The sequence below is a fragment of the Paenibacillus sp. FSL F4-0236 genome, assembly GCF_038000135.1.
Taxonomy (GTDB): domain Bacteria; phylum Bacillota; class Bacilli; order Paenibacillales; family Paenibacillaceae; genus Paenibacillus_AQ.
The window spans coordinates 6458422-6516092 of sequence record NZ_JBBOBK010000001.1 but is presented as its reverse complement, the minus strand read 5'-3'; the positions used below and the strand labels follow the sequence as shown (position 1 = coordinate 6516092).

Annotated in this window: 45 protein-coding genes and 1 pseudogene (2 of these 46 only partly in view); 15 read left to right on the top strand and 31 right to left on the bottom strand. The window is 44.4% G+C overall.

Going from position 1 to position 57671, the window contains the following annotated elements:
- Positions 1-173, top strand: partial view of a 3-ketoacyl-ACP reductase gene (locus NSQ29_RS29065; protein ID WP_042192563.1) — the final stretch only. The gene continues 547 nt to the left of window position 1, outside the view; only the last 173 of its 720 coding nucleotides appear in the window; the start codon falls outside the window, past its left edge; its stop codon occupies positions 171-173.
- 646 nt (positions 174-819) lie between these two features.
- Complete coding sequence (locus tag NSQ29_RS29060) at positions 820-1137, top strand: antibiotic biosynthesis monooxygenase (RefSeq protein WP_042192566.1); 318 nt, start codon at positions 820-822, stop codon at positions 1135-1137.
- Positions 1138-1306: 169 nt separating this feature from the next.
- On the opposite strand, the gene NSQ29_RS29055 is transcribed toward NSQ29_RS29060, so the two are convergent.
- From NSQ29_RS29055 to cidR, 7 genes are all read right to left on the bottom strand, one after another.
- Positions 1307-3535: an MMPL family transporter gene (locus NSQ29_RS29055; protein ID WP_341126631.1), complete on the bottom strand. Its 2229-nt coding sequence runs from the start codon at positions 3533-3535 to the stop codon at positions 1307-1309.
- A gap of 213 nt (positions 3536-3748) precedes the next feature.
- Positions 3749-5638: an ABC transporter ATP-binding protein gene (locus tag NSQ29_RS29050; protein WP_042192571.1), complete on the bottom strand. Its 1890-nt coding sequence runs from the start codon at positions 5636-5638 to the stop codon at positions 3749-3751.
- Positions 5635-7395, bottom strand: coding sequence for an ABC transporter ATP-binding protein (locus NSQ29_RS29045; protein WP_042131431.1), 1761 nt, complete (start codon positions 7393-7395; stop codon positions 5635-5637). Before NSQ29_RS29045 ends, NSQ29_RS29050 begins: the two co-directional genes overlap by 4 nt.
- The gene (locus NSQ29_RS29040; RefSeq protein WP_081382663.1) at positions 7388-7909 is read right to left on the bottom strand and encodes a MarR family transcriptional regulator; all 522 of its coding nucleotides are present in this window, start codon (positions 7907-7909) and stop codon (positions 7388-7390) included. The genes NSQ29_RS29045 and NSQ29_RS29040 overlap by 8 nt, the downstream gene beginning before the upstream one ends.
- A 280-nt stretch (positions 7910-8189) precedes the next feature.
- On the bottom strand, positions 8190-9590 hold the full coding sequence (locus NSQ29_RS29035; RefSeq protein WP_340973284.1) for a DNA-binding protein: 1401 nt from the start codon (positions 9588-9590) through the stop codon (positions 8190-8192).
- A 195-nt stretch (positions 9591-9785) separates the two neighbouring features.
- Positions 9786-10025, bottom strand: coding sequence for an aspartyl-phosphate phosphatase Spo0E family protein (locus NSQ29_RS29030; protein ID WP_042192581.1), 240 nt, complete (start codon positions 10023-10025; stop codon positions 9786-9788).
- Positions 10026-10173: 148 nt separating this feature from the next.
- Positions 10174-11067 carry a cidABC operon transcriptional activator CidR gene (gene cidR / locus NSQ29_RS29025; RefSeq protein WP_339243845.1) on the bottom strand — a complete coding sequence of 298 codons (894 nt, stop codon included), beginning with the start codon at positions 11065-11067 and terminating at the stop codon, positions 10174-10176.
- A gap of 112 nt (positions 11068-11179) precedes the next feature.
- Between cidR and NSQ29_RS29020 the strand changes: the two genes are divergently transcribed.
- On the top strand, positions 11180-11554 hold the full coding sequence (locus NSQ29_RS29020) for a CidA/LrgA family protein (RefSeq protein WP_076285612.1): 375 nt from the start codon (positions 11180-11182) through the stop codon (positions 11552-11554).
- Positions 11548-12235, top strand: a pseudogene (locus NSQ29_RS29015) (CidB/LrgB family autolysis modulator). Before NSQ29_RS29020 ends, NSQ29_RS29015 begins: the two are co-directional and overlap by 7 nt.
- Positions 12236-12311: 76 nt before the next feature.
- Here the strand turns inward: NSQ29_RS29015 and NSQ29_RS29010 are convergent.
- Positions 12312-13280 carry a Gfo/Idh/MocA family protein gene (locus NSQ29_RS29010; protein WP_042131437.1) on the bottom strand — a complete coding sequence of 323 codons (969 nt, stop codon included), beginning with the start codon at positions 13278-13280 and terminating at the stop codon, positions 12312-12314.
- 53 nt (positions 13281-13333) lie between these two features.
- A complete protein-coding gene (locus NSQ29_RS29005; protein WP_341126630.1) occupies positions 13334-15640 on the bottom strand; it encodes a helicase C-terminal domain-containing protein in 2307 nt (768 codons plus the stop codon).
- A 283-nt stretch (positions 15641-15923) separates the two neighbouring features.
- Between NSQ29_RS29005 and NSQ29_RS29000 the strand changes: the two genes are divergently transcribed.
- On the top strand, positions 15924-17783 hold the full coding sequence (locus NSQ29_RS29000; protein WP_076285608.1) for an LTA synthase family protein: 1860 nt from the start codon (positions 15924-15926) through the stop codon (positions 17781-17783).
- Positions 17784-17871: 88 nt separating this feature from the next.
- On the opposite strand, the gene NSQ29_RS28995 is transcribed toward NSQ29_RS29000, so the two are convergent.
- Positions 17872-18303, bottom strand: a complete 432-nt coding sequence (locus NSQ29_RS28995; protein ID WP_341126629.1) for a MarR family winged helix-turn-helix transcriptional regulator — start codon at positions 18301-18303, stop codon at positions 17872-17874.
- 248 nt (positions 18304-18551) lie between these two features.
- Here NSQ29_RS28995 and NSQ29_RS28990 point away from each other — a divergent pair, with 248 nt between their 5' ends.
- Positions 18552-20246 (top strand): methyl-accepting chemotaxis protein, encoded by a 1695-nt coding sequence (locus tag NSQ29_RS28990; protein WP_076285607.1) that lies wholly within the window; start codon positions 18552-18554, stop codon positions 20244-20246.
- A gap of 95 nt (positions 20247-20341) precedes the next feature.
- Here the strand turns inward: NSQ29_RS28990 and NSQ29_RS28985 are convergent, their stop codons facing one another.
- The 4 genes from NSQ29_RS28985 to NSQ29_RS28970 form a co-directional block, all read right to left on the bottom strand.
- On the bottom strand, positions 20342-22357 hold the full coding sequence (locus NSQ29_RS28985) for a bifunctional diguanylate cyclase/phosphodiesterase (RefSeq protein ID WP_341126628.1): 2016 nt from the start codon (positions 22355-22357) through the stop codon (positions 20342-20344).
- Between the two features lie 228 nt (positions 22358-22585).
- Positions 22586-24244, bottom strand: a complete 1659-nt coding sequence (locus NSQ29_RS28980) for a hypothetical protein (RefSeq protein WP_340973294.1) — start codon at positions 24242-24244, stop codon at positions 22586-22588.
- Complete coding sequence (locus NSQ29_RS28975) at positions 24237-25037, bottom strand: ABC transporter ATP-binding protein (RefSeq protein WP_339243859.1); 801 nt, start codon at positions 25035-25037, stop codon at positions 24237-24239. Before NSQ29_RS28975 ends, NSQ29_RS28980 begins: the two co-directional genes overlap by 8 nt.
- Positions 25038-25238: 201 nt before the next feature.
- Positions 25239-25631: a winged helix-turn-helix transcriptional regulator gene (locus tag NSQ29_RS28970; protein WP_340973296.1), complete on the bottom strand. Its 393-nt coding sequence runs from the start codon at positions 25629-25631 to the stop codon at positions 25239-25241.
- Positions 25632-25745: 114 nt separating this feature from the next.
- On the opposite strand from NSQ29_RS28970, the gene NSQ29_RS28965 reads away from it, so the two are divergent.
- The gene (locus NSQ29_RS28965) at positions 25746-26759 is read left to right on the top strand and encodes a zinc-dependent alcohol dehydrogenase family protein (RefSeq protein WP_341126627.1); all 1014 of its coding nucleotides are present in this window, start codon (positions 25746-25748) and stop codon (positions 26757-26759) included.
- A gap of 60 nt (positions 26760-26819) precedes the next feature.
- On the opposite strand, the gene NSQ29_RS28960 is transcribed toward NSQ29_RS28965, so the two are convergent.
- Positions 26820-30548 carry an S-layer homology domain-containing protein gene (locus NSQ29_RS28960; protein WP_341126626.1) on the bottom strand — a complete coding sequence of 1243 codons (3729 nt, stop codon included), beginning with the start codon at positions 30546-30548 and terminating at the stop codon, positions 26820-26822.
- Positions 30549-30621: 73 nt separating this feature from the next.
- Complete coding sequence (locus NSQ29_RS28955; protein WP_341126625.1) at positions 30622-31404, bottom strand: hypothetical protein; 783 nt, start codon at positions 31402-31404, stop codon at positions 30622-30624.
- Positions 31405-31816: 412 nt separating this feature from the next.
- Here NSQ29_RS28955 and NSQ29_RS28950 point away from each other — a divergent pair, with 412 nt between their 5' ends.
- Positions 31817-33175, top strand: a complete 1359-nt coding sequence (locus NSQ29_RS28950; RefSeq protein WP_042194660.1) for a dicarboxylate/amino acid:cation symporter — start codon at positions 31817-31819, stop codon at positions 33173-33175.
- 91 nt (positions 33176-33266) lie between these two features.
- On the opposite strand, the gene NSQ29_RS28945 is transcribed toward NSQ29_RS28950, so the two are convergent.
- The 4 genes from NSQ29_RS28945 to NSQ29_RS28930 form a co-directional block, all read right to left on the bottom strand.
- A complete protein-coding gene (locus NSQ29_RS28945) occupies positions 33267-34262 on the bottom strand; it encodes a Gfo/Idh/MocA family protein (RefSeq protein ID WP_042192615.1) in 996 nt (331 codons plus the stop codon).
- Positions 34263-34423: 161 nt separating this feature from the next.
- Positions 34424-35377, bottom strand: coding sequence for a 1,4-dihydroxy-2-naphthoate polyprenyltransferase (menA, locus tag NSQ29_RS28940; RefSeq protein ID WP_076287081.1), 954 nt, complete (start codon positions 35375-35377; stop codon positions 34424-34426).
- Between the two features lie 41 nt (positions 35378-35418).
- On the bottom strand, positions 35419-36192 hold the full coding sequence (locus tag NSQ29_RS28935) for a DUF6081 family protein (protein WP_341126624.1): 774 nt from the start codon (positions 36190-36192) through the stop codon (positions 35419-35421).
- Between the two features lie 133 nt (positions 36193-36325).
- The gene (locus tag NSQ29_RS28930) at positions 36326-37243 is read right to left on the bottom strand and encodes a prenyltransferase (RefSeq protein WP_340973306.1); all 918 of its coding nucleotides are present in this window, start codon (positions 37241-37243) and stop codon (positions 36326-36328) included.
- A gap of 335 nt (positions 37244-37578) precedes the next feature.
- On the opposite strand from NSQ29_RS28930, the gene NSQ29_RS28925 reads away from it, so the two are divergent.
- The 3 genes from NSQ29_RS28925 to NSQ29_RS28915 all read left to right on the top strand — a co-directional run bounded on the left by NSQ29_RS28925 (position 37579) and on the right by NSQ29_RS28915 (position 39292).
- Complete coding sequence (locus NSQ29_RS28925; RefSeq protein WP_042192624.1) at positions 37579-38202, top strand: acetate uptake transporter; 624 nt, start codon at positions 37579-37581, stop codon at positions 38200-38202.
- Between the two features lie 54 nt (positions 38203-38256).
- The gene (locus NSQ29_RS28920) at positions 38257-38574 is read left to right on the top strand and encodes a hypothetical protein (protein WP_076297950.1); all 318 of its coding nucleotides are present in this window, start codon (positions 38257-38259) and stop codon (positions 38572-38574) included.
- A gap of 241 nt (positions 38575-38815) precedes the next feature.
- Positions 38816-39292: a DsrE/DsrF/DrsH-like family protein gene (locus NSQ29_RS28915; RefSeq protein WP_042131456.1), complete on the top strand. Its 477-nt coding sequence runs from the start codon at positions 38816-38818 to the stop codon at positions 39290-39292.
- A gap of 86 nt (positions 39293-39378) precedes the next feature.
- Here NSQ29_RS28915 and NSQ29_RS28910 read toward each other — a convergent pair whose 3' ends face one another.
- The 4 genes from NSQ29_RS28910 to NSQ29_RS28895 form a co-directional block, all read right to left on the bottom strand.
- Complete coding sequence (locus NSQ29_RS28910) at positions 39379-41655, bottom strand: glycoside hydrolase family 65 protein (RefSeq protein WP_341126623.1); 2277 nt, start codon at positions 41653-41655, stop codon at positions 39379-39381.
- Between the two features lie 22 nt (positions 41656-41677).
- Entirely contained in the window at positions 41678-42526 is an 849-nt protein-coding gene (locus NSQ29_RS28905; protein WP_076284877.1) for a carbohydrate ABC transporter permease, read from the bottom strand.
- On the bottom strand, positions 42526-43404 hold the full coding sequence (locus NSQ29_RS28900; protein ID WP_341126622.1) for a carbohydrate ABC transporter permease: 879 nt from the start codon (positions 43402-43404) through the stop codon (positions 42526-42528). The genes NSQ29_RS28905 and NSQ29_RS28900 overlap by 1 nt, the downstream gene beginning before the upstream one ends.
- Before the next feature lie 83 nt (positions 43405-43487).
- Positions 43488-44783, bottom strand: a complete 1296-nt coding sequence (locus NSQ29_RS28895) for an ABC transporter substrate-binding protein (RefSeq protein WP_341126621.1) — start codon at positions 44781-44783, stop codon at positions 43488-43490.
- A 188-nt stretch (positions 44784-44971) separates the two neighbouring features.
- Here NSQ29_RS28895 and NSQ29_RS28890 point away from each other — a divergent pair, with 188 nt between their 5' ends.
- Complete coding sequence (locus NSQ29_RS28890; RefSeq protein WP_042192637.1) at positions 44972-45694, top strand: helix-turn-helix transcriptional regulator; 723 nt, start codon at positions 44972-44974, stop codon at positions 45692-45694.
- Positions 45695-45771: 77 nt separating this feature from the next.
- Here NSQ29_RS28890 and NSQ29_RS28885 read toward each other — a convergent pair whose 3' ends face one another.
- Complete coding sequence (locus NSQ29_RS28885) at positions 45772-48027, bottom strand: copper amine oxidase N-terminal domain-containing protein (RefSeq protein WP_341126620.1); 2256 nt, start codon at positions 48025-48027, stop codon at positions 45772-45774.
- A gap of 343 nt (positions 48028-48370) precedes the next feature.
- On the opposite strand from NSQ29_RS28885, the gene NSQ29_RS28880 reads away from it, so the two are divergent.
- Positions 48371-49882 carry an aminotransferase class V-fold PLP-dependent enzyme gene (locus tag NSQ29_RS28880; RefSeq protein ID WP_076284880.1) on the top strand — a complete coding sequence of 504 codons (1512 nt, stop codon included), beginning with the start codon at positions 48371-48373 and terminating at the stop codon, positions 49880-49882.
- A gap of 8 nt (positions 49883-49890) precedes the next feature.
- On the opposite strand, the gene NSQ29_RS28875 is transcribed toward NSQ29_RS28880, so the two are convergent.
- Complete coding sequence (locus NSQ29_RS28875; protein ID WP_076284881.1) at positions 49891-50805, bottom strand: aldo/keto reductase; 915 nt, start codon at positions 50803-50805, stop codon at positions 49891-49893.
- 44 nt (positions 50806-50849) lie between these two features.
- Entirely contained in the window at positions 50850-51467 is a 618-nt protein-coding gene (locus tag NSQ29_RS28870; protein WP_341126619.1) for a TVP38/TMEM64 family protein, read from the bottom strand.
- 182 nt (positions 51468-51649) lie between these two features.
- Between NSQ29_RS28870 and NSQ29_RS28865 the strand changes: the two genes are divergently transcribed.
- Complete coding sequence (locus tag NSQ29_RS28865; RefSeq protein ID WP_339243882.1) at positions 51650-52153, top strand: GNAT family N-acetyltransferase; 504 nt, start codon at positions 51650-51652, stop codon at positions 52151-52153.
- A gap of 334 nt (positions 52154-52487) precedes the next feature.
- Here the strand turns inward: NSQ29_RS28865 and NSQ29_RS28860 are convergent, their stop codons facing one another.
- Genes NSQ29_RS28860 through NSQ29_RS28845 form a run of 4 tightly spaced genes read right to left on the bottom strand, consistent with a single transcriptional unit; the run spans position 52488 to position 56894 of the window.
- Complete coding sequence (locus NSQ29_RS28860; protein WP_340973321.1) at positions 52488-52739, bottom strand: hypothetical protein; 252 nt, start codon at positions 52737-52739, stop codon at positions 52488-52490.
- Positions 52739-54166, bottom strand: a complete 1428-nt coding sequence (gene hydA / locus NSQ29_RS28855; RefSeq protein ID WP_341126618.1) for a dihydropyrimidinase — start codon at positions 54164-54166, stop codon at positions 52739-52741. Before hydA ends, NSQ29_RS28860 begins: the two co-directional genes overlap by 1 nt.
- 2 nt (positions 54167-54168) lie before the next feature.
- Complete coding sequence (preA, locus tag NSQ29_RS28850) at positions 54169-55458, bottom strand: NAD-dependent dihydropyrimidine dehydrogenase subunit PreA (protein ID WP_076222360.1); 1290 nt, start codon at positions 55456-55458, stop codon at positions 54169-54171.
- Positions 55459-55502: 44 nt separating this feature from the next.
- The gene (locus NSQ29_RS28845) at positions 55503-56894 is read right to left on the bottom strand and encodes an NAD(P)-dependent oxidoreductase (RefSeq protein ID WP_341126617.1); all 1392 of its coding nucleotides are present in this window, start codon (positions 56892-56894) and stop codon (positions 55503-55505) included.
- A 318-nt stretch (positions 56895-57212) separates the two neighbouring features.
- Between NSQ29_RS28845 and NSQ29_RS28840 the strand changes: the two genes are divergently transcribed.
- Positions 57213-57671 carry the 5' end (the start) of a PucR family transcriptional regulator gene (locus NSQ29_RS28840; RefSeq protein WP_042192658.1) on the top strand. 1230 nt of this gene lie beyond the right edge of the window, so the window shows 459 of its 1689 coding nt (coding positions 1-459); the start codon lies at positions 57213-57215; its stop codon lies off the right edge, out of view.

The window sequence follows — 57671 nt, the reverse complement described above, 5'->3', positions numbered from 1 at the left end:
TGACTCCAAGCACTGTTAACACCGGATTAGCTTCCAACGCTGGACTTAAAATCGGTGACGAAGACCGCATGATGCAGCCTGAGGATGTAGCTGAATTGGCTTTAACAGCCTTGAAGCTGCCGGATCGTGTCTTCCTAAAAACAGCTGGACTCTGGACCACTAATCCGCAATAAAAGCGAGCTGGCTGATTCTAATTCAAGCTCTGATTGCGCTTTGTGCAATAGAATGTCTCTGGTCGTGAGAGAAACTTGGTTCGATTGCATTTTGTGCAATCAAACTGGAGGAAAACCGTACTTTCATGCCATTTAACCCGATTCAATTGTACAAAGTGCAACAGAATACCTTATGTAGACTATTTTCGGCTATTCTGTTGCGTATTCTGCAATCAAACTCAATTTTAGGGCTAGAGTAGGTTACTTTAATGCCAGAGTAGTTAGATAGAGATTAAGTATTTATTTAATTATAGATACTTATAGTTACGTTGTGTTGTGTGTTGTAGTTGAGTATTGTAGTTGAGTGTTGTAGTTACGCTGGGCGCTTCGGCTCTGAATACTACTTGGCGTTCGAATAGACGATAGTTGCACTTTGTGCATCTATTCAGTGTAGTGAGAGGATCCGCCATACATTAATTGCACTCTGTGCAACTAAAAGCAGGCAATTTTCAACCATTCGCCAAATTCATGGAATTTAGTTGCAGAGAATACACTTATCGTCTTCGTTTCTAACGAACCAGAACTTTTAAGTGTATAAAGTGCAATTATATATTCAGCCTAATGTTTATGTATGGATATCACACTACTGAACGGAGGTTTACCTAATATGCTAGTAGTAACAAATACCATTAAAGTTAAAGAAGGTCATGGTGAAGCCATCGCTCAACGTTTCGGAGGAAATAATGGTGTACAGGATATGCCAGGATTCGTCCGCATGGAGGTTTGGCAAGGAAGTGCCAAAGAAGGTGTTGAGGAATTAAAAATCTGTACCATGTGGGAGAATGAGGAGGCATTTAAAGGCTGGACATCCAGTGAATCCTTCCGTCAATCACACCGCGGTGCTGGTGGAAATGAAGCCATTCTTGGTGCTTCGATCGACAAATATAAGCTGATGATCAGCCGAACACCCGGCACTAGCAATTAAGTGTAGAGATTGGACAACTAGTCCCGCAAGCTATTCGCATAACTTGCGTCTATGTGATATAGACCGGTCATACAATTAACAGAAGTACGACCGCCACGACAATAACAACAGGGATGCCCTAAGCCAATATGGCTTTGAGACATCCCTGTTTATTTTTACAGTGTGTCGCTTATTGCTCACTACCACGAGGCAGAGCTTCCTCCACCTCTTGATGTTTCCCCGGCCAGAATGCCCATCGACCAAAAAGTGTCGTAATAGCGGGCACAAGGAACGGACGTACTACGAAGGTATCAAGTAGAATACCTAGAGCGGTGATGATACCAAATTGCACAAGCACCTGAATCGGTAAGCTAGCTAATACAGCAAAAGTACCTGCCAGAATGAGGCCCGCAGAGGTAATTACCGAGCTGGTCTCATTCACGCCTTCCGCGATGGCCTGCTTAAGCGGCATGGTCTTACGTTTTTTCCAAATATTCGAGATCATAAAGATGTTGTAATCTTCTCCAAGCGCCACTAGGAATACAAAGGAATAGAGCGGAATCGCTCCCTGAATGGCATCTGCCCCCATCACATAGTGAATGATAATCCAGCCTAAGCCAAGTGCAGAGAAGAAGGAGAGAATGACCGTTCCGACCAGATAAATAGTCGCCACTATCGAACGCAGATATATCAACAACAGCAACGTGATCAATCCAATAACAACAGGAATAATCAGATCGGTGTCACGATCTCCGATTTTTTTGGTATCATACTGCGTCGCTGTCTGACCACTTACCCACACATGATCTGAAGGATTCTCTACCCCTACATCAATCAGCGCTTGCTCTGCTGTTGCTAGAAGGGCTGGAATATGCCCCATCGCTTCAAGTGAATAAGGATTGTTCTTAAATTCGATATCGTAACCTAGAATATCCTTGTTCACAGCACCCTGCTGCGGATCGGAAACCGTGTCCACATACGTGAGCCCTCCGAGAATGACTTTAAGATCCTCTCCACTCGCTTGCCCCTTAGTATCAATAATCAGTTTAGCGGGTGCTAGTTCTCCCGGAGAAAACTGCTTACCGATGAGGTCGAACCCTTCGCGGGACTCCATATTTTTAGGAAAAGAAGAGAGGATATCATACGTAAACTTGATTCCACTAGAGAATGAAGCCAGAATCCCCAGTCCGATGACAGTCACTCCTACGATAGCCCAAGGCCTGGAAACTACAAATCCGCCAATCCCTTTTTTATGGGAGACTTTGGGTTCTGGAGCTGGTTTTCCTTTAGCCTTAGCCCGTTCAACTTCCATTTGCGGCGTGCGCGGAATGAATGGGAAGAACGAGGTCCGTCCGAAGATCGCCAAAAGTGCAGGTACAAGCGTTAAGCTAGCAATTCCCATAATGAAAATCGACACGCTGAACGGAATTGCAAAACGATGATAAGCTCCATACTTAGCCAGCAATAACGCAAACAGCGCGAGCACGACGGTGAAGCCACTCATAGCGATGGCGCCTGAAGATTCGGTAATGGAGCGAAGAAGCGCACGACTCTTACTCTCTTCTACCTTCAACAACTGCCGGAACCGTGAGATCAGGAACAAACAATAGTCCGTACCCGCACCGAACAACAGAACCGTCATGATGGATACTGCCTGCGAATCCACGGTGATCCAGCCTTCTTGCGCCATTTTTCCAAGAATCGGACTTGTTACACCATAAGCGAATCCAACTGCAATAAGTGGAATAAACGCCAAGATCGGCGAACGATAAATCACTAATAAGAACACCAGCACAAGCATGACCGTAGCAATTAACAAGGAGACGTCAGCGTTCTGAAACAGGCCTGAAGCATCTATAGAGATGCCCACTGGACCCGTAACACGTAAACTCAGGTCTTTTCCATCTACCTTAGCCGCGGAGGGGTCTCCACCCGTCTCTGTGTTTATGATCTTCTTCATTTCTGTCACAGCTTCACCGAGCTGATCACTATCTGCCGTTTTATCAAAAAGCACCGGGGTTACCAGTGTACTAAGATCCTCAGATAATGAGGCTTGCAGTGCCTGCGGCGGCAGCTTCCCTAGTGGGGGAACAAAGTTCTGATGGGGTAACGGTTGCTGCTCCAACTTGTTGTATACAGCAGTGATATGTACTAAATCGTCTTGTGAAAGCCCGCCTTCTCTATGCCATACGAGCAATGCAGGTACTCCGCTTCCACTTGGAAACTCTTGTTCTGCAATTGCTGTTGCCTGTATTGATTGTGCATCATCTGGGAGATTGGGCGCATTATTAGCAACTTGAGAATTCACTGCAGGCCATAATAGGGTAAGTGCACCTACTAGCACTATCCATACGAGAAGAGTAATCCATTTCGTCTTTTTTCCTGCCACCCATTTACCGTAGCCTGACATTCCCTTCATCCTCTCCTTTACCTTCCCGCCTTAAAAATGAGCCGCGGGTCATTTTTTTAATTCTATCATATATATGCTTTAATTTTTAATCAAACTTTTTTTATTTTTCTGAAAAATCAAAACACCTCATCACATATAAAATACCCCTCTCTTCACATATAAAATCAGCAACATGTGAAAAGAGGGGTTTATGGTTTGCTATACTTTTTCTTTCACTTCAACTTAGCCTGCGTCCAAATCTCCTTCGGAGAACTGACTGTTGTAAAGATCAGCATAGAATCCGCCTTGTGCAAGCAGTTCCTCGTGATTGCCCTTCTCGATTACACTACCTTGATTCATAACAAGGATAAGGTCGGCATCTCGAATCGTCGAAAGACGGTGAGCAATTACGAAGCTGGTTCTGTTTTGCATCAATGCTTTCATTGCTTTTTGAATCAACAATTCTGTCCGTGTATCGACACTGCTTGTTGCTTCATCAAGAATGAGGATCGATGGATCAGCCAGAATCGCACGCGCAATCGTAATCAGCTGCTTCTGTCCTTGAGAGATATTAGAAGCCTCTTCATTTAACACCGTATCATATCCAAGCGGAAGTGTGCGGATAAAGTGATCGGCATGAGCAGCCTTGGCAGCACGCACCACATCAGCTTCTGAGGCACCTTCACGTCCATAAGCAATGTTATCGCGGATCGTACCATTGAACAGCCAAGTATCCTGAAGCACCATACCAAATTTGCTGCGCAGGTCACTCCGTCTCATATTGGTAATATTGACGCCATCAATGATAATTTCCCCATCATTAAGCTCGTAGAAGCGCATCAACAGGTTAATCAGAGTGGTTTTACCAGCACCAGTAGGACCGACAATCGCTATGGTCTGACCTGGACTAACCTCAATATTCATGTCCTCAATCAGAATCGCATCTTCTTTATATCCGAATTTCACATGACGGAACTCAACGGAACCTTCCGGAGTACCTTCATCAAGCTTCGCAAGTGTAGTATTAACTTCCTTAACTTCCTCTTCTTCATCCAGAAGTTCAAATACACGTTCTGCGGAAGCAATAGTGGATTGAATAATATTCGCAATATTAGCCGTTTGTGCAATCGGCTGGGTGAACTGACGAGAATACTGAATAAAAGCTTGAATATCCCCAACATCGATCATTTTTTTAGTAACAAAGATACCGCCGACTACACAAATCATTACATAACCCAAGTTACCGATAAACATCATGAGCGGCATAATCATACCGGACATGAATTGGGCACGCCAGCCAGAGTCGTAAAGCTTATCGTTAATTTCATCGAAATCCTTAAGGGACTGCGGTTCACGACCAAAAGCTTTAATAATCCGGTGACCTGTATACATTTCTTCTACATGACCGTTCAACTGACCGAGTGACTTCTGCTGTCCGACAAAATAAGTCTGCGAGCGCTTGGAGATAGCCATAATTACAACGAAGCTGAGTGGCAATGTAACAATTGTAATCAACGTCAGCCATGGGCTGATGGTAAGCATCATTACGATGACACCGATAATGGTGACAATAGAAGTAATCAATTGAGTTAAGCTCTGCTGCAGTGTAGTACTGATGTTATCCACATCATTCGTAGCACGGCTTAGAATTTCCCCATGGGTACGGGAATCAAAATATTTCAAAGGCAAACGTTCCAGCTTGCTGTTGATCTGCTCACGCATGTCGTAGACGACCTTCTGAGCTACGCCAGCCATTACGTACTGCTGAATATAGCTAAATAGAGCACTAAGCAAATACAGTCCCGCAAGTATGATCAGGATATCATTAATGTATCCAAAATCAATGGAAGCTCCCTCAACACCCATTAATTTACCGTAAGCACCTTCGAATAGCTTAGTTGTTGCTTTACCCATAACCTTAGGACTGAAGATACTGAATACAGTACTGGCAATTGCCATAACAAGAACGATAATCAATTGAACCATACGAGGTCTTAAATACTTAATCAGACGACGAAGTGTACCCTTGAAGTCTTTAGCCTTTTCTGCAGGCATCCGCATGCCAGGGCCGCCACCAGGTCCAGGACCTTTATGGGCGCGCGGAGCAGCAGGTTTATTGTTTTGTTCGCTCATGCTATTTCCTCCTCTGACAGCTGCGAGGATACGATCTCGCGGTACACATCACTGCTCGCGAGCAGTTCACGGTGAGTGCCCATTCCGGCGATTTCACCCTCATCAATAACAATAATCCGGTCGGCATCCATAACGGTACTAACCCGTTGAGCTACGATTAGAACAGTGGATTCCGTGGTTTCATCTTTGAGTGCCGCACGAAGCTTGGCATCTGTTTTGAAATCAAGTGCAGAGAAGCTGTCGTCGAACAGATAAACTTGAGGTTTTCTCACAAGCGCACGTGCAATGGACAGCCGCTGTTTCTGACCACCAGAGACATTACTACCGCCTTGAGCAATTTCCGAATCAAATCCATCTTTCATTGCTGACACGAAATCGTAGGCCTGAGCTACCTTGGCTGCATGAATGATTTCTTCATCGGTAGCATCCTCTTTACCGTAGCGAATGTTTTCGTTAATCGTACCTGAGAACAATACCGCTTTTTGAGGGATGTAACCAATTTTGCTCCGTAGCTCTTCCTGAGTCATCTCACGCACATCTACTCCGTTAACACGTACAGCACCTTCGTTAACATCATAGAACCTTGGAATCAAGCTAAGCAGCGTAGATTTACCTGAACCAGTACCACCGATAATCGCAGTAACTTCACCTGGGCGAGCACTGAAGCTAATTTTCGAAAGTGCAGGTTGTTCCGCGCCAGGATAAGAAAAGGAGACATTATCGAATTCAACAAAACCACGCATATGATCACGGCCGTCTTTTTTAGTTGCTTGAGCCGTTGTTTGTAATTCACTCTCTGATGGATCTGTGAATTCCGGCCGCATATCGAGCACTTCATTGATACGCAAGGCTGAAGCTGAAGCACGAGGAATCAGCACGAACATCATCGACACCATAATCAGGGAGAACATGATTTGCATCGCATATTGAATAAATGCCATCAGTGAGCCGACTTGCAAATCTCCATCGCCGATTCGAATGCCACCAAAGTAAAGAATTGCGATCATGGAAAAGTTCATAACAATCATCATAAGCGGCATCAAACCGGCCATGATTTTATTTACTTTGATCGCTGTGTCTGTCAGATCACGGTTAGCCTCGGAGAAGCGTTTATTCTCATGATCAATCCGGTTAAATGAACGGATAACACGGATCCCCGTCAAATGTTCACGTAGAACCAGATTTAATTTATCCAGCTTGACCTGTATCGCTTTAAACAGTGGTAATCCCTTCATACCGATAAAGAAAATTGCACCAACGAGTACCGGAATAACTACTACAAATATCAATGATAATTTCGCATCTTCAGATACCGCCATGATGATACCACCAATCATCATCATCGGTGCACCGATCATCATACGCAGCATCATAGTAAGTACAGTCTGTACCTGCGTAATATCATTCGTTGTACGGGTAATTAAAGAGGCGGTACCAAGCTTATCGAATTCATGCAGTGTAAAATTCTCTACATGATTAAATACACGAGCACGGGTAAGTTTACCGAATCCTGCTGCCACTTTTGCTGATAAATAGCTGGCAATGACTGAACATAAGGCCCCGCCCCCTGCTACTAAAAGCATGAAGCTACCTATTTTCCAAATATAAGTACGGTCTCCCTGAACAATACCTTTGTCGACAATGTCGGACATCAGCGTAGGGAGGTATAAGTCGCCCATGGACTGCAAGAACACAAGAATTAATACAGCACCAATAGCTACTCGAAATGGCTTCAGTTGTTTAAATAATTTAATCAAGCTTCTCATCTCCGTTCATTTGTAGCCTATCCCAATTAGGTGGTGGATTATCCTCAACGAATGCATGTACTTTCAGCAACAGTTCTGTGAGCTGCTTAGTCTCTTTTTCACCTAAGTAACGTACGAGCTCATCCAGCATTGCGTCTCTGTATTGCTCTGCTCTTCGTGTGAGTTTTTTTCCACTCTCCGTCAATTTCACGCGTACGACTCTTCGGTCCGAAGGATCTGCGTGTCTTTCCACCATCTGTTTCGCCTCAAGACTATTAATCAACTGCGTAATAGTTGGAGGTGTGAATCCGAGTAGTCGGCTGATTTCAGATATCTTTAGACCCTCATCATCAGAATGATTCCATTTTTCAATGCATATCATTAAAGTCATCTCACTCGGCTTATGGCCTTCAACACCCTTTTGCCATTGGCCTTTATGCAGCCGTTTCATCGCCGCAAAAAGCTCGTGTGCGACTGAATTTTCAGTATTTTCTGTATTTCCTCCGTTTATCCCAATTTCTTTCACCTCTAATTTAGTTAGGTCAGCTAATTATTAAACACTGTATTATTTAGGCTACCTAATTATATTTTCGGTGCAACGCTTTGTCAAATTTTGAATACGGTATCAATTATTACGAAAAAGAAAACTCCCCAGCACAATGGCAAGGGAGTCCAATTTCGTATATGTATTACTCTGTATTATAAGAATACTGAATAGATCGTTTCAATCCTACCAATTAGCTCCGTGCTCTAAAGTCGTGATACCTCCATGGCTTCCAGAGCCTACAGGTCCGATAATGATGAAGCTAAACAATGCTAACACACTTACCATCATCAATAGTGATTTTTTCATGCTGTCTCACCTCCCTTATCAAATTTCTATATTTGGTCTGCTGATCAGTAGTAGCATAATCCCTATTAGTCTCAAATAAGGTTACGCAATTAATGAAATCTTTACCATTGTTCTGCTTAATGGCTAACTCCAAACATTGAATAATATAATCTACGCCTGTACTGTACTGTTTACGGGTTATAAGATACATCGCAACTTGATAGTTTAGACGATACACACGATCCACATTATTGGGCTCCTGAAACTCCTCAAATCGCAGCATCTCACGCGAGAAACGTGAAAGCACACTGTCGGCTGAGAAGCCATGGCGGTTCGCTGCATCCATAATAGTAATAAGCCCTACCAAAATTTCACCAGGATGATCAGCCAAAAAAGCTGTATATTCAGGTAGAACAGCTACATTACCCGCTAACATCTCCAACGTAAAGCTATTGGCCGTTGCAAATAACCGGAAATGCTCTAAAGCTTCACGACCTTCATCATCCATCATTTCAAACCAGCTTAGATCAGCGTAGCCTGCAGTATATTTTTTCGCTGCTTCATACTTGCCTTGCTTGGTCAGAGCAGTCGCTTTAAGCAAATATCCATGACCATAATAGACGATGAGCGGACGCTCCGTCCGAAGATCTTCCGCTCTTCTACCTACACTCTTTCGAAGTTGGTCACGATACACCGCGTTTGCCAAGGTTCTTAGTTCATCAGCAAAGCTTTCCATCTCTGCCCATCTACGTAGACTGTAGCATAGTTGTGATAGCATTAGCAGACCATCCAATTGCATATCCTCAGGAAGACGGCCTCTAAATGGTCCAAAAGTGATTACCGCACGTAATTTCTCATCTGTATCAACTATCGATTGCATCGATCTAAATATACGAAAATGACTGATCGCCAATCTCTCAGAGTAGCTATCGGACTCATTCTCAGTCACGGTTTTATAAAAATATATTGATTCATCTACTTTACCTTTATTAAACAATTTATCAGCTACCGAATAAACGATATCTAGCGATTTCGGATATTCCAACAATCTGTTTAAGGTATCATCAATGCATTGCTGCTTACCCAGTTCAGCGCAACGTATTAAAAAAGGCTCCACCCTGCGGCGTGAGACCTTCTCCTCATTGAAGCATTCATCAACGTACAGTGGATACAACCAACCATCCGGAAAACCAAAGGCCTTAATAATTGCATCTATTTGTCCCAGGGACATAGGCTTCGGTGGATTCCCATGCAGGATTGCGCTGAGACTTCCACGATTCAGGCCACAAATTTTTGCGAATGAGGCGAGATTATGGCCGGAGCGGGACAGATTTTTCTCAATTTCTGAGCGTATAGTTGTTAACTTTCCCTCCACTCGGCACCCCCAAAGTTTGACTTGAAAAGATCCTATTAATTGACATTATAGGTGAAAGTTATGGATTGTACAACTTATAGATTGTACGACAAAAAGAGGAGCGTATTTCTCTCCTCTTTATCGGTTGGATCTTTGTAATAGTGTAATTCTATGGATGTATCGAGTTTAATTTATTGTAATAGCGGCTTTTGAGCTTCAGCAGTAAGCTGTTGCACTTGCCTTGCGACTGCGCAAGTTCTCCATCATCTTATGTTGTGCCAGCAAAATATAACCGTCCAATCGCTCGCTTAGCTCTAGGACAGCATGGTCACTAAGACTCCGTTGCTCCGCGACTTCCAGCAATTCGCATCTAAGGCTCTCTATAGTCACAAACAGCTCATCTTCTCTGTAGTCTCTTCTATAAGCTTTCTCGGAAGAACCTTGATATAGTGTCACAACTCTCTCCTTCTCTCTATCAACATCTCTTCCTATCATAATCCATGATACCAAAAAACATATTTTCAAAAAAAAAGAAAAATTTGCAGAACATCCACAAAAATAAAACAGATATTTATTCGGATGTTCTATAGGCTCGTGGGGAAGCTCATTTGGGTACTGTTCTCAATAGTCCCTTTGCAAAAGAAATCCATTCACGTGCTGCAAAAGATAAATAACGGTCTCTACGCCATGCCATAGCGATCTGCCAAGGAATCACCGGATCTGTCAAAGGAATGACTACCAATCGCGAGCGATCCATGTCACGGCAAATGGTTTCCGGCAATAATGCGATCCCCATTCCCGCAGCTACCATCTTGCTGATCAAGTCCCATTGTGAACTCTCATATATAACCTTCGGCTGAAATCCAGCTTTTACACATTCCGTAATAATCCGATCGTGCAGCGTGAAATCCTCTCGAAATAGCACGAACTCCTCTTCTGCCAGCTCACTTAGCGGAACAAGCTCTGCCTCGGCCAGCCGATGTCCCATAGGCAAAATAAGATTCAGCTTCTCTTCAACAAAGGTAAAACAATGAAGTTTGGCTGTATCTACAGGCAATACGACCATTCCAATGTCCAGCAGTCCCGTTTCTACATCTTCCTCCACTTTTTTGGCCCCATCCTCATGAAGACGAATCGTAACCTGCGGATAACGTTTATGAAATTGACCAATCACCGATGGAAAAAAGCTCGCTCCTACCATTGGAGGCAGGCCGATGCGGATGTGGCCCTGCTCCAGATTTCGTAAGTTATCCAGTTCGGAAGACAAGCTAGCGAAAGACTCCACGATATTTTGCGCTTTGGTGAACAAAATTTCCCCTGCGTCTGTAAGCCTTACACTCTTCCCTTCACGGTAGAACAAGTCCGCCTCCAGTTCGACCTCCATATTCCGAATCATTTTACTGATCGTGGGCTGTGTTATATATAATGATTCAGCAGCTCTGGTAAAGCTTTTCATTCGTGCCGCTTGAACGAAATATTCTAATTGTCGGATATCCATTTATGCGCCCCCTAATCCATAGACAAAAGGAATGTCATTTATTCGATCTATTCATTTTACCTATGAAAACAATTGATGTAAACTTTCATTATCATGAAAGGAGCGAAGCCTTATGAAAAAGATTGTTATAGGCTTGCTGCAGGTAGCGGGACTTATGTTATTCTCTTTACTTATCAATGCTGTGACCCCATTATTGCATATCCCTATTCCCGGAAGCATACTCGGAATGATTATATTGTTTCTCCTGCTTGAGTTCGGTGTCATTCGTCTGAATTGGGTAGAAGTTGGTGCTTCTTGGCTACTCGCCGAGCTCCTGCTGTTCTTCATTCCATCTGCTATAGGTGTAATGAAATACGCTAATATTCTGGAAACGGATGGATTACGCATTCTTGCCGTTGTCGTCTTAGGCACATTTGTTGTGATGGCTAGTTCCGGATTACTTACCAGTAGAATTTATAAAGCGAAGGAGCGGAAAGGATCATGTTAAACGCTCTGTTATTCTTTGCTCTCACGGTCGCGGTGTATTTACTCGCGAAACGTATCTATGCTTCTACTGGTAAAGTCTACACCTCTCCATTAATCATCACACCAGTGATTATGATCATCTTTCTGCTTATAACAGGCATTACTTATGACTCATACAATGCGGGAGGAAAATGGCTGACGAATTTGCTGCAACCAGCAACCATGGCCTTTGCCATCCCTTTGCATAAGAACTTCAAGGTACTCAAAAAGCACGCCGCCGAAATTGCGGCAGGCGTGCTGTCAGGGACGATAGTTGCGGTGATCTCTTCCATTCTGCTCGCCAAATGGCTGCATGTTAGCGGCGATCTGGCAGCTAGTCTGGTCCCACGTTCGGTAACTACACCGATCGCTATGAGCATCTCGCAAAGTATCGGCGGTGTACCAAGTATTACGTACGGCAGTCTTCGTCATTATTACCGGGATACTGGGTACAATGATGGGCCCTACTGTACTTCGCATCTTCCGCATTGAGAATGAAATTGCGCGCGGTGTATCGCTGGGAACCGCTGCACATGGTACAGGAACATCTAAAGCCTTCGAGCTTAGTTCACTGACCGGAACCATCTCCAGTATTGCGATGATTCTGTCCGCGCTGTTATCTATAGGTGTGGCGCCAGCTTTGCTCGCGATATTCCTCCACTAGGCTAACCCAGCTTGGGCCAAGGGCATGTCTCTTTAGTACATCTAAAGTAGCATGTCCTTTTTCTATGAATCAAACCCTAGAACTTAACAGGCAATCCGCTTTGCGCTGAATCGTAGGCTGCACAGGTGACTTTTAGGGTTTTGTATCCATCCTCATAGTCGCATAAAATGCGCGAGCGATCGCCCGTCCGTACAGCATGTATGAAGGCTTCACTTTCTACTAAATATGGGTTTCCTGTATTCTCAAATTCGGTACTATTGCCGCTTCGCACTTCCAAGAGACGATCCGGGTTCCAGTCCAAAAGTCCCCGATCATTATAGAAGCTAAGACCTACACTTCCCACCTCATCAGGTAAAACGCATGTATTTGAAATATTAGCAATAATTCCATTTTCAAGTTTCAGGGATACGGTGCCTACATCTGCAACGCTCACACCTTCATGCTGTTCATGCATAATCCGGTTTCCGAACATACCGTAGACTTCCTTTACTTCTCCCGCTAGATAGCGCACTAAATCGACGATATGTGTAGTCTGCTCTGTGAATTGTCCTCCGGATTGCTTCTGATCACGCCACCAAGCTACGCCTGGCATGCCGCCCATCCATTGCCCCATAATCATACCGACCTTGTCACCACGCAAAGTTTCTTTCAGACGTTTAATGTTCTCCTGATAGCGGAAATGATATCCTACCGAGGTTAACAAATTATGTTCTTTGATATCCTGAAGTAGGCTTGCAGGAATTTCAGTAGTCATACTAAGCGGTTTTTCTATAAAAAAGGGAATATCCCTCTTGATTAATGATCGTTCGATCGCACCATGAGATTGTGGAGGCACACAAATATAAACAGCATCGAGCTTCTCAGCATCCAGCATTTCCGTAATATCACCATATCCAGCAGCATCGTATGGACGTGCCATATCTTCGCCTTTAGCCTTACTGCTTCCGCAGACCGCCTGCAAACGGACATCATCCATCTCTGCCAGTAAATCAGCATGTACCTTAGAGAACCAACCCGTACCCACAATACCCACTTTTAATGTCATTCTTTTTCCTCCTGCCGATTGATTATGAATACCTTTTCATAGATTATACCCTCTTATGAGCGGATAAGATAATCTCTCCATTCTTCGGGAAGCAAATGCATATAAGGACTCTGCAAAAAGCGATCATCCGCAAGCACAATAATGCCTGTATCTGTTTCACTTCGAATCAGTCTGCCTCCAGCTTGCAATACCTTGCACATTCCCGGGTAGACATAAGCATAATCAAAGCCATTTTTACCTCTGGCATTAAAATACTGACGCAGCAGATTACGCTCAAGACCAAGCTGTGGTAGGCCAACTCCAACAACCATTACCCCGTTGAGACGGTCTCCTGGCAGATCTACACCTTCCGAAAAGATCCCTCCGAGTACAGCAAACCCTAACAGCGTCTCGTCATTATCTGGACTAAATGCTGCTAAAAAACTTTCTCTAGCCTGCTCACTCATGCCTGTATCCTGCATCAAAGTCCGTACTTCGGGGTAATTCTCCGTAAAGGCCTGATATACGTTTTGTAAATAGAGATATGAAGGAAAAAACACCAGATAATTGCCCTTCTTTGAAACCATTTGATTCAATGCCTGAGTTAACGGGATTAGGGAAGCTTCCCGGTCATGATAACGTGTGGAGACAGGCAGCACGGTCACTTCCCATTGCTCCTTCTGAAAAGGAGATGAGACCGTTAAACTGTAATCTTCCTCCACCGCACCAATCATATCCCGATAATACGATAATGGAGAAAGCGTAGCAGAGAACAGAATCTGACTTCGAAAGCTCTTGGACATTTGTCGGAGCAAATGCGATGGATCCAAATTAAATAACTTCAAGTACACATCGCCGCGCCGAACCTCAGCATAAGTTATGTATCGTTCATCATAGGTCTTAAAGGTGCGAAGCATCCCCTGAACTGCAAAATAGGTATCCAGGAGAACATTCTCTCCTTCTCCATTCTGAGGAACAATGCTGGCGCTCGGGTGAATAAGTTCCTGTTCCGCCTCCAAAGAAAATATCTCAAGCAAGGCTGGCAGCTCCTCCGGGAACGAAGCCCACTGCCCTTGCCCCTCTTCATTACAAATTTTGCGAAGGGAGATAAAAAAAGCATTCACCGATTTAGCTGCAGCACTCAAATTACGGTTTAATTCCTTGTACTGACGCTGGATTTCTAGAAAGGGGGCCTTCAGCAAAGAGGCAGAGAACATCTCTCGTCCCCGGTCTACCAGATTATGTGCTTCATCTACCAGAAGCACCGTTTCTCTCTTTCTCTCCTCTGTTAGCCGTTTCAGGCTGATCCGAGGATCATATATATAATTGTAATCGCAGATCACCGCATCACAGGCATAGGCTGCATCCAGCGAGAACTCAAACGGGCACACTTTATGTTTGTGAGCATACAGTGCTAGGGTGTCTCTGCTCATCAGTGTCTCATGCTCTAACAGATCCATTACCGCATCATTAATCCGATCATAATAGCCTTCCGCATAGGGACAGGAATCCTTACCGCAAATCCCTTCATCATGAAAACAGGTCTTCTCTTTAGCAGTAAGTGTGATGACATGCAGCTGAAGTCCCTGCGTCAGCAGTAACGAGATTGCTTCCTGCGCGGCAAAACGGGTAACCGTCTTAGCCGTTAAATAGAACAATCCTTTAGCTTGTCCTTCGCCCATTGCTTTAAGGACCGGGAACAGCGTCGACATTGTTTTTCCGATGCCTGTGGGCGCCTGAGCGAACAGACTGACCTTTTCTACGATGGATTTGTACACCGCTCCGGCAAAATGCCGTTGTCCCTTTCGATAAGAAGGAAACGGGAATTGTAACTCTCGAAGGCTCTGCTCTTTCTTAGCATCATGACGAACCATCATCTCAGCGTACGGAGCATATCTGGCTACGGTATCATTAGCAAATGAGATCAGTTCATCTAAAGACAACGTTCGGTACAAGCTTTTTTGCTCATCAGTAGCCCGGTGGACATAGGTAAGCTTTACTTGAATAGAAGAAAGCTCCTGCTCCAGCGATACCATATATGCGTACATCAGCGCCTGAGCCCAATGAACCTCATGTCCCTCTTCCAGCATATCCAGCAGTCCGGAGGTTGATTTGATTTCTTCGACGATTAGGCTCCCATCCTCCGAAACAAGCAGTCCATCACAGCGCCCATCTACAATATAGAGTATGCTACCATAAGGGATCTCTGTTTTCAGATAGACCTCCTTGAGGTCACCTTCCTTATACTGCTTTTGGATTTTCTGATGAATTCGTGTTCCTTCAACCATAGAGGAAGTACCATGAAATCCAGGCTCAATACTACCGCTGCGAAAAACATACTCGACGAGAGTTCTAACGGATAGGGTTACAGTATGATCCAACTTTTCTCACCTCCTTTAATTATCCATATATCCTTTTTGTTCCCAATGTCTATTTCGGTCCTTTAATCACTGTATAACCCCATGGGATAGCATAAACATCATCTTTCACCTATGCGTGTTTAACTTTACGCACTCCACAAAGCTTATACTTACGCTTTCGGTTTTTGACTTTCTTCTGCTAGCCCTGCATAATAAATTTTATTACTATGGAGTCATTTTGTCTTGGTGCTGTTTCGTCCTGTTTGAGAAATGGCGTTTTATCATGTAGAAAGAGGGGGAAGCTGTGTCATCCTTTAATATTAAACGTTGGATCATTAAACCTTTTGTGTTTTTCACAATACTTTTTATCCTAAAAGCATTTCTGGCTTGGGGCGTCATTTTTGATGATGTGCTGCCTTGGAAATCATTACTGACAGAAATCCCTTTTGCCTGGGCGCTCTTCTGTATTATTGAGCGGTTCGCCTCCAAACGAAAGCTTGGATATTACATGACAGTCAATTTATTAGTAACAGCCATCTTTTTCGCAGCCATTATGTATTTTAAATATTATGGTGTCATTGTAACTTACCATGCCGCAGAACAGGTGAATCAAGTCACAGCTGTCAGCAACAGCGTATTCTCACTGATGGATCCTTACTACCTGTTAATCTTTACAGATATTATTGTCCTAGGAGGCTATTTCTTCTTTAATAAGAAAGGCCGTGTCTATAAAAAAGAGAATATCAACCGTCGTAACGGAAAAATAAAATATAGTGTTCTATTCGCAGTCTCACTTGGTTTATGCTTGTTCAACATTTTGCCTAATAAGGCTAGTATGAACGAAATTAAGAAAGCTCAGGAGATGGGTATTCTTAACTACGAAGCCTATACGATCTTTGCAAAAGAAGAACCAGAGCTTGTGCAATCAAGTGACATTACACAAGATGCCATCAACAAAGTGAAGGGGATTAATACTGCGGTTAGTTCTCCACTTCATGGCACGGCTAAAGGCAAAAATCTTATTATCATTCAATTGGAATCCTTCCAGAACTTCTTGCTGGGTCTTGAGCTAGACGGGCAAGAGATTACACCGAACCTGAACAAGGTAATGAAGGATAGTCTTTACTTCCCTAATTTCTATCAAATGGTAGGCCAAGGGAATACGTCAGATGCAGAATTCGTAGTGAACACATCCGCCTACATCCCTCCGCGTGGTGCGGCAACGATGTCCTATGTAGATAAGGTGCTACCAAGTCTGCCACGCTTGCTTAAAGACAATGGGTATCAGACCGCAACCTTCCACACCAATGTCGTAGAGTTCTGGAACCGTGGTGAGCTGTATGACTCACTGGGCTTCGATCATTATTATGATCGCTCATTCTTTGGTGAAGATGATGTTTTCTTCTTCGGTGCTTCTGATGATACGCTCTATAGTAAAACTGCTGACAAACTGAAAGAAATGAGCAACGAGGGTCAACCCTTCTACGCTCAGATCATTTCGATGTCAGCGCATCATCCATTCACAATTCCTGAGGAAAAATACCGCATGAAGCTACCAGAGCGTTACGAAGGTACTTTTGTGGGTGACTATATCCGTTCCCAGAACTATGCGGATGATGCCTTCGGACATTTCGTAGAAGAGCTTAAAGCGAATGGCGTATGGGATAACAGCGTGATCATGATTTATGGAGACCATATGGGACTGCCTATTTATTCTCTCGATCATGATGATAAGCAATTAATGACTGAAATTTATGGTCATGAATATTCCTATGCGGATATGTTAAACATTCCTCTGCTCATTCATGCAGGAGACAGCACAGCATCACAGACCTTAGAGCAAGTCGGTGGCGAAGTGGATATTATGCCAACTGCTGCTGGTCTTCTTGGAATTTCATTAGAGAATAACCTAGTTTTCGGTCAAGATCTACTCAGTCAGACTTATAATTTGCTGCCAGAAAGATATTATTTACCTTCTGGATCTTTCATTTCCAGCTCAGGACTGCTTATTCCGGGTAACAGCTTTGAAGATAATACCCAATACCCTATTTATAATGGAAAAGCACCGGCTGCTACTGAGGATGAATACAACCGAGCATTGAGACTTCTACAGCTTTCCCATAGCTATATTACGCAGCTGCCAGACAAACCAATTGAACCTTAGAACTTATCATTATTATATTTCAAAGAAGGCCACCTTCTCTCCGGAGAAGGTGGCCTTCTTTCTGTATCTATAAGTTAAAGCTAGAGATTTACCGTTCCTGATCCTCGATCATACGGTAGTACTCCGCAAACTTTTGCAGCTCTTCCGGCTTCAGTATAGATAAATGCTCAGCAAGCAGCTGTTTTGAACGTAAATGTCCTTCTTCAAGTATTTGCTGACCTTGCTCGGTGATGGTCACCACAACCGCTCTTCGGTCCGATCCATCCGTCTCACGCTTAATAAAACCCAGCGCTTCCAGGCGATCGAGCATCACGGTAATGGCACTTGATTTGACCTCCATAGACTCCGCCAGTTGTACCACCCGCGACTTTTTCTCTTTCGCTACTATATTTAATAGACCCATCTGAGGTACGGTAAGTCCGAGTTCTTTATGCAAAGTCCTTTGAGACATGATCTTACGCTGTACTCTCCACATGGATAATCCAAGACGCTCTATTAACGGATCTAATTGATGCGGCATCCTTGTTTCAACTCCCAATCCGTTTTTTAATAACACAAGCGTACCACTAGAACTGATCAGGATTCAATGCTTTTGTCTACTAAAGATTTCATAATCACGTTTATTTCCATATTTTTTCCACCATTTTACAATATCCGACACAAAAATACTATATTCTATGTAAGGTCATAGGCTTAACGATACGCTATAATCGTAGCAGTGAGAGCGATTGTCTCCGAAAACATATTTTGTCAAGGTTGGTGCAAAGAATGAAATTGGCAACTAAATTAACTTGGATGATGTTCATCGTGTTACTTCTTGTTGGATCATCCATCGGGTTCTTCGGATACCGTACTGCGTATAAGCAAGTAGATGAAGCAGCAGGTATCGAATTGGTAGGATGCGCCAATATTACAACCGGGCTGATTGACCCATCAGATATTACCGCGTTAATTGCAGGAGATCAAAGCAAATTGGAGGCTGTCGAAGACCGGATCGGTTGGATTGTGGCACATAAGGCTATTTTTAAAGAGGCCTTCATTTTATCGCTAGACGGAAAGATCCTCGCCGCAGATTCAAGCTTCAAAGCAAGAGGTTATAAAGCAGGCGACACTTTTTATTTCTCAGATGAAGAGAAGCAATTGATCACTACATCTAAGCATTCCGCCTACTCCAAGGTTTATACATACGAAGGTACCTCACTTAAGACGGGTTACGGCCCCATCTATCAGGATCATGATCCGTCCAAGCCTATAGTCGCTCTAATGGCTATTAACTTCGATGGCCCATTAATTCAAGAACGGACCCGAGACATCATTGTTCAGCCTTTTATTATCGGGACTTCCATTCTAGTTATTGCTATTGTGGCAGCATATCTCTTAATCCGCCGAATGGTAAGTCCACTAACAAAGCTATCCAGAGGCGTAAATCTTGTTGCACAGGGTGATCTTACTCATGATCCTATTTCATTCAACAGCAAGGATGAGATTGGTACACTAGCTCGAAATTTCAACGGCATGACGCAGAGCTTGCGCATGCTCATTACCGAAGTTAATGAAACCTCCATGCAGGTGGCGTCTTCATCCGAAGAGCTCTCTGCCAGTGCACAGGAAACTAACCGTGCTGGTGAGTACAGTGTCAACGTTTCGATTGAACTTGCTGATGGAGCTAATACACAATTGCAAAATTTGGAGGGTGGATATAAGTCTGTACAAGACTTGTCACACTTCATTACAGAGATTGCAGGAAATGCTGATAACGCAATGAATAATGCTACCAGTAACGCCGAAAAGGCTCGTACAGGTCGAGAAGCAATGGACTCTACTACACAACAGATGAGCATCGTCAGTGACAGCATCACTGATTTAGCTGTCATTATTGAGACCTTGGGCGGCTACTCCAAGGAAATTGAGAATATTGTGGGCACGATTGCGAGCATCGCAGAAGAAACCAATTTGCTGTCGCTGAATGCAGCCATTGAAGCTGCAAGAGCCGGAGAAGAGGGAAGAGGCTTTGCGGTAGTTGCACAATCCGTACGCAAGCTTGCCGAGCGATCCGCCCAATCTGCTGCTCAAATCGGACAACTCGTAAGCATCATCGTAAGTCAGATGGACCAAGCAGGAGAAACCATGAAGCGCTCTACAGAAGAGATGGATCAAGGCCGGGAATTAATCGTAACAGCAGGTCAATCCTTCTCCGAGATTGAGATGTCTGTCTCTGGGATGGCTTCACAAAGTCAGCAGATTTCCGGAACAGTCCGCGAGCTAGCCTCCATCTCCGATGGTCTCGTTACTACTCTACAGAATATTGTAGACGTCGCTAATCAGACAGCAAGCGGTGCGGAAACATTATCCGCCTCCTCACAAGAGCAGCTTGCAGCCATGGAAGAAGTGGAGTCAGCCGCAGGTTTCCTCTCCTCGCTAGCTGAGAAGCTACAGATTCTAATTGAACGTTTCAAAGTATAATTCTTCTTATTCATGTTAGTTCTTAAACTTAAAGGGGCTAGCGACCAAGCAGAGAAATTCTGCTTGGTCGCTAGCCCCTCTTCTATGTATTGAGATCACGACGCTGCCGTATTTGCTATAAACCACTCACCCAGCTCATGTACAGGCATCGGCCGACCGTAATAATAACCCTGCATGACTCTACAACCCAGTGATTTCAGCAATTCAATCTGCTCTGGTGTCTCCACACCTTCCGCCACGACTTCCATATTAAGATGAGTCGCTATCGCAATAATATTGCTGATAATAGCTTTCTTGGAGTGCATCTTGCTGTTACGAATAAATACTTGGTCAATCTTGAGTGTGTTCACTGGGATTTCATCCAAATTACCAAGGGAGGAGAAGCCTGTCCCAAAGTCATCCAGCGATACTCTTACCCCAAGCATTCGAAGTCTAGACAGCTGTGCAACCGTCTCTTTCATGTTATGCATCGCAATGGACTCTGTAATCTCCAGTTCGAGAAAGTGTGGCTCTAATTCTGCACATGTGAGTGCTTCCGCTACAACATCGTATAGACTCCCATCCTCAAACATCCGTGCGGACATATTAATTGAGACCGGTACGTTAGCTATCTCTTCCTTATGCCAGAACCTGTTCTGGCTACACACATCATGTAGCATCCAATAGGTAATCGGAACGATCAGTCCGGTCTCCTCTGCAATAGGAATGAATTCCGCTGGCGAAATGATCCCATGCTCTGGGTGTCTCCAGCGCAGCAGCGCTTCAAGACCCACCGTAACATTCATATATGAATCCCATTTCGGCTGATACACAACCATAAACTCAGAACGAGCCAAAGCTTTTCGAAGATCCTTCTCTAGCGACATCCGCCGTAACTGATGGCGATTTACTTCCTGGTCGAACACACTGCATTTATTCTTACCTGAATCCTTAGAGGTATAAAGAGCCGTATCCGCAGCCTTCATTAGCGCTGAGCGATCAGTCCCATGCATAGGAGTCATACTGATTCCAACACTTGCAGTAACATATAGCTCATTGCCCTGAATACGATAGAATTCCTTAAGTTCATGCATAATATGCCCTGCTTCTTCCTGCGCACCCTCCAGCGTGCAATCTGGAAGAGCAATCAGGAATTCGTCACCGCCTAAACGGAATATCTTTCCTTTATCCCCTACAGAACGAATTAATCTAACAGCGACCTCCTGTAGTAACATATCACCTATATCATGTCCCAACGTATCATTAATCGACTTAAAGCGATCTAGATCTACAATAAAAACAGCACCAGATCTACTTTCAAAAAATTCATCTTTAAAATAGCGTTCTAGTCCATGTCGATTCGGCAGCTCTGTTAGCGGATCTTGATAAGCCATTCGTTCAAGCACATGGCGATCCAGAAATACGGCGCCAGCAGAAACTGCGAGCATAAGTAGCGCTGCCAGCGAAAATGCCATTAACAGTATAACATCAGTCTCTACAAAAAAAGGGTTGCTTCCAGGTAAGTTGTTATATTCAAAATGACAAGCCTTTACACTTGTGTAATGCAATCCGGTAACTGAAAATCCGATAAACAACGCCGAGTATAGCTTCCATCGCTGAAACCCTGCGCATTCTTTAAACTTTTGAAACATCAATAATCCGATATAAGACGAAACCAAAACCAGAATTACAGCAACGGCTTGAATCCATATATCATAATGAATCCTCGTCGCAATCTTCATAGAAGACATTCCGATATAATGCATAGCCGAAAAGCCGCTTCCCAAGAGAATACCACCTACTACTAAATTCCATATCTTTAACTGAGGAACAGATGTGATCCGGAATGCCAAATAGCAGAATAACACACCAACTAATAGTGATATTATAGATCTGCCTGGATAATAATTGACCTCTGCCGGAAAGCGACTCGCCATTATCCCAACATAATGTATTGCCCAAATACCGCAGCCTAACACACAAGCTCCCGAGATCAACCACAGACGTCGGATTTTGCCAGTAGAACGTGAAACTTGCGAAATCAGATTCAGTGCAGAATAAGTAACTGTCGCCGCTAGCACAAATGATAGTAAAACAATCCAAACATTATAGTGGATTCCCATTTTATCCATTAGTTAACCTCTTCACCGGTTTTGAATCCCGTAATCGCTCAGCGTATTTCTCAAGTAAAAAATCAGTACACGAATATCAGATATGGAAGAGTGCGTAAAGATTATAGGTTATCCATAAAAAGAAACTTTAGATGTATTCTACTCTGTATTCAGAAGATTGTCTAAGTAAATACTGGAATTTATACCCTTTTTTATTACGCGAAAAATGTCCATATTTGACACAATCACTCAACCCGGAAAACTTGAACCATGACCTGTTGATGATACATTTTTGGGAAAGGTAATTCGCCATATCCATAGATTCAAAACTACCAAAACCAACAGGTAGATATAAACTCCACCCATAAACAAAGTGAAGACATAATGAATGCCTGCCATCCCCATCAGCAAAAATAACAACCCAAAGGAGTTTGCGGTGTAATCCTTCTGTTTAGCTGCCTCATAACGTTCTGAGAAAGGTAGTACCGGGGGATAAGAACGGAAACAAATGACCGCATAGATCAGCATTGCAAACAGCACGACTACCAAGTCTGGCACAATCCGCAGCCCAAACAACCAAAGATACACTATCGCTTCTATAGCGAATAAAGGTAATAGCAGGCGAACTATCGCTGCCTTAAGCATTCCACGATAGATGGGTGCGGTGTTTGGCAGAGGAATCAGCTTATAAATCCAAGAGCCTTTATAACCCGCAGAGTACCTTAGCATTAGAACAACCGTCTGAAGTAACGTCGCACCGAAATAAATCATCAGGTATGTGTTCGAATCCTTGATAGACGATGCATTCCCATCCCAAAATATCCCAAATATAAAAATGAACGGGAAGACAATGGAATAACCGATTGCCGGATATACCTTTAACTTGAAGTCACGCTCATTCTTCATCATTGACCAGCTAAAACGAAAAAACATGCCCTCTACCGGGTTCTTACAAGTTACTTTCGACAACCAGTCCACCATTCGGGCGTTACTTTTGCCAACGTTCCCTTGCTCTGAAAGCTTCTGTAAGCTCTTTTCGAATAAAGGCATCAGCTTAATATAAGCCACAATCAGCAGAACCGGAATTACTAAAGCTAGCACTGAAAGCACCACGAAGTGTGTATCTCTCGCCCCGCCAATCAACATCTCAAATGGAGCCGCAAACCAAATCGGAGAAATCAAATACTGCCACCATGCCGGCTTAAAAGAGAGGCTCAATTCAGCAATATCAAACAGTCTAACAACGAGCTGATACCCTACTGTAATCCCTATAGTCAAAATGATCTGTACATAATTAATAATATCTTTGAGCTTCTCCCCGTCGAAAAACTTCATGATCAGTAAATAAAGCAGCGCCGTAATGACGAGGATAAAGCAGTCCATCAGAATGATCTCAACAGCATATATTAGAAAAAATAGTACTCCCTGTTTGAACAGGCACAAAATCAGCGAAGGTCCGGTCAATGTCAGCGTCACTGAAAATAAATAAATGAAAATGTGGATGCTCTTCGCCATGTTTAAGGTACGGCGGTTCACTGGCTTTGAAGCCAGTATGTTTTTGTCCCGAAGATCAAGCATCACGGAAGAGAAATCAGAGATCAGTGTGGTCGTAATCATAAACATCACTACACCAAACACTAGACTCATCTGCAGCATATAGTTCCCCGTTAACATCATAAGAGGAATTAACATGACGCCAAAAAGTAAATAAATCCATTGCACCCGCAGCGGCGAGCCCTCTTTCTTCTCCTCCTTCTTCTGCATTCCAGCGAGCACTGTCGGTGTTCTTCTTCCGTCCATCGTCAGTTTGACCTGCAGAATACTCCGCATCACATCATAATCAACTCCGATTCGGCTAAACCCACCTCGCAGCTTATCCAGAAGCTTCAGCACATAGAAATCAGTCATGAGAAGATACCTCTTGCATGACCGCAACAAATTCCCCAGCAATATCACGGTATTTATCAAATCCAGTTAATTGATTAAAAATATCCTCAAGCGACCCTTCGCGGCCTTTCTCTCTTAGCTCAGCAAAGCTCCCATCCGCCACGATATCTCCACCATCGATCAAAACGATCCGGCTACTGATCTTCTCAACTACATCCATGATGTGTGAAGAATAGAAAATGGTCTTGCCCCTTGCCGCCAAAGATGCAAAAATCTCCTTTACCACCATTACGCTATTGGCATCCAGACCGCTCAACGGTTCATCTAGGAACAGAATATCGGGATCATGAAGCATGCTGGAGATCAGCAGTACCTTTTGTTTCATCCCTTTGGAGAAGGTTGCGATCCGCGAATCATAAGCTTTCTCAAGACCTAGCAAGGCCATTAATTTTCCAGCCTTGTAATCCACATCACTACGCTTCATGCCATACAACTCACCTACAAAAGTTAGATACTCCCTAGCGGTGAGGCTATCATATAATTCGGCTACTTCCGGCACATAACCTATTCTTTTTTTGTAAGAAACATCTCCATCAGCAATATCCCTACCGAAAATCTCTACTTTGCCGTTATAGCCTTCTACCAGACCAAGCATAATCTTAACAGTTGTACTCTTTCCTGCCCCGTTAGGGCCGATATAGCCAATAATTTGTCCTCTGTATACCTTAAGGTCAATGCCCTTTAGCACCATTCGGTCCGTGTAGTTCATCCATAAACCAGAAATCGCAATGACTGGATCATCAGCAAGGCCCATATCCTAATCCCCTCTCTAGCGACTAATTGACGATGTTAAAAATTACTATTTCATAAAATTACAATAATTGTATCATTCAACTGAATCCCACTCCATAATTTAACTCACTAATCTTATATCTATGAATGCTAATGCCCTTTTCAACACAAAAGGGAGAACCATTGGTTCCCCCTTAGAGTGTAGAGATCTATCCCACACAAATTATTCTGTTTGATCCACTTCATCATATGAAGCTCTGGCCTTTTCAACCCATACATAATTTTGACTCGTCCACCGATTTAACGCTCTCATAGGCTCAAGTAAAGATACCCCTAGGGGTGTTAGAGAATACTCTACGATGGGTGGAACGGAAGGTGTAATCTCACGCTTTACCAACCCATCTCGTTCCAGTTGCCGCAAAGTTTGAGTTAGCATTTTTTTAGAGATGCCTTCGATTCGTCTTCTGATATCACTGTAACGAATGATTCCATCTTCCATGGCATAGATGACCAAAGCTGTCCATTTATTAGAGATAATGTCAAGGACCTTACTGTACCCACAAATCGATAGCGAGATATCAGGCTCTACGGTATTCGTCGAAAATGGATTGTTCATATAAAGTCCTCCCGTGCACTTTTTGGTTCCCTGAACACTATAAAGTGCCTCCTTACTTAAGTGTAATTTATGGATTATTGTATGTCTATGCACTTCAAGAAGGAGAGATTGCACATGAAAGTATACGAAATTCAAAGTCAATTTGGGCTCGATCAACTGAAGGTAGCCGAACGTCCAATTCCTAATCCTGGTTCTGGTGAAGTTCGTATAAAAATGCGGGCAGTTTCCCTTAACGCTAGAGATTTAGGTGTCATTGATGGTTTTTATAACCCAATTTTGAACTCTCCTTTAATTCCGGTATCGGACGGTGTTGGTGAAGTTGTTGCTTTAGGTGAGCATACGTCCAGATTCAAGATTGGTGATCGGGTAAGCGGTATTTTTACTCAAAGCTGGATTTCGGGAGAACCTACACAAGAAAATTGGGTGAGCTCACTTGGAAGTCCGCTTGATGGGTTGCTTGCAGAATATGTTGTGCTTCCCGAGGAGGGATTAGTTCGTGTGCCAGATCTATTAACTGATGAAGAAGCGGCAACTCTTCCTTGTGCAGGTGTTACAGCCTGGCATGCTATTGTTGAAGAAGGAAAGGTGAAGGCTGGAGAGACTGTAGTGATACAAGGAACGGGTGGAGTTTCACTATTCGCGCTTCAATTTGCCAAGCTTCACGGTGCACAAGTGATCATCACATCAAGCAGCGATGAGAAGCTTAAGCGTGCAAAGGGATTGGGAGCGGATTTCGGTATCAATTATTTAAAGACCCCTGAATGGGATAAGGCTGTTCTTGAGCTGACAGGGGGACGCGGGGCAGACCATATTGTTGATCTCGGTGGATCATCCACATTAAATAAGTCAATCGTGGCGCTGCGGGTGGGTGGAAGGATCAGTCTGGTAGGCGGTCTGTCGGGCTTCCAAGTCGAGGGCTTTGAAATCATCCCTGCAATTCTGAGAAAAGCACGTCTTCAAGCCATCAATGTCGGAAGCCGTGACATGTTTGAGACGATGAACCGTGCGGTTGAACAAAATGGACTTCGCCCTATCATTGACGCTGTATTTCCATTTGAACAATCTGTTGAAGCATTGCTATACTTGGCTAAGGGTACACACTTCGGAAAAATCTGCATTAAGTTTTAACAGTAGAACCCCCCTGTAAAAAAGCAGGGGGGTTCTACTGTTATATTCAGCTACCGCCAATCATTTCGATAATAGATTATAAATGACCTGTGCCGCTTGCGCTCTTGTAGTAACTTCTTTAGGACTCAGCTTGCTATTCGCTCCGGTCACTACACCTCTTTCCACCAATGCCTGAAGGGCTTCCTGTGCATAGCCAGCAATTTCCCCTGCATCACCAAAATCAGAAAGGGCTACAGCCTTCTTCTCGGATGGCAGTTCACCTAGCGCTACAAGTGAGCGATACAGGAGTGTAAATAGCTCCTGTCTAGTGATCTGAACCTCTGGCTGGAATTGATTATCTCCCGAACCTGTGGCTACCCCAAGGCGCTTAGCAGTCGCGAGATAGTTCGTGTAATACGTATTGCCCGCATCCGCAAAATTATCAGTTGCGGTAGCGTCGGGTGTGATGCCATAAGCATTCAAGAGCAAGACTATGAATTGCCCTCTAGTTATTGCATCATTCGGACTGTAATGCTCTGCATCCGTACCGGATGTGATACTGCGTGCCGCAAGATAACCTACTGCACTGCTATACCACGAAGTTTCTGAAACATCCGCAAAGCTTACCTTGTTATATCCAATAATATATTGGGAGAAATGTGTGGTAACAAAATCTACGGTTCCCTTGGCAGCGTTATAATTGCCGCGTACATTCTCCAAGCTTCCGTTGGTATTGATATGGTATACGATGACCGCATCTTTCTGTTCTCCTGCTTGCAGTGTATATGGCACACTGATATGGACACTGCCCCCACCAAAGGTGGAAAGGGTACTCTGACCTGCTTTTACCGACAAATCATAAACCGGTCTATCCCCGAGAACGGCCTTACCTTCCGCCGTTAACGAAACCTTAGCGATGGTTATGACAATGTCCCCTGCATCCGAGGCTGCGCTAATACTTGCCAAAGATTTGGCATCAAGCGTAATCGTACCTACATTCTCATAATGAATGGTAATCTCGGCCTTTGTACCAGAGACCAACTCGTTGATTATGCTTCTCGGTAGCGTAAGCTCGGCTGTTTGGGTTTCAGAAGTAGCTGCTACTTTAATTTCAAGTACGGCTTTCTTCCCATCCGCTTCTGCCTTTTTAGCAAGATTCACAAGCTCGGTAGCCGCTTCCTTCGTGATTGTTGCTGTGGTTACTCCTGTGGTTTTATCCGTTTTGGTTGCTGCTGTTGATGATAAATTCACAGTGTTACCGGTTGTTGTTGTAGCAACCAGTTGAGGGCTTGCTGTTGGTGTTGGTGTGGTCGTGCTCGGCGCAGGATTGCTGCCGCCAGGCCCGCTTGTTCCTGGGTCTGAAATAGATACATAAGCAGGGACAATAATATTAGTTACTGGACTCGCCTTATAACCTTCTTTCGCTGCGTATCGAACTTGATACGTACCTGGTATTAGACCTGTAATCTCTTTATCTGGTGCATACACATAATTAGTCACACTGGACAGCTTATATTCTAAGGCTGTTGTGGTTCCTGTAATTTTCCCATCATTGTTCGCAGTAGAGGTAGGTGCTACCCCCTGTAAACCAGATGGCGCTTCTTGCTCTGCAGTGAAAACTGGAACAATCACTTCTGCTGCTCTGCCTGCATTAAACCCTTCTTTGGCTGCGTATCTTACCTGATACGTTCCCGGTACCAGTCCAACGATCTCTACATCTGTTGCATAGACATAATCGGTAACTGTTGATAACTTATACTCCAACGCTTTCGTAGTCCCTGTGATTTTGCCATCATTATTGGCTGCAGTAGTCGGTGCCACCCCCACTAGCCCTACAGGAGCTGCTTGCTCGCCATAGGCCGGAACTTCAACAGTAGCATCTTTACCTACGCTGTATCCTTCTTTTGCCGCAAATCTCACATTATAAAAGCCCGGAGTAAGACCTGTGATGGCTACGCCTGTTACAGGCTTATAATCAGCTTCTCCAACACCCTTATACTCCTGCCCTTCAGCTGAGCCCGTAATTTGCCCATCATCGTTAGCTTCAGAAGTAGGAGCTACCCCTAATAGACCTGTTGGAGCTGCTTGTTGATGGATATAAGCAGGCACCTCCACACTTACATCTTCTCCAGCATTATAAGGAATGATCGTCGGTCCCGCTGCGTTCGTTGGTCCTTGATATCCTGATGTAGCCGCATATCTTACTTTATAAACACCAGGCGCAAGCCCTGTAATTGCGGATCCTGATACTGGCGTATATGCCGTATCTCCAGCCAGCTTATATTCCAAGGCCGAACTTGTGCCCAAGATTTGCCCATCTTTACTGTCTGCTGCGGTTGGTGCTACACCTGTAAGTCCAGCGGGCACAGCTTCCAGTTTAGAGAATAGCTTATCCAGAGCTGTTGTAGTGTTAGTGTATCTGGCTCCGACTGGGTAATTCGCCTGCACGTAATCCGGTTGGATGTTCGTCCAGCTGTACATAAGCTCAATATGCCCTAGAATAGGTGCATTAGTGCCGTCTGTATCTTTGTTACCCTTGTTGTACGTGAACAGATATGGAACCTGAAGTCTATCTCCAATCACGGTGTCTCCAAGCTCATTCACATAACTAATCACAGATGGCTTGGCTGCTGTATTGTTCTCGGTCTTGATATTGGTCAGATAAGTACGAACCAGATCAACATATAAATTCGCATATGGGTGATTGGTTGTTCTAATCTGAAGCTCATTATTATTGTGCGGATTGGCATTGCCCTTGGTGCCGCTGTTATTGCTTGGTTCAGCAACCGTCACCCCAGAGTCGAGCTTCGTATCGAAGAAGTAGACCTTATCGATGTTATGCTTTTTGGCATACTCATTAATATATTTGATAACCGCTTGCGTGTTAGGGCACCATGATCCACCTAACAAAATCGCATAGTTGCCATCACTCGCCAAAATTTGCTTCAGCTGATGATAGGTCACATGTTCATACACGAGCGTACCGTCCGATTCGTTGAAGATCGTAGGTTTGCCCTCATTTTCGCCCTCGTAGTTCTTGTTAAACGCCGCCTTGATATAAGCAGATTCATCGATCGTGTTATATCCAGAAGCGGCACTAAGTACCTCTCTTACTGATGCTTTATACGCATTAACCTTCGCAGCATCAAGTGTTCCGTTCGTCAGGAACTCATTCCACGAGTAGCTTTTATCCAGATAGGATACAACAGGAGCGATATTTCCTTGTGCATCCTTGTGATCCTTGTTGTATACCAAGAGAAATGGAGATTCGATCTTATTAGCAGTTACGACATCCCCGTTTTTATTGGTATAGCTAACATTGCGTTCTGGAACATCCTTCGAGGACAGATTCAAATTCTTTAAATATTTGTTTACCAGGTCAACGTATTTGTAAGCAAATTTATTATTGCTGTCTGCAATCTGGAGCGTGTCACCGTCCAGCTTAGTATCAAAGTTATAAATCGTAGAGATGCCATATTCTTTAGCTACTTCATTGATAAAGCCGATGTCGGCCTGTGTATTCTCGCTCCAAGCGCCGCCAACCAGAACAGCGTAAGTGCCTTCACTCTCAAAAAGATGAACGATATCCTCATAGGTTGCCGTTTTAAATACATGGTCAGGATCATTCAGACGGTCATAGACATGACTGAAATAATCAAAGTGGCTTACACCACTACTTGAGCCAAAAGAAGTTAGCGCCTCTGCGTTATCCGGATTAGCATAAGCTCTTCCTGCCTGAGTAGGCAGAATTAGCAGGGAGGCTGCCAACAGCAGCGTTAGAATTTTTTTAAAGGTTAATGGTCGTATCATTATGTGCACCTCGCCTTAAATAGGTTTATGTGATGTATGGGCTGAAAGGAATCCTGAATGAGCCTGCCGCTCATCAAGGACAAACCTCTTCCTCAGCGGCTGGTGCCGGTGCGGGTGCCTGAACCGTTTCCGCTGGAGCAGCAGCTGGTGCGCTGACCGTGGATGATGCAGGTGCAGAAGACGATGTTTTCGGTTGGGCAGACTCAACGACCGGAGCGGCTGTCGCTTTAACCACCTCAGTTGTGGAGAAAGTAATGGATTTCGATTTCGAAGGTGCTTCCGTTGCTGTTACTACAGGAGCCGCAGTGGCCTTAGGCTGAGCAGATACGACAGGAGCAGATGTCGGTTGAGCTGCTTTGGCAGTTACGATTGCTTTGGGAGCTGCCGTAGGCGCAGCCGTTGGAACCGGTGTAGCTGTTTGAGTTTGCGTTTTGACAGTCGCAGCTACCGTGGTTGTAGTTGTAGCTACCTTAGCGGTCTCCGCGGCTGGGGCTGCGGTCACCTTAGGCTGAGTTTCACCCACCGCTGGAGCTGTTGAGGCAACAGTCTTCTCCGCAGAATCAACGGTTGCGTCTGGGGCAGCAGTCGCTTTTGCGGAGACAGTCTCCACTGCTGGGGCTGAAGATTCCGGCTGAACCGTTACTGTAACAGGAGCCGGAGTGGCTTCTGCCTGAACAACGACTTCGGCTGCAGAAGTAGCTACAGGTGCCGCTGCTGCTGAAACCGATACTGCTGTATTACTGCTTGCTTCAATGGATGCTGCCTCTGCTGTCTTTTTATTAGCGGATACTGCGGCATACGTCAGTGCGGAAAAGACAACAGTTGCAGCAACCAAAGATATCGTAAGTTTTTTCATAATGTGTACCATCCTTTTCAAATAAAATAAGACCCAACACGGCACGTATTACGTACCTGTTGAATCTCTGGCTGTCCAGTAGATCCATGCTTCTTAACTTCATCGTTGTACCTTTAACCCCTAAATTCTCCTTTCTCTAAAATAAAAAAAAGAGACTCAACGAGACGCAAAACACGCGTCTTTCGTTGAATCTCCGGCTGTCCAGTCGATTCCAATTGGCTTGTGATTAAGTTCCATATTATTCATGACGATGCGCCTTGTCAATCAATTTTTATTTTTCACATGGTTTTTATCGGGATTGATTATTTTTAACATATTATTACATTGACTTTACTATAAATTCTATATAGATTGATCTCAATAGGATTAATCACATTAAAAAACTAGGTTTAAGGGGGTATTAGTAGTGAACATAGATAACAACTTGTTATCCGCCATCGAAACGAACTGGTATGGCTTTGTAGCTTCCATATTTGTTTTCGCAATTTTGTTTCTACTGGCACGTAAACGCATTGGATTTGGTACTCGGGTACTCATCGGACTTGGCATCGGACTTATTGCCGGAATATTCTTTCAATACTTCGATTTAGAGACCAAAGCCATTAGCACATTCGGCAGCATTTATGTCAGCTTGATTCGCATGCTCGTCATTCCTTTAGTATTCATACTCGTATTAAACAGTATTTCTTCCTTAACTAATCTGGAGTATCTGCGCAAAATAGGGATCAAAACCTTCGCCTGGTTCCTCGGAACGACGGGTATCGCTTCTATTATCGGCCTATCGGTTGCGCTGCTGTTCAATCCTGGTCAAGGGATACAACAGGATGTACCTGCAGATTTCGCCGCCCGGGAAATCCCGACCTTCTCACAGGTTATTCTGGATCTTGTGCCATCTAACCCTGTGAATGAAGCAGCTACGGGTAAGGTTGTGCCTCTGCTCATTTTCGCTATCTTCCTAGCAGTAGCTATAATCAAAATTGGCTCCAAGAAACCGGAAGCCGTGAAACCTGTACGTGATCTTATTGAATCCCTGACACTGATACTGCATCAGGTCGTGAAATTCATTATTCGCTTGACGCCTTACGGTGTCTTCGCACTGATAGCAGGAATTACCGCACGTTATGGCTGGGAAACGTTGCAGGAACTGGGCAGCGTAATCATTACCTCATATGTCGCAATGATTATTCATTTTGTTCTTATCTTTGGCGGGTTGGTTCTATTAGTAGCGAAGGTGAATCCAATTCGTTTCTTCCGCAAAATCTATCCAACCATTACCGTTGCCTTCACGACTAGAAGCAGCTACGCAACACTTCCTGTCAATCTTGAAGTGATTACGAAGCGCCTTCATGTCTCCCCGCGGATCGCGAGCTTTATTGCGCCGTTAGGAGCATCGGTCAACTTTAATGCGTGCGGCGGCATTTGGCCGGCGATTGTGGCTGTGTTCACCGCCCAAGTATTCGGTATTGATCTGAACTGGACTGACTATATTACACTGGTCTTAGTAAGTATCATCTCTTCAATTGGTGTAGCTGGCGTACCTGGACCAGCCGTAATCTCCACTACGGTGGTCTTAACCGCTCTTGGCCTGCCGCTTGAAGGAATCGCTATCGTTGCAGGTGTAGAAGCGCTTATCGATATGGGTCGTACCGCTGTAAATGCAACAGGAACAGCTGTAACCGCGTTGTTGGTCGCGAATTCAGAAGGTGAATTTGACCGCGAAGCCTTTAATAGCAATGATGACGAAGATGATATTCTCTTGAGCACAGTTTAAAATCCGAACATGCAAACAAAAAAACCTCCGGCAGCTGCTTATAGCAGCAAGCCGGAGGTTTTTTTAACGTAGATTCATATTAGATTCGCTGTTACACCATGCTAATTCTTTGCCGTTGTTTAGCTGAAGCAAGGCAGGTTTCAACCAGACGCATACTTAGCACCGGATCCTCCGGTGCAATGAGTCTCTTACCTGTGAACACAGCGGCTGCAAAATCATCCACCTGCCGTATGTATGGATTAGCCCCTGTGGCATCGACCCGTCTCACCTCATCACCAGTGTACACAAAGAATTCCGCATCCTCGTCTCTAGCGTTGAAAGGCATAGGCACCTCAATTCGTCCCTCGGTCCCAAGAATCTCTAAGAGCTGGCGGTTATATGCCCACATTCCGCAATCAAAGATCAAGCTTAAACCATTTGGAAACTCCACCAGCCCTGAAGCCATCATATCTACATTATCATGCTCAGGGGAGAACTTCGCATGCACGGTCACAGCTTCCGGCTCCGTCCCAAACAACAGTCGTGCCGCACTTAACGGATAGCAGCCAACATCATAAAGCGAGCCGCCACCCCAAGCCGATTTAAAACGAATATTTGAAGTGTCTGTAGCATCATTGTAAGTAAATGTACCTCGAATCGAGCGTAATTCTCCGATTTCACCGCTAGCGATAATGTCCTGGAGTTCAGCAATCCGTGGATGATGCCGATACATGTACGCTTCTGCTAAGTGAACGCCTGCATCGTTGCATGCTTTCACCATCTCTGCAGCCTCTGCACTGTTCAGTGCGATCGGTTTCTCACACAACACATGCTTACCTGCTTCTGCCGCACGGATCACCCATTCTCGATGAAGATGATTAGGGAGCGGAACATACACCGCATCGATTTCTTTATCCGCAAGTAACTCTTCGTAACTGCCATATGCTTTCTCTATTCCGAACTCTGCGGCTACAGCGCTGCTTTTTTCCAAGCCACGACTCGCTACCGCTGTAATCACTCCCGAATCTGAATTCATGATAGCTGGCATCACTGAGCCAGTCGCAATCTGCGCACAGCCTATGATTCCCCACCGAAGTTTTTGTACCATAATGGCTACACCTCTTCCCTTGGATTAGTTACTATACTTTAAGACACCTTATCATAGAATGAAACTCATCACTAATAGAAAAGTACAGTCAGAGCGCAAAAAAGCAGCACCCATAGGAGATTCGACTCCGATAGATACTGCTTTTTAATCCAGTGGAAAAATTACATTATCATGTTTAACAGCACAGCCGCACCAAGCACAGCAATACGGGCCGCATTCATCAACACGAAATTTTTGACGGCAAGAATAAAGGTACTCGCCTTCTCCTGCTTCTGTTTGAACAAATCGATATTTCGGTGCAATGGGATCAGTGTAAGTAGAATCGCCAAGACAAGAATAGGGTTTATCCCCAAGATCAGCAGCACTACAAGATCCAGATAAGAGACATAGTATAGATATTTAAACAGCACAAGCGCATTACGTCGGCCAATGTAGACCGGAAGTGTGTACCTGCGGTTCTCCACATCTTCATCAATATCACAAATATTATTTGCGAGCATAATCCCTGCAATCCCTAGAATGGCAGGAACAGAGAACCAGAACAGGTACAGCACTTCCACAATATTGATATTCAAGCTGACCCAACCGTTCTGAAGCAACAGCGATACCACATGCTCGTCCGTATGAATATAGGCAGAAATAAAAATAATGACAAAGCCCATAAACAAACCCGAGAACAACTCACCTAACGGCATCCGCGAAATCGGGATCGGCCCGAACGAATAAAGGATCCCTATCAAGAACGACAGCCCACCCAGCAAAAAGACCAGTAAACCCGTCTGCGTAACAAGCGCAATCCCACCCCCTGCAGCCAGAGCTAGCAAAATAACAATCGTCGCCACGACGGTGCTCTCTTTTAGCTTAAAATGCACAATCGCATTATGCGTCTCATAGCCATAGCCGTGAGTTTTGGAAGCTTTTTTGAAATCGTAATAGTTGTTAATCGCCGTCGTTGCCATATCAAAGCTAAGCAGGGAAACGAACATCAGACCAAAACGCAACACATAAAAATCCTCAAACCGATACAGGGCATACAGCGTTCCCATCAGAAAGGGGATCATACTTGCTACTTTTGTCGGCAGCTCCACAAATCTTAGAAAGCTTTTAATATTCACACTATACACCCTTATTTATCAATTGAGCCTGCAAGGTATTACTATTCAGTCGTTGTAATCTTCACTGGGGACCATTCTGCAATAACTGTTTGTCCATGCACAGACACACTGCCTTCAGGACTCAGATCCTTCTCTGTCATAATTCCAAGCGCGACTGTAAAGTTGTTGAACTTGATCGGAATATTTTTCTCACGACGCACTTCTTTGCCATTCAAATAGAATACAGCCTCATCGTTGCCACGGTGGTACGTTATGCGGTAGGTATTAAATTCACGTGGTTTGAAATCCGTATCTTCTTTAAAGATGCAGAAATATTTCGTTCCTTTGCTCTCTGGTACTTGTACCCCCGGGAACGGCAAAATACCATATACACTAGCATATTTATCATTTCCCGCAAAAAAGTCTAGCGCCGCACCTGTCGTAAAATCAAGCAAGTTCAGCGATACATAACCATCGTACAAATCTCCAGGTGCTGTTCCTTGTGTACGGCTACGAATTTGCAGCTCAAAGCTAATCTCTCCGGCCTCAGGAATTACCACTGGCTCCGCGGAGTAATACATATGCTTAGCATTGTCTAGAATTTGTACTTGATGGTTCTCGCGGGACAATTTCGCACGCACATACAGCGTATCATTACGAACAATAACTACTGCTTCCGGTTCACGATAAGCCCAAAAGGACCCATCAGGCAGTGTAAATCCACCTGTCTTCCAGACCTTTCCTTCTTCTAAAATGGAGTGGAAATCTCCAAGCACCATTTGATTGCCTTTAACATTTTGTTCTTCCTTCAACAGTTCCTTGTCCTTCTTTTCCATGAAAGCTCACTCCTTCTGTATGGTAATTACTAGTACAAGCAAAAACGCCTTCACCGTCCCTAATGGACGGTAAGCGTTTATGCGAGAAATATAAGGATAATGTATAGCGTGAAACCTATATATTCTTATATCTTCAGAATAATCCTTGAATTAGTAAGGTTGCTGCCATCACTACTCCGCAACGAACGGAGGCTTTTTGTGAAGCACCCATGAGCGGGATATAGGCTGGTGAAGCATTATGTGGCTTCAGTCCACGATAAATACGAATCGGCCAGAAGGCTGTAACCAATGCCAATAGTGCATAAACTGGAAGTACGCCCATTAGCACACAGATCACCACAGAAGCATAACCGGTGAAGAGAAGCACACGCGAGAAGACAAGCGCCTTCTGTTCACCCCATACTACAACAAGCGTAAGTTTTCCAGCCTGCTCGTCCGCCTTCCAATGTAAGAAATGATGATTAAACAATAGCAATGTAGTCAAGAATCCAACCGGCAATGAAAGGATGACAGGCTTCATGCTAAAATGACCGGTTTGTACGAAAAAGGAACCTAACACAGGCATGATCCCAAAAGCTATAAAGATAGCCATCTCACTATATCCCTTACCGCGATAGCCATACCGCAGGGGTGGGGCTACATAGAAATAAGCGATTAAAGCACCTACAAGTACAAACCAGAGGATATTCCAACCGCTATATATACTTAGGACTCCACCACAGATGAGGGCAATCGCCAACATACTCCAGGTCATCTTTGCATAAAAAGACTCCGAGAGGATTCCACCTGTCAGTAGCCCGGAGTTTGTGCTGATTTCACCAGCGGAATTCTTCGCCTCTGTATCTGTTCCGTTGCGATAATCCCACAGATCATTCACCATATTGGAAAACAGATGCGCCGAAATCGCTCCTATTAAGGTTAGAATAAATAAGACCGGATGGAATGACCTTTCCCATACATATGCCCCAACTGTACCTAAAACAATCGGGATAAGCATAACTGAAAAACTCCAAAACCGGGTCGCCTTCGTAAATAATGTCCATTTGCTCACTTCAAGCTTACCGCCTTTTCATTATGACTTGATAATAATTATCACTGACTATTATACATCAATTTTCAACAGATTGTGAAGATTATCACTGCATATAATGTCTAATCTTGACATAATACCCCGGTTTGTTTGGCTAAAAGGTTTCTTCGTTGAAGCTAAAAATGTAAATAACCTCTTATTGGACATAAGGCCACCCTTTTACAACAAAAAATGAGCGCTGTTTTATAGGCAAGCACATACCGATATGATATGATAGGCAAGCCTATGAACAGCGCTCGTTGAGTGCTGTTTTTAAGAGCGTAAAACTATATATAATAATGGAGGCTTTTACTGTCATGTCAGCGCAATCCCCTAACACCCAATCTGTCAAAATCGTCACCGCAGACCCTAGCGCCATCGGGCTATTCGGACTGGCTATTGTCACATTGGTTGCTTCTTCACAGAAGCTTGAGTTTACAACAGGACTTAGCTACGTCATTCCTTGGGCTATCTTCCTGGGAGCATTTGCTCAACTATTCGCCGCAATTCAAGATGCTAAGCACAACAACACCTTTGGTATGACTGCCTTTGGCGCCTACGCTTTCTTTTGGTTCGGCATGGCTAGCAGCTGGCTGATCAAGCTCGGCGTATTCGGCCCAACGCTTGCAGAGGCTGTAGATCCTAAGCAGCTCGGATTTGTATTTCTGGGTTACTTGATCTTTACAATCTTTATGACCATTGGCGCGGTTGAGGCTAATAGAGTTTTGCTTATCATTTTTGTATTGATAGATTTCCTTTTTATTGGACTAACCTTCGATTCCTTTGGTATCGCTCCAGAATTCTTCCATAAGCTTGCTGCTTGTGCCGAACTTGGAATTGGTATCGTATCCTTATACGGATGTGGCGCTTCTGTGCTAAACGCTCATTTCGGACGCACTTTCTTACCGATCGGAGCTCCGCTAGGTATTTTCAAGAAATAGTAATTCACCTTTTTTGAATCCTAACTTTTGCAAGCCGAAAGGATGCCTGAGACCATGCATGTCCTATCCTCTTCTGAATTAGCCGTAACCGCTATATTTGCGCTTATTCTCGCAGTTATTGCCTATTTGATCATTCGGAATATCCCAAAGATGTCTGGAGATATTGCGGCTTTTCGCAAAAGAACACTGGTCTGGACCCAGGTTTCGCTTGTACTAACGGTACTTCAGCTGAACTTCAAAGCAGGCGACTGGCGATTTTCTATCGTTCTTGGACTCATCGTATTATTTACCGGAAGCATTTGGCTTTCCGCCCGTTACCATGACATCCGCAGCACCTTAGATCCAGAATCCAAAGATTCTGAAGTACATTAGTAGAAGCTAGGTAACAAAATAAAGGTGATGAAGCTCCCGTAAGGGGGCTTTTTTTGTGAATTCGGAAGGTCCCTTCGCATACTTCTCCCCTCCATAACCATACTAATGACATTCCAAGCTAAAATGCCTACGGCGTCCTATTAAGGAGGCTAAACGTTTATGCGAGAATTATAAGGATAACGTATACCGTGAAACTTATACTTTCTTATAATTCAATATAAGGAACGGGAGGACTATCCAGGTGAGTAAAAAAATAAATCTTCTGATGTTCAGCGGAGAATACGACAAAGCCATGGCGGGATTGATCTTAGCGAATGCCGCGAGAGATATTGATGTAGAGGTTACGATGTTTTTCTCTTTCTGGGGTTTGTTTCTGGTGCGTGATCCGGAGAAGATGACGCTAGAGGATAAAAGTATTTATGAGAAGCTGATGGATGTCATTACGCCAAAAGGCCCTGGGCAGCTGCCACTCTCCCATTTGAATTTCAGCGGGCTGGGCCGGATGATGCTAGAGGAGATGATGGAGGAGCAAGGCGCGCCGAAGCTGATTCATTTTCTTAAAGGAGCTCGTAAAAAAAACATCAAGTTCTATGCCTGTAAGCTCTCCGTCGAAATCATGGGCTTTAAAACAGAAGAACTGCTGCCAGAGGTCGAGATTATCGATGCTGCGGCGTATTTAAAAGATGCTTTGGAGAGTGATGTTCAGCTGTTCATTTAGCGGTTGAAATTAATTAATATAAGAAAACATAAAGCGACATGGGGAATTTCCCATGCCGCTTCGGATTTCGATTGTAAGGATATAAATTATACCGTGATGATTGTCTTGCCCATTGGAATCTTGAAGTGCTTCTCCATTACTTTGATATGAATCAGCTCTTGTGCATCCACGATTAATTGCGTCTTCAAATGGTTCACTTCCACGGTAATCGTCGCTTGACGGTAACGCATCGTGAAAGTGTATCCCTTCCATTGCTTCGGCAATGTCGGGTTCAATGCCAAATGATCATCCTTGATCCTTATACCCGAGAAGCCATAGACGATCGACATCCATGTACCACCCATGTTCGCCATATGCAATCCGTCTTTCGTGTTGCCATGAGTGTTATCCAAATCCATTCGTGCCGTTTCAATGAAATAATCGTACGCCTTGTCCGAGTAACCTAACTTCGAAGCCATGATGCTATAGATCGCGCAGGATAAGGACGAATCATGAGTTGTCAGCTTCTCGTAATAATCGTAGGAGTTCCGCAAGACATCGGTTGAAATGCCATCCTCGAGCAAGAAATGCGCCAGCACCGTATCGGCCTGCTTCAACACCTGATGACGATAGATATGTAGCGGGTGATAGTGAAGCAACAGTGGGTGTTTTTCTTCCGGTGTGTTCTCGAAATCCCACACCTTCTTCGCTAAGAAAGAATCATCTTGTGCATGAATGTTCAAATTCTCATCGAAAGGCAGATACATCTTCGCAGCTGCTTCTTCAAATGCTGCAATCTCATCTGCTGTTAAGCCAATGCGACTACACAAAGCTTCCCATGCCGCAGGATGAGTTTCTGCCAGCTGTTTATACCACGATGCAGCCCACTCTAGATTATATTTTGCAAGTACATTCGTGTAATAGTTATTGTTTACGATGGCCGTATACTCATCCGGACCTGTTACATCATCAATCTTGAATAGACCTTCATGATAATGACCTAGCTCCATCCAAGTTCTTGCAGTTTCAAATACGACTTCCGCACCGAATTCCGCAATGAACTCTTTATCGCCTGTCGCGAGATAATATTGAATATACGTATAAGCAATATCACCATTAATATGATACTGTGCCGTACCAGCTGGGAAGTACCCCGAGCACTCTTCCCCTGTAATGGTACGCCATGCGTAAGCGGCCCCCTTCTTGTGGCCTAGCTCTAGCGCACGCTTCTTCGCTTCACCTAGAATCGTATAACGGTAACGAAGCAACTGCTTCGCCAGCTCTGGCTGACAGAGGATGAAGAACGGCAGGATATAGATTTCGGTATCCCAGAAATAATGTCCCTCGTAGCCCTCACCGCTTAAGCCTTTGGCTGCGATGTTACTGTATTTATCTTTGCCCACAGATTGCAGCAACTGATATACGTTATATCGAAGACCTTGCTCAAGTACCTCATCACCTTGGATCTCGATATTTGCAATTTCCCAAAAATGTTGTAAATATACTTCTTGTGCCATGTAAGCCGCTTGAATCCCTTGCGTTAATACCAAAGCCATCAACTCACGTCCGCGAGCAGCTGGATCTTCGTGTCGACGTGTATCTGTAAATACGTTGAATTTTGTGAATTGAACAATATCCTTACCGGCTGGGAACGCATACCGCACCATTACACTTTTCTCACCCTTGATCAGTTCACCGTTCACCGCAGGCGTTGTCTGATGAACTGTTGTTGCCGCCACTTGTAGCTTCGATGTATTTGTCTCAAGCACGATTTGTAAGGAGGTCTCGTCGAACACCTCGATATTCTTCATATCCAATAGCTTGGCATGACCCGATGCAACACGAGGGTCCTTCGCATTCGTATAGTTACTCACATCGCCATTCACGCCAGAGGTAATCGTCACTTCATCCTGACAATTGATACGAGCTACCTCAATATCTATCGTGAACAATTCGAGTGTTGTCAATGACGCCATGCGTGTGAATGAAATTTCGACCTCTTTACCTTGTGGTGAAATCCAGTGCACGAGCCGTACGTACTTACCTTCGCGCATATCGAGATAACGCCGCCCAGATACGACCGTTCCTGTGAAAAGACTGAACTTCTCCTCCCCGATATGAATGGTCACATCCTGTACATCCATCACATTCACAAGTTTCTGTTGTGTATCGGGAAAGCCATACGCGCTCTCCCCATATAGCATCGGTGTAATATCATAAAATGCATTTATATATGTTCCACGAACCGTTGGCTCGTCACCTTCATAACCTTCTTCAAAATTACCTCGAACACCTACATAACCATTAGCCACATTAAAAATACTCTCACTAACGCCGAGGTCTTGCATATCCCTATGATTCTCAATAATCCAGCCCGACTTCATATGAAGGCCCCCTCATCCAATTTTATTTCACAGCACCTGCCATAACGCCTTTAATAATGTATTTCTGTGCGAACAGATAAAAGATAATAACCGGAATAATCGATACGACAAGTCCTGCCATTGCAAGGTTCCACTGAATTGTAAATTCTCCGAAGAAGAAGAAGGTTGACAATGGAATGGTACGAAGCGCTGGGCTTGTTAAGGTCAAGGATGGAAGTAAATAGTCATTCCAAATCCACAATAGATTCAAGATTCCTACAGTCATCGTAATTGGCGTAAGCATTGGGAATACAACCTTCCAGAATGTCTGCCACGTATTACAGCCCTCTATCATCGCCGCTTCTTCAAGAGCAATCGGTACCCCTTTAATAAAACCATGATAAAGGAAGACCGACATACTTAGCCCAAATCCGATATACATGAAAATTAAGCCATAATGTGTATTAATCATAGAGAAATTAAGTGATGGGATATCCCATTTGTTTAAATATTGCATTAGCGGAATCATCACTGATTGAAACGGGATGAGCATCGTACCTACGAATAAGAGGAGAATGCCATTGGACAATTTATTCTTCATGCGAACAAGCATCCAAGATGTCATCGCTGAGAAGATAATAATAAGCCCAATACTAATGACACTCACTAAGAGCGAGTTTTTAAATGCTGACAAAAAGTTCATTTTGTCCATTGCCGCAGCATAGTACTCGAAGGAAAAGGATTTCGGCAGGCCGAACGTATCGGTGAATATCTCGGCACGTCCTTTGAACGAATTCACAAACATAATATACATAGGCAACAGCATAAGAAGTCCACTAACCCAAGCTATAACTTCAAGCAATATTGAAGTTGATTTATTGCGACGTTTCATTATTGTTCAACCTCCCTTTTCTTCGAGATAACGACCTGCGTAACCGTCACAACTAAGATGACGAGGAAGAAAATAATCGCCTTGGATTGCGCGAGCGCATATTGATTCATACTAAACGCGGTTTTAAAGATATTCATTGCAACAAGCTCGGTTGTACCGTAAGGACCACCGTTCGTTAGTGAGATATTGGTATCATATTGTTTGAATGCGTTCGACAGCGTCAAGAACAAGCTGATCGTGAAGGCTGGCATAATGAGTGGGAACATAATTTTGCGGAATCGCATCCATCCTCCTGCGCCATCCATATCAGCTGCCTCCAGCACCTCATCCGAAACACCTTGAATAGCTGCGATGTAGATGATCATGACGTAGCCGGCCATTTGCCATGTTCCTACGAAGACCAGCGCCCAGAAGGAAGCCGTCGGATCATCCAACCAATTGAAGAAGATCGAGCTATTCCCCATTACTTCTCCAACCTGTACGAAGAATTTCGTGAATACGAACTTCCAGATGAAACCTAGGATCAGACCACCGATCAAGTTGGGCAGGAAGTATATTGAGCGTAAAAGATTACGCGACTTAATTTTGGAAGTCACCAGCATCGCGAGTGAAAGTCCGATAACGTTAACGAGAATAATCATGCATACGGCATATTTAAATGTCAGGCCGAAGGATGTAAGAAAATCTGAATCTTGAAACACCCGTACATAATTACCGAAGCCTACAAAGTTAGAACCTGCAAATTTAAACCCATCCCAATCTGTAAAAGAGTACACAATCCCCATAACGAATGGAATGATGACTACATTTATAAAGATGAATAATGATGGAACAATAAAAGCTGCGGCTATTAAATTTCTCTTTACACTTTTCTTCAATGGTTTCACCTCTTATCCATTTCTACAAAACAGGAAGAGGCCGCTTAACGAATATTCGAGAAGCAGCCTCCATAGCCATACGATTATTTTTTAACCGCAGTCATCCAAACATTCTGAAGTGCTTCTAACAAGCCCTCGCCCGTTAATTTTCCTGCATAGTATTTTTCCATTTGGTTCGCAAACTCTTGATCTGCTCCCGCTGGGAATTGATCGAATACCCATTTCACTGTCTTGCCTTCACTTGCATAACGGTTCACTTCTTGGGATAACGGATCCATTTTGCTAGTATCAAAACCGGAGTACACAGGGATAAAGTTAAACTCATCCGTTACATAGTGCTGACCCGCTGGATCTGTTAGCAACCAATCCAAGAACACCTTCGCACCCGCTTGTTGATCTTCCGATGCATGCTTGTTCACGCGGAAGAAGTTACTGTTACCTACCGCAATACCTTGATTACCTTCGAACGGTACTGGCAAGAAACCGTATTCAAATTTCACATCATAATCGTTCAAGAGACCTTGTGCCCAGTTTCCTTGGTGAATCATCGCATATTGTCCTGCCGCGAAGCCTGCAACTTGTTCATCATACGTATCTTTACTCAAGTTCGTATGGTCTTTGATCTTGTCCAGATCAGCAACGTACTCTTTCAATTCAGGAATATCTTGAAGCTTCAATTCGCCAGCATTAATCTTAGCAATCGTACCCGATGTATCTTTCATTAATGCAAATGGCCAGTTAAATGGATGCATGAAACGGAAGTAAGACTCTTGTGCATACGCTATGGCCTTCTTCACGCCTTTCACTTGCTCTAGCTTCGTGCTTGCTGCTACAAGATCATCCCATGTCTTAATATCATCCGCATTCACGCCTGCTTCCTTGAACATATCCTTATTGTAGATAAGTCCGAAACCTTCAAGCGCAACTGGCAAGCCATATAATTTACCATCATTACGCGCTGCTGTATCTTGTCCTTCAACAATTTTGCTAGCCGCTTTCATATCATCCAAGGGTGCCATATATGGAAGATATTTTTGAAACTCTGAGCCAGATGCTGTTGTGAAAATGGTTGGTGCTTTTTCTGGGGCGGAGCTGAATTGTGTCTGGAGCACCGTCATCAGGTTGTCACCTGCTGCCCCTAATGCTTGTACTTCATATTTATCTTGAGTTTTATTGAATTCTTTCACTGCATCCTCTAGTGCACTTTGGATTTCTACTTTATTCTGAATGATTGTAATAACCGCTTTTTTACCAGTTCCTTTAGACGTTGTGTCTGCGCTATTTGCCTTGTTTGCCCCATCATCACTTTTTGCTCCACAAGCGACTAACGTGGATAACATAGCTACAGATAATAATGCTGCCCCTACTTTTTTCTTCATCTGCAATACCCCTCTTCTGAAGATTTCATAATTTTTATTTGTATTTCTAAAATTGAAAGCCTTTACAAAACTGATATTACACGATAATATAACACTTAATTATAAATTCTTAACATTAGTTTCGATTTATAAATACGGATTATATTGTAAAATCCTCCCTTAAACAGGTAGCCTAAAGGAGATTATCCATGCTAGACATTACTGCCGTCCTCGAACGCAATATGGCGAAGAATCGCTATCAGAACTATATGCACCCTTCCTATGAGCACGAAAAGAAGCTCGTCTATGCAATCCAACGCATTGATCGTGAAGGTGCCGTTAAAATATTGAATGAAATCAACCTGCTGGAACGAGCCAACCTGTCACCGAAGCCTTTACAGTCGTTGAAATATTCTCTAGTCGCTAGCTGCACCATTTTTACGCGTGCGATCATTGAGGCAGGAGTCGATTCCGAGTCCGCGTTCATTCTCAGTGACCATTACATCAACTTAATTGATGAGAGCGACTCAATCGTGAAGACCGTTGAGATTGAATACCTCATGCTAAATAGCTTTATTAGTGTCATCTCAACCCATCGTTCGTATTCGTATGGACCCATCATTAATAAGACGATCGCCTATATTAAAAAGCACATTGAAGAGAAGCCTACGCTAGAGCGAGTTGCGGAAATCGTGCAGTTGCATCCGAATTACCTCGCAACGCTATTCAAACAAGAAACAGGGAGCACTGTCCTCAACTTCATCCATAAAGAAAGAATGGATGCGATCAAAAACTTCCTGATCCATACAAATATGGCGCTTCAGGATATTAGTGATATCTTTGGCTTCGCTTCCTCTGCCTACTTCTCTACCTACTGCAAGACGCATCTAGGCATGACCGCAAGGGAGTATCGAAAAGATCACATGAAATGAAAAGCAAAAAGGCGAATTCTCATTCATAGCTGAATGGAATCTCGCCTTTTGGTCCCCCTAATGATTACTTTGCATAACTATCTCTTCGGTGGTTGCGGTGTAATCAGGAAGTTAACCGGCAAATTACTACCAGACGCTGCAGTGAACAATATCTCAACAGAGCCCCCTTCATCACCTGTACGATAAACCACACTATTCAAGTTTGCATTTGTAATACTGCCGGTACTTGGCATTTGAACAATTTGACCATTCACCATAACAGGTCCCATATAATTACCACCACGCGGGTTAAAGGTAATTAATGAATTTGGAGCAACATGTTCAAATTTGATTTTGTATAGTACTCCGAAGTTGCCTGCATTGGATGCACCAGTTCCTGACATAGGGTCGGTGCCCATCAAATTCAAATCACTTGAATTATCACCGATGAGAAGTCTCGCAGGTGTTCTCCCTACTTCATCCGTAACAGTCATGATACGTGTAGAATCAGCATAAGTCCCTCGGTTATGCACGCCATCACGATCCAGTATTGGAAGCATAGGAAGTGTGGTTAACGGATCTTTATTCGCATCAATCATCATAACATTGTATTCAATAGGATAATCACTATATAAGTCCGCTTGGAGTGAAACGATTTCGCTCGGTTTTATTGCAATATTATTCAGATCAGACAGGATAGAGACGCTTTCACCAGGTTGCAGGACCGTTGTCTTGTAATCTTTTTTCGTTTGCATGGATTCCCAGTAACGTTGCACTGAGAGTTTACCCGTAGCTTCCGGAAAGGGATGTGGGCCTCCAACGCCTAAATATTCTGTTGTGATCGTCGTAGGGGATAGATTGTTGTTCTTAGCTATCACATATACCTTCATTTTAGTATTCATATTATTCTTGTGGTGAATCAAAAAGCGGGTTCCACCGAACGATGTTTCACGATAAGTAATCCCTTCCATATTTACGGTTTCTGGACTGTTAGCGCGAATAAGATTATAAGGCTCAGAAGTGAGCGTATAAGCTACCTTCTGCCAGTTTGGAACATTGGATCCGTCAACATCAAATACACTACCCGGAGAAGCGAACAATCTATAGAAATCTTCCTTACTGTACAAGACTTCACCCGTAATATTAATGACTTTTTCAAAAGTGCTGATTGCGCCATGTGAATCTTCTACTTGAATAGAAACTGTTGCAGGACCAGGCGTGAAAAAAGCTTCCGCTTTATTTGTCCAGGTAGTTGTTTTAATTGTATCTCCGTCTGGGTCGGTGCTCATATCCGTATAAGTGATCATCTCACCCATTTTGTAGGAATTCTTATCGGTCGTAAAATTTGCAACCGGCGGTGTATTCGGTTTTAGAATCGTGATCGTCGTGGAGTAAGGATCACTCCATTGTCCATTAGCATCCCTAACAGAGTAGGATACTACATATTGCCCAGGTGTATCATAGATATCCTGCTTCCCTTCCCACTTCTCTTCAACTATGGCTGAACCAATCGGTGAAGAGCTAGAAGTCAGGAAATTCACTGGATCACCAGCATAAATTATAGCCGGTACTGTAAAAGAAGCTTTAGGCTTCAAATTTAGCGAAAGAATGACTCGTTTTTGCACATTATCCACGGTATACGGAATGCCCAGCGCCCCAGTAATGGACGTCAATGGAATCATAAAGGTTCCTTTGAATTGATATGCTGGACCTTTCATTGTCACATTCTTACCATTTACGGAATAAATCTTACTATCTGTCTTGAACCGCATAACGTCGCTGCCTTTAGTAACAATAGTCTCTTTCGTCTTATAATCGTAAATGTATTTCACACCTACACGTTCAACCATAGCTCTAATCGAAACGTAGGAAACGCCATTCTTCACTGCCATTGGCTGATTAGCCAAATATTCAATGCCATTCTGATACATTTTGTTACTATTCATCATAAGTACAAGCTGATTGCTAGCCCCTGCATTAACTATATCAGTTGTAATCGGTGGTGTGGTGGTCGCAGGTATAAGTGTAAGACTTGGACTCGGTGTGGGGGATGGTAACGTTGTTAAAGTAGAATCGGTTGTTACCCCTGTAATTGGCGTTACTGTCGCTGTTGGTGTTGGTGTTGGTGTTGGTGTTGGTGTTGCTGTTGCTGTTGCCCCTTCTGCTACCGGACGTGTCAATAATGGCAATGGATCAGTAGCTTCTGGAATTACTTCCGCAACAGATGTAGTAGCCACTCTTACTCCACTGGTGTTACTGGAGGTAATATTTCCAGCTTCAGCAAAAACGGGCACTGCCGCAGCAGTCTGAGATACGGCCAATAGTACAACTAATGATAGTTTTTTTAAATGCATGATTTGACTCCTCTGCTCCATTTGTGAATATAAGTGGCCCCTAACTTTACCTTCCTCTTATATAACGAGACAGTGCTTTTACTTCATGGTACATTCATTATTTCAAATCGTATTATTTGACGCAGTAGATCTCAAAAAGTTTCATTATAAGTAAATAAAAAACAATGTTGTATATTAATTACACCATTCACCTCTATCTCCTTTATTTGTTATTCCTATAAACTCCACCTAGGCTTTAACCCAATTCTCCAAGCAAGCATATACTAATGCCATAGAAACTACTGGCACGCCGAAAATAAACTATGACCTTACCACTATCGGCGTACGGGCTGGAGGGAAATCCGTGCTAAACATCATCCACGCCTCTTCTGCAGAGACGCCCGCTTCACTACAAAACCATTTCGAGATTTTTCGTGAGCACACCATTGGAATTCGGCATCAGATCACCACACCCTATGGTAGACAGCCACTGCTGTATGCCGATTGGACCGCAAGCGGACGCTTATATGAACCGATTGAACGGAAACTGCAGGAAGCCTTCGGTCCATATGTTAGTAATCCACATACAGACTCCAACACGACCGGTTTAACCATGACACTGGCTTATAATGAAGCGCGACAAATTATTAAAAAGCATGTAAATGCTGGCCCTCAGGACATCCTGCTCTTCTGCGGAAATGGAACAACGGGAGCTGTAAACAAGCTGCAGCGTATCATGGGCTTAAGACTCCCTGAGTGGATTCAGGACTATAGCTCCCATTCGATGGAGGAACGTCCTGTGATCTTCACCAGCCATATGGAGCATCATTCCAATATCCTTCCCTGGCAGGAGGGGATTGGTGATGTTGTGACTGTTCCTCCCGGAGAAAACGGAAATATAGATCTTCAGCAGCTTGAAGCCCAGTTGAAATTGTATCAGCATCGCCGCTGGAAAATCGGTTCATTTACGGCTTGCTCCAATGTGACCGGAATTCAGACTCCCTACCAGAAGCTTGCCGCGATTATGCACCGTCACGGAGGCCTATGTTTTGTAGATTTTGCCGCCAGCGCTCCCTATGAACCTATCGATATGCATCCTGTCTCACCGCTGGAGAAGCTGGATGCAATCTTTTTTTCTCCGCATAAATTTCTGGGTGGACCGGGCACGAATGGCGTTCTAATTTTTGATGAGGCTCTAAGTAATGGACGTATTCCTGACGAACCGGGTGGAGGTACAGTGGCTTGGGTCAATCCTTGGGGAGGACGCCGCTACACCAACGAAATAGAGATGCGGGAAGACGGGGGAACACCGGGGTTTCTGCAAGCTTTTCGGACGGCACTTTGTGTGAAGCTGAAGGAACAGATGAATGGAAACGGTCAATATATGGTGATTAGAGAGCACGAGCTATGCCAGCAATTAATGAACGGACTCCGTAGCATACCCGAATGCTCGCTGCTAGCTGGACATCATACAGAACGTCATGGCATTGTCTCTTTTACACTACGTGATATTCATTATAATCTTGCAGTTCAACTACTGAATGATCGCTTTGGTATACAAGCCCGGGGTGGTTGCTCTTGTGCAGGTCCTTATGGACATTACTTACTTGAATTAGGGTGGGCGCAATCTGCTCAGATCGCTGAGGCAATTACTGTGGGAGACCAGTCGCTTAGACCGGGTTGGATCCGCATCTCTCTACACCCCATTATGACGAATCAGGAGGTAGAGAGAATTGTATCCGCTGTACGAAATATCGTGATCCATTTCCAACAATGGAAACAGGACTATTTTTATGATGCTTCTACGAACAGTTGGACTCATATCTACAATGAGGATCCCGCAGAAGCGAAGGTCAAAGCGCTTTTTTCGGTGTAGTTCCCAGCTTATTGTGTAATGTCCTTCACCATGTCCAGATCGGCAGCACTAGCGTTGGAGATAACTTGTTCTACATTTTTACAACCCGGAATTACACTGGTTACTGCGGGATGCTGAAGGCACCACGCCAAAGCCCACTGCGCCATATCGAGTCCAGAAGGGACTTCATTGGCAGCAATTTCAGCTACAGCGCGCAGCTGTTTTTGCCTTACATCCTCTTTATGGTTAGCACGCACATCACCCTGACCAAATACCGCATCCGGCTTGTACTTGCCGCTTAAATAACCACTCGCTAACGGAACACGCGCCAACACACCTAATTTATGCTCGATGCAGAGTGGAAGAATCTCTTCCTCAGGTTGACGATCCAGCCGATTATATACTACTTGTATGGCCTCTGCTTGCACATCCGCTGCTGCAGAGGTCTGATGTACACCCGAGACTGATGCACTTATCGAGACGCCTAAATGACGGATTTTCCCTGCCTGCTTCTGTCTGTCGAGCATGCTCCACAACTTGTCATTATCGAATTGCTCATCCGTTCCGGAATGGAATTGATAGAGGTCGATGTACTCGGTCTGAAGTGCACGCAGGGAATCATCCAGCTGCTTCAGCACATCCTCAGCACGCCATAACTGTTCCCGCTGCAAATGTCCCTGAAAATGATGACCGAATTTCGTAGCTACAATCCAGTCCTCACGTTTCCGGCGAGCCAGATAACCCCCGATGAACTTCTCTGACAAGTGATCTCCATAACATTCTGCCGTATCAATCAGGTTAATACCGAGCTCTCCAGCCTTATCTAACATGGCATCGACTTCTGCTTGAGTGAAATCCTTGCCCCACTCTCCACCGAACTGCCAAGTACCCAATCCGATCACCGATACATTCATCCCTGTACTGCCAAGTTTACGATATTTCATCATCATTTCCTCCTTTGTTTTATTAAAATAGTCCATTCACAGTACTAAGCGGCCTTGTTTCCATCTTCCACTGTTCTAGCGAACCGCGCCTCGATGGCTTTAACTCCCCATAGTGACAATCCAATAAACACCAAGACATAGATGATCTCCCACGGCTGGCGGATAAATCGTTCCAGATCATTTCCAATATATGAAACTGCAAATACCATGATCGCTTTGCCCACAGTGAGCGCAAGGAGGTATGAACGAAACCTCATACCAGCAAGACCAGCAGCCATATTAATTACAACGAAGGGGCCTACCGGGAATATACTAAGCAGAAATACATAACTGAATCCGCTTTGCCGCACCCATGTCATACTTTTGGCTACCTTTGGCCGTTCTGCCCATTTTCGCAGATACCGATGCGAAGCTACTTTGCGAATAATCCAAAATGTTGTCACACAGCCCGCAACCAAGCCGATCCAAGAATACAAAAAACCTAACCATAAACCATATACAGCCCCGTTTAATCCGACGATCGCAATAGTTGGTAGTGGTGGTATAAATGATTTCAAAAACGTTAACACAATGCCCGGAAAGGGCCCAAACGAACGATATTGTTCAAGCAGATGCCGCAGATTATCCTCTGTCAGCCAAGACATAATATCAAGAAAGTACATAACCAGCTGATCTCCTCATCCGATTGGAATTCTTAACACCTGGTCTCAATTATACACGAAGTTGCGAGCATTCCTACAGCTCTTCCAATATAAAGAAAACAAGCTAGAACTACATGAATGACATCGAGCAGACCGTCAGTTACCATAGATAGAAAATACATATGAGACAGGGGCGCATGGTTATGATCATCCATTCAGAAGCCTTGGATTTACAACGTACCACCGTGCAGGATTTAGCGTTCGTTCTAGCCATCGAACAAAGTGAACTAAACCGCATCTATATTGGTCAATGGACTAAAGCGGAACACGCTGCAGCCCTCCAAGACCCAGATATTCTACATCTTACAATTTGGGATAGTTCAGGAAAAAGAGTCGGTTATATCATCATTACAGGACTTCAAGACACTCATCTTACCGTTTGTATTAAAAGAATCGTCATCCATTCCAAGGGATTTGGGTATGGTAAGCTGTCGCTTTGTCTCGTGACCGACTGGATCTTTCGCCACACTGAATCACATCGCCTATGGTTAGATGTTAGAGACCATAACCACAGGGCACGCCATGTCTATGAAAGCTGTGGCTTTACACTGGAAGGTACTCTACGTGACTGTATAAAAGTAGGAGAACACTTTGAATCTCTGCATATCATGTCCATATTACGGCATGAGTATATGGAGCGTGAGTAGCAGCGACAGCAATAGATTAGGGAAATCCTCCCTGATTTTTGGTCTTTCAGGTGCCTATAACTGCAAATCAGGGAAAACCTCCCTAATATTGAGCGAATTTGAGCAAAATCGGCGTATTTCAGGGATTTTTAGGGAGGATTTCCCTAAAACGTCTATTCGGGACCATAATCAGCTACTTTTTAGGGAGGATTTCCCTAAAAAGTGTATTCCGCGATGATAATCGGCTATTTTCAGGGAAGTTATCTCCACGCCCCTTTCATGCGCACAATAAAAAGCCGAGCAGTAGGCCCCCTATCCTGCGCAGGCTCACTACTCAGCTTCAAATCCCCTCACTTCAAACCTCTCCACTGTAACAACTAGCCTGCTCACCTTCCACCCTCAGCCCCGCAACTACAAGGGTTGTCACGTACTTACGGGCATCTGCTGTCAGCAATAATAACTCCATCGATCCCTTAGCCGGTTCCCCTCTGACAAACTTTATTCGGGCACCGTCCAAATCCTCTTGGATGCTGGCAATCGTATATCCTTTAAAAAGCAGCCCATCAATCTCCTGCTGTTCTTTGGCATATTCCGCAAAAGCAGACATTAGACTACACCTCCGCTGATTTCTGCCTTAGAAGGAAGAGGAGCCTCCGCTGCAAAACGTTTGCGTTTCAAATATTTTCCCGAACCTGCTTTGCCGACAAATTGTTTGTCACGAATAACAAATTCGCCTCGACTGAGAACAGAAACAGGCTCTCCCTTCACTTCAAAGCCCTCAAACGCATTATAATCTACGTTCATATGATGCGTAGCCGCAGAAAGGGTTCTTTCAACAGAAGGATCAAAAATAACCAGGTCAGCGTCACTGCCTACCGCGACCGTGCCTTTTTGCGGATACAAGCCAAACAGCTTGGCGCTAGAGGTAGCAATAATGTCTACGAATTTGTTCAATGAGATCCGGCCTTTCTGCACACCTTCTGAATAGAGAATCGTAAACCGATCCTCGATGGTCGGCCCACCGTTCGGAATTTTGGAGAAATCCCCTAGCCCCAGATCCTTTTGTCCTTTAAAATCAAACGAGCACTGGTCAGAGCCAATCGTCTGTAAGCTGCCGCTCCATAGCGCATCCCACAATACATCCTGATTCCACTGCTCACGCAGGGGCGGAGACCACACGTATTTGGCACCTTCGAAATTAGGCTTTTCCAGCGCCGTCTGATCCAGCACTAAATACTGTGGACAAGTCTCCCCGTAGACGCGCAGTCCCTTTTTACGCGCTTCAGCAATCTTCCAAGCGGCTTCCGCACAGGTCACGTGTACAACATACAGCTGAGAATCTGTCAGTTCAGTTAGATAAGCTGCGCGTCCCGTAGCTTCACCCTCCAGCTCCGGCGGGCGGGTCAGCGCATGAAAGATCGGGTCAGTGTTGCCTGCGGCCAAGGCCTGCTCAACAAGATATTCAATGACATCTCCATTCTCTGCATGCACCATTACGAGCGCACCTTCTTTTTTCGCGGTTTGGAGGGTCTTAAAAAGTGTGCCGTCATCCGCCTGAAAAGTATTCTTATAAGCCATAAATACTTTGAGCGAGGTAATGCCTTCATTCTCTATAATCTCCGGAAGCTCGCCCAGTACTTTATCGTTTAATTCTGAGACCATAAGGTGGAAGCTGTAATCAATCACCGCTTTATGCTGCGACTTATGATGCCAAGTATCTACAGCCTGCTGCAGCGGTTGTCCTTTGGTGGTTAAGCAAAAATCAATGACAGTGGTCGTTCCGCCATATGCAGCCGCAATGGTTCCCGTCTCAAAATCATCAGCTGTAACCGTGCCGCCAAAAGGCATATCCAGATGCGTATGAGGATCAATGCCTCCAGGAAAAACATAACACCCCGAGGCATCTATAATTTCCGCACCAGGGACATCCAAATGAAGGCCAATCTCCGTAATAACCCCGTTTTCAATCACCACATCGCCTGTATAAGTATCTGCTGCGGTAACGATGATGCCATTTTTAATAATCTTTTTCATCCTTACACCACCTCCACTTCCGAATAGGTGCCATTCAAACTTCCGATCACTTTCTGCCGCTGGTTCCAGGTCAGTGGAGCTGCTCCGGTATCCACTGGAACCATATCGATCGCGCCGTCTGCTGGACAGACAATTGAACAAAGATTACAACCTACACAATCTTCCTCGCGGACCTGTAGAATAGCTTTCCCATCTGCATTAGTTAACATATCAATACATTGATGTGAAGCATCTTCGCAGGCAATGTGGCATTTATTACAGTTGATGCAGTTGTTCTCATTAATACGGGCAACGACCTTATAGTTGAGATCCAGATCACCCCAGTTGGAGTAACGGGATACCGATTTACCGATTAACTCTGTTACGGAAGCCAAACCTTTGTCATCCAAATAGTTGTTCAGGCCATCGATCATTTCCTCCACAATCCGGAAGCCATGATGCATGACCGCTGTACATACTTGAATGCCCGTAGCACCCATCAGCATGAATTCAACAACATCCTGCCAGGTCGAAATCCCTCCAATACCGGAGATAGGAATGCCGACTCCCCGGTCACGAGCACACTCAGCTACCATACTAAGCGCAATTGGTTTCACGGCCGGCCCACAGTAACCGCCATGCGCACCCTGCCCCCCAACATTCGGAATTGTGTTCCAGCTATGAATATCTACACCAGCAAGACTGTTGATCGTGTTGATCATACTAATCGCGTCCGCTCCACCCTTAACCGCATGGCGGGCAACGACGGTGATATCCGTAATGTTGGGCGTCAGCTTCACAATCACCGGGGTCGTCGCAACTTCTTTTACCCAGGTGGTCTGTGCCTGCACCAGATCAGGCTGCTGCCCGGAAGCAGCACCCATTCCACGCTCAGCCATCCCGTGCGGACAGCCAAAGTTAAGCTCCAGACCGTCTACACCCACATCCTCTACCCGCTTAACAATCTCATGCCATTTATGCTGCGTTGGTTCTACCATCAGGGAGGTTATAATCGCATGATTCGGAAATCTTTTCTTCGTTTCATAAATTTCCTTCAGATTAACTTCAAGCGGACGGTCGGTGATCAGTTCAATATTGTTAAAGCCCGCAACCCGTTGCCCATTGAAATTTACTGCCGCAAAACGCGATGAGGTATTAATGATCGGATCACCGAGCGTCTTCCACACCGCACCACCCCAACCTGCTTCAAAGGCCCGCTGCACTTGATAGCCTGTATTCGTAGGGGGCGCAGAGGCCAGCCAGAACGGATTCGGTGATTTGATTCCTGCGAGATTAATACTTAAATCTGCCATTGATGTTCCCTCCTGTCATGTAAAATCCAATTTGATCTCTACGCTCAACCCGCAGATCTAATAACGGCATCCTGCTGACCTGAGAATTGTTTAACAATCGCATGGGCCGCATCTTTTCCCTGCTGGGCCGCGGATACAACCATGGCCTCGCCTTTGCCTGAACCAAATATGATATCGCCAGCGGCATAAATTTGCGGATCGGAGGTTTGACAGGTGGCTTCATCCACCTTTACAACCCCACGGTCATGCACAAGGCCTAAGGAATCTATTAGATCTAGGCGACGCTTTTGACCAATAGCTATTACAACCGCATCTACAGGAATCAAGAACTCAGAACCCTCGATCGGCATAGGTACTGGACGTCCATCTTTGCCCAGCTCCTCTGTCAGCTTCATCTGCGCACATTCCAGTCCGGTTACGTTCCCAAACTCATCACCCACGATACGTTTCGGTAAGGTAAGCCAGTTGAACTCCACACCTTCCTGCTTCGCAAATTCATATTCAAACTCATAAGCCGTCATCTCTTCGCGGGTCCGGCGGTAGACCATTTTTACATTTGAGGCCCCCAGCCGCACTGAGCATGTAGCTGCATCAATAGCTGTATTACCCGCACCAATGACAGCGACCCGCTGACCCATCAGCTCTAGCAAAGGAATGCCAGTCTTAGTGGATTCTACGAGTGCAATGGCGTCGTATACGCCAGCCAATTTTTCACCTTCAATCCCTATCGGAGGCACATAACCCATACCCGCTGCCAAAACGATGGCATCATAGTTCGACTTCAGCTCATCTACAGAAACATCCACTCCGACTTTTACACCTGTACGTATTTCCACACCCAACTTCTCTACCTGCTCTACTTCCCAAAGAGATACAGACTGTGGGAGCCGAAACGATACAATCCCATGTGTATCCAGCCCACCCGCTAACGCCTTAGCTTCGTAGACCACAACAGCAAAACCTTCACGGGCGAGTTCCCTAGCCGCAGACAATCCCGCAGGACCACCGCCGATAACGGCTACCTTTTTCCCATTAGGGGTGCCAGCCTTAAATAATTGAACTCCGCTGTTCATTGCCCAATCTGTCGCATAACGCTGCAGCAGTCCGATTTGGATCGGCGCCGAGGCATCATTTAACACACAGGCTCCTTCACACAGCTCATCTGTAGGACAAACACGAGCACAGCTGGCACCCACAGGATTGGAATCCATAATCGTCTGTGCCGAGCCTTTCATATTGTCAGTAGCGATCCGTTTGATAAAGGAGGGAATATTAATGCTGGTCGGACATGCTTTTATACATGGGGCATCGTAGCAATATAGACAGCGATTGGACTCATCCATGGCACCCTTATGGGTCAGAGGCGGCTCAACCTCGGCGAAATTGCGCCTGAACATATCAGGTGTAAATGCTGTTAACGGAGATGAATGCTCCATCACTAGTCCCTCCTTATGGGTAATTTTTCATATTTGTGTTATATAATATAACATTATTCCAAGTTTTTTCTGAATATTTTGCTTACATCATTGAATTATTGTAGTAATATAAGCATTAACAGAAATTATCTCTCAACACTCTTCCTGATTAGGTTATATATACTGACATTCGTTAATCAAACTATAGTCATTTCGAATTTTCGTTGCATTAGACACTTTGTCTAATTTCAAAACTGTATTTTTTACGTATGAGAATAGGCTGAGAATAACAGGGCATTAGCCGAAGGCCAGAGCACAGAAGATCGAGGGGGAGTAACTATGGACTGGGAGCTTGTATTAACCATTCGTGACGCTTTAAAAAGACCACTATTCGCAGAAGCCGAGGTGATCGGCGGGGAAAGCGGCCTAAGCCGTGCCATTCGCTGGGTGCATGTACTGGAAAGTGCCAACTTCGAGACTCTAATTCATGGCGAAGAAATGATTTTGACTACGGGGATTGGTGCAAGTGTCGATCTCCCTTCCTCCTTGGAGTTTATGCAGAACCTGATCGACAAAAATGCAGCTTGCCTATGTATTGAGTTAGGTACGTATTTCAGCACCATCCCGCAAGAGATGATCGACTTAGCCGACAGGCATGACTTTCCGCTAATTATCTTCACCCGCACGGTTCGCTTCGTCGATATCACCCTAGACCTCCATTCCATCATCATCAATCGGCATCACCGGATGCTGCAAGAACTCGAAAGCATCTCTCGTGAATTCCACCGTCTGACCTTA

Bases quoted from the DNA above. Each gene is read 5' to 3' on its own strand.
- NSQ29_RS28985 (WP_341126628.1), bottom strand. From the start codon at position 22,357: ATGGATAAAATGGGAATCCACTATAATGTTTGGATTGTTTTACTATCA.
- NSQ29_RS29050 (WP_042192571.1), bottom strand. From the start codon at position 5,638: ATGAGCGAACAAAACAATAAACCTGCTGCTCCGCGCGCCCATAAAGGT.
- NSQ29_RS28955 (WP_341126625.1), bottom strand. From the start codon at position 31,404: ATGAAAAAACTTACGATATCTTTGGTTGCTGCAACTGTTGTCTTTTCC.
- NSQ29_RS29060 (WP_042192566.1), top strand. From the start codon at position 820: ATGCTAGTAGTAACAAATACCATTAAAGTTAAAGAAGGTCATGGTGAA.
- NSQ29_RS28890 (WP_042192637.1), top strand. From the start codon at position 44,972: ATGCTAGACATTACTGCCGTCCTCGAACGCAATATGGCGAAGAATCGC.
- NSQ29_RS28960 (WP_341126626.1), bottom strand. From the start codon at position 30,548: ATGATACGACCATTAACCTTTAAAAAAATTCTAACGCTGCTGTTGGCA.
- NSQ29_RS28905 (WP_076284877.1), bottom strand. From the start codon at position 42,526: ATGAAACGTCGCAATAAATCAACTTCAATATTGCTTGAAGTTATAGCT.
- NSQ29_RS29055 (WP_341126631.1), bottom strand. From the start codon at position 3,535: ATGAAGGGAATGTCAGGCTACGGTAAATGGGTGGCAGGAAAAAAGACG.
- NSQ29_RS28870 (WP_341126619.1), bottom strand. From the start codon at position 51,467: ATGTACTTTCTTGATATTATGTCTTGGCTGACAGAGGATAATCTGCGG.
- NSQ29_RS28970 (WP_340973296.1), bottom strand. From the start codon at position 25,631: ATGAACAATCCATTTTCGACGAATACCGTAGAGCCTGATATCTCGCTA.
- hydA (WP_341126618.1), bottom strand. From the start codon at position 54,166: ATGAAAAAGATTATTAAAAATGGCATCATCGTTACCGCAGCAGATACT.
- NSQ29_RS28895 (WP_341126621.1), bottom strand. From the start codon at position 44,783: ATGAAGAAAAAAGTAGGGGCAGCATTATTATCTGTAGCTATGTTATCC.
- NSQ29_RS28885 (WP_341126620.1), bottom strand. From the start codon at position 48,027: ATGCATTTAAAAAAACTATCATTAGTTGTACTATTGGCCGTATCTCAG.
- NSQ29_RS28910 (WP_341126623.1), bottom strand. From the start codon at position 41,655: ATGAAGTCGGGCTGGATTATTGAGAATCATAGGGATATGCAAGACCTC.
- NSQ29_RS28920 (WP_076297950.1), top strand. From the start codon at position 38,257: ATGCATGTCCTATCCTCTTCTGAATTAGCCGTAACCGCTATATTTGCG.
- NSQ29_RS28865 (WP_339243882.1), top strand. From the start codon at position 51,650: ATGATCATCCATTCAGAAGCCTTGGATTTACAACGTACCACCGTGCAG.
- NSQ29_RS28975 (WP_339243859.1), bottom strand. From the start codon at position 25,037: ATGGGCCTTGCTGATGATCCAGTCATTGCGATTTCTGGTTTATGGATG.
- cidR (WP_339243845.1), bottom strand. From the start codon at position 11,067: ATGGATATCCGACAATTAGAATATTTCGTTCAAGCGGCACGAATGAAA.
- preA (WP_076222360.1), bottom strand. From the start codon at position 55,458: ATGGCAGATTTAAGTATTAATCTCGCAGGAATCAAATCACCGAATCCG.
- NSQ29_RS28980 (WP_340973294.1), bottom strand. From the start codon at position 24,244: ATGACTGATTTCTATGTGCTGAAGCTTCTGGATAAGCTGCGAGGTGGG.
- NSQ29_RS28935 (WP_341126624.1), bottom strand. From the start codon at position 36,192: ATGGAAAAGAAGGACAAGGAACTGTTGAAGGAAGAACAAAATGTTAAA.
- NSQ29_RS28965 (WP_341126627.1), top strand. From the start codon at position 25,746: ATGAAAGTATACGAAATTCAAAGTCAATTTGGGCTCGATCAACTGAAG.
- NSQ29_RS29010 (WP_042131437.1), bottom strand. From the start codon at position 13,280: ATGACATTAAAAGTGGGTATTGTGGGTACGGGTTGGTTCTCTAAGGTA.
- NSQ29_RS28995 (WP_341126629.1), bottom strand. From the start codon at position 18,303: ATGCCGCATCAATTAGATCCGTTAATAGAGCGTCTTGGATTATCCATG.
- NSQ29_RS28925 (WP_042192624.1), top strand. From the start codon at position 37,579: ATGTCAGCGCAATCCCCTAACACCCAATCTGTCAAAATCGTCACCGCA.
- NSQ29_RS29020 (WP_076285612.1), top strand. From the start codon at position 11,180: ATGAAAAAGATTGTTATAGGCTTGCTGCAGGTAGCGGGACTTATGTTA.
- NSQ29_RS28875 (WP_076284881.1), bottom strand. From the start codon at position 50,805: ATGAAATATCGTAAACTTGGCAGTACAGGGATGAATGTATCGGTGATC.
- NSQ29_RS28860 (WP_340973321.1), bottom strand. From the start codon at position 52,739: ATGTCTGCTTTTGCGGAATATGCCAAAGAACAGCAGGAGATTGATGGG.
- NSQ29_RS28990 (WP_076285607.1), top strand. From the start codon at position 18,552: ATGAAATTGGCAACTAAATTAACTTGGATGATGTTCATCGTGTTACTT.
- NSQ29_RS28945 (WP_042192615.1), bottom strand. From the start codon at position 34,262: ATGGTACAAAAACTTCGGTGGGGAATCATAGGCTGTGCGCAGATTGCG.
- NSQ29_RS28845 (WP_341126617.1), bottom strand. From the start codon at position 56,894: ATGGAGCATTCATCTCCGTTAACAGCATTTACACCTGATATGTTCAGG.